Consider the following 48355-nt stretch of genomic DNA (forward strand, 5'->3'; position numbering starts at 1 on the left):
GCCGTGGTGGGCACCTCGCCGACGTGCCTGCGGATCACGTTGAGCGACCGGGCGACCCGCCTGCGGGCCTGGGCCATCGAGGTGACGTAGATCAGCGTGCGGGTGGGCGAGGTGGGCGGCGCGGCCGTCGGGGACGACGGCGAGCCCGCCTGCTCGTGCCCGGCGTCGGCCTTGGGCATGCCCGGCCTGGGCGGCGCGCCGTCGAGCACCAGCCAGCGCTCGGCCCCGTCGAACAGCACCAGCCACGGCGTGGGAACGTGCCACGTCGAGGTCAGGATGTGGGTGCGCAGGGCCGCTGAGCCGCCGTCCCGCTTGAAGCGGTCGAAGTCGTCGGCGGTCTGCTCGACGATGGCCTTGGGCACGAACCTGTCCATCAGCTTGACCGGCGTGCTCCCCCGGAAGCGGGAGAACGCCAGCCAGGAGCGCAGCCTGCTCTGCCAGGGGCAGACGTAGAGCACGTCATCGACCCTGCGCAGGTAGGCGTTCCCGCTCTCCTGGGCGGGAGCGGGCAACGGGGGCACGCCGAGCAGGCGTCGTACCGACTCGACTTGCTCGGCGCGCAGGGCGCCCGCGCGGCGCGGCCTGTCGGGCGACGCGGCATAGGCATCCCAGTTGTGCCTCTCGGAGTCGGGGAACGCGCTCAGCGGCTCGTAGACGCGAAGGTACGCGGCATAGGGCAGCACGATGGCATCGTGTCATGAAGGACCCCCTGTTGTCCGGTATCACTGCCGGGCATGCGGTTACGCTGAGGGTGATCTCCGCCGCGCAGGGGCGGCGGACCGGACCGGGAGTCACCACCGTGACCGACGTCTTCGGGCTGTCCCAAAAGGACACGAGTCCCGTAAGTGGCCAGGCCGCGCATGAGCAGGTCGTGTTCTGCGCCGACGAACGCAGCGGCCTGCGGGCCATCATCGCCATCCACAACACGGCACTGGGACCGAGCCTTGGGGGTACCAGGTTCTATCCCTACGACAACGAGCAGGCGGCGCTCGCCGACGTGCTCAACCTCGCAAGGGCCATGGCCTACAAGAACGCCCTGGCCGGGCTGGATCTCGGCGGCGGCAAGGCCGTCATCATCGGTGATCCGGCCAAGGACAAGTCCGAAGCGCTGCTCCGCGCCTACGGGCGCTTCATCGAGTCGCTGGGCGGGCGCTACATCACCGCCTGCGACGTGGGCACCTACAGCGAGGACATGGACCTCATCGCCCGCGAGACCACCTACGCCACCGGCCGCACCCCGGCCAACGGCGGGGCCGGCGACTCCTCCATCCTCACCGCCTTCGGCGTCTTCCAGGGCATGCGCGCGGCCGCCCAGCACAAGTACGGCACACCGTCCTTGAAGGGGCGGCGGGTCGGCGTGGAGGGCGTCGGCAAGGTCGGCCACCGCCTGGTGGACCACCTGGTCGAGGCGGGCGCGGAGGTCGTCATCTGCGATGTCAGCGAGCGCGCCGTCGAGCGCGTCCGGGCCCGACACCCGCAGGTGGATGCACTGGCCGGGCAGCAGGACATCATCGCCGCCGACATCGACGTCTACGCCCCGTGCGCGCTCGGCGGGTCGCTCGACGACGACACGGTGGCCAAGCTGCGCGCGGGCATCGTCTGCGGCGGGGCCAACAACCAGCTCGCCCACCCGGGCGTGGAGAAGCAGCTCGCCGAGCGGGGCGTCCTGTACGCGCCCGACTATCTGGTCAACTCCGGCGGTGTGATCCAGGTCGCCGACGAGATCGGCGGCTTCGACATGGAACGGGCGCGGGCAAAGGCGTCCCAGATCTTCGACACGACTCTCAAGATTTTCGCGATAGCCGATGAGGAGGGGGTTCCTCCCGCCGTCGCAGCCGATAGGCTAGCTGAGCGCAGAATGTCGGAAGTCGGGCGGATTAGGGCCATATGGTTGGGCCACTGATGGCCCGCGCCCATACGGCGTACCGAGCTGAGCGCAAAACAGGTACGGTAATAGGCGAACGAGGAGCTGACGCCGGAAGTCAGGTGGCGTCAGTGCGTGGTGCGTTAGCGACGAGGGGTCGGGTGCGACCCCGCATGAGGGGGTCGAGCCGATGGGGCGCGGCCGAGCCAAGGCCAAGCAGGTGAAGGTTGCCCGGCAGTTGAAGTACAACAGCGGGGGCACCGATCTTGAGCGTCTTCGTGAGGAGCTGGTGGCGAACAACGGCTCCGGGCACGACGACGATGCTTCGGGATATGACTCAGACGAGGCGGCTGATCGGTACGCCGATTACGCCGACGCCTACACCGACGACGATGACGACCGCGACGACGGGCAATCTCGCCGCGGCTAGGCGATCTTTGGGCACGTGAGGAGGCACCCGGGAGGCCACGGCCACCGGGTGTCTTCGCCTGCGCGTGAACGAACCGCGCCCCGGGCCTTCCCGGCCCGGGGCGCTTTTCGCCGTGTCCGTCAGCGGTAGGCGGCCCGGCCCTGGCCCGGCACGATCTCGCCGAGGACCCACGCGGGGACCTCGCGTTCGCGCAACAGGGCGAGGGCGTCGTCCACCGTGCCGGCCGGCACGATGGCGCACATGCCGACGCCGAGGTTGAAGGTCTGGTCGAGGTCGGCCTGGGCGATCCGGCCGTGCCCGGCGAGCACCTGGAAGATCGCCGGTGGGGTCCAGGACGAGCGGTCCAGCAGCGCGTCCAGCTCCGGGGGCAGCGACCTGGCCAGGTTGGCGGTCAGCCCGCCGCCGGTGATGTGCGCGTACGCGTGCACCTCGTGCGTCCGGGCCAGCGCCAGGCAGTCGGCCGCGTAGATGCGGGTCGGTTCGAGCAGCTCCTCGCCCAGGGTGCGGCCCAGCTCGGGCAACTCCCGGTCGAGCGTCAGCCCGGCCGACTTCATCACGTGGCGGACCAGCGAGTAGCCGTTGGAGTGGACGCCGCTGGACGCCAGCGCCAGCACCACGTCACCCGCCCGCACCCGCGCCGGGCCGAGCAGCGCGTCGGCCTCCACCACGCCGGTGCCCGCGCCCGCGAGGTCGTAGTCGTCGGGCCCCATCGCGCCGGGGTGCTCGGCGGTCTCCCCGCCGACCAGCGCGCACCCGGCCAGCCGGCAGCCGTCGGCCACCCCGCCCACGATGCCGGCGATCCGCTCGGGGACCACCTTGCCGCAGGCGATGTAGTCGGTCATGAACAGCGGCTCCGCGCCGCACACCACCAAGTCGTCCACGACCATGCCGACCAGGTCGTGGCCGATGGTGTCGTGCCGGTCGAGGGCCTGGGCGATCATCACCTTGGTGCCCACGCCGTCGGTGGAGGTCGCCAGCAGCGGCCGGGTGTACCCGCGCAGCGCCGAGACGTCGAACAGCCCGGCGAACCCGCTGGCGTCGTCGACGACCTCCGGGCGGCGGGACATCGCCACCCGGGACTTCATCAGCTCGACAGCCCGGTCGCCCGCCGCGATGTCCACGCCGGCGGCGGCGTAGCTCGTCATCAGGCGTCCACCCTCTCCAGCAGGTACTTGCCCAGGCTGTCCTCTTCGATCGGGATCGGGTAGGAGCCGTCGAAGCACGCCCGGCACAGCCGTCCCGCCGGGATCGTGGTGGCCGCGGTCAGCTCCGCAAGCGAGATGTACCCGAGCGAGTCGGCCCCCAGCGAGTCGCGGATCTGCTCCACCGACAGCGAACCCGCGATCAGCTCGGCCCGCGTGGCGAAGTCGATGCCGTAGAAGCACGGCCAGGACACCGGCGGCGAGGAGATGCGCACGTGCACCTCGGCCGCGCCCGCCTCGCGGAGCATCCGCACGATCGCCCGCTGGGTGTTGCCGCGCACGATCGAGTCGTCCACCACGACCAGGCGCTTGCCGGCGATCACCTCGCGCAGCGGGTTGAGCTTGAGCCGGATGCCGAGCTGGCGGATCGTCTGGGAGGGCTGGATGAACGTGCGGCCGACGTAGGAGTTCTTCACCAGGCCCTGGCCGTAGGGGATGCCGCTGGCCTCGGCGTAGCCGATGGCGGCGGGCGTGCCCGACTCAGGGGTGGGGATCACCAGGTCGGCGTCGACCGGGTGCTCACGGGCCAGCCTGCGGCCGATCTCGACGCGGGTGGACTGCACCCCGCGCCCGGCGATCGTGGTGTCCGGCCTGGCCAGGTAGACGTACTCGAACAGGCAGCCCTTGGGCTCGGCCGGGGCGAACCGGCGGGCCCGCACGCCGCGCTCGTCGATGGTCAGCAGCTCGCCTGGCTCGATCTCACGGACGAACGCGGCCCCGACGATGTCGAGCGCGGCCGTCTCGGAGGCCACCACCCAGCCCTGCTCCAGGCGGCCGAGCACCAGCGGGCGGATGCCCTGCGGGTCGCGGGCCGCGTAGAGCGTCTTCTCGTTCATGAAGACCAGCGAGTAGGCGCCCTTGACCTGCGGCAGCAGCTCGGCCGCGGCGTCTTCCACCGACCGCTCGCGGTCGTTGGCGTCGTTGGCCAGCAACGCGGTCAGGATCTCGGTGTCGGAGGTCGAGCGGGTGGCGCCCGGGGGCAGCCGCTCGGCCAGCGCGGCCGTGTTGATCAGGTTGCCGTTGTGCGCGAGCGCGAGGCCGCCGCCCGCCGTGGAGCACAGCGTGGGCTGCGCGTTCTCCCACACGCTCGAACCGGTGGTGGAGTAGCGGCAGTGGCCCACCGCGATGTGGCCGCGCAGCGTGCTCAGCACGGACTCGTCGAAGACCTGGGCCACCAGGCCCATGTCCTTGTAGACCAGGATCCGATCGCCCTCGCTGACCGCGATGCCCGCGGACTCCTGCCCGCGGTGCTGCAGCGCGTACAGCCCGTAGTAGGTGAGTTTGGAGACATCCTCCCCAGTGGCCCATACGCCGAAGACGCCACAGGCGTCCTGCGGTGCGCGGTCTTGGGGGTCAAGGTCATGGCCCAGCCGGCCGTCGCCTTTTAGCACGTACTTAAGTCTAAGTCGGGCTGTTCCGCGCTCGCACCGCGGGTCGGCCGACACAATTGGACGTTCCCGTGTTCAGCGGGGTGCCATACCAGTTACTTTGGGCAGACTTAGCAAAGGATGGCCCCCGCTTTGCCGTGTCAACGGCCGGGTGGCCGCCGCGCCGGGCGAAGGTGAGGGGTACCGGCATGCCTGTTCGCCGAAGGTCGGGAGATCATACGTGACGACACCAGGGGATCCCAACCAGCCAGAGCCCGGACGCGAGCCGCAGCAGCCGCACCAGCAGCCGCCCGTGCCGCAGCAGCCGCCGCCGGGGGAGTACGGCGGGCCTGGGCAGCCTGAGGATTACGGTCAGCCGCCGCCCTACCCCCAGCAGACCCCCTACGCCTACGGCCAGCCGTACGGCGCGCCCCCCGAGCCCAAGCGCGGCGGCGGGCTGGCCACGACGGCCCTGGTGCTCGGCATCCTCAGCCCGTTCCTGCTGTTCGCGTGCCTGTTCGGGGTGATCACCGCGATTGTCGGCCTGATCATCGGCATCATCGCGCTGACCCGCAAGACGCACCTGGGCCGGGCCTGGGCGGGCATCATCCTCAGCGTGCTCACGCTGATCGCCGCCGTGGCCCTGGTGGCCTGGTCGTATGCCAGCTTCAGCGACTGCATGGGCCTGCCCACGCAGGCCGAGACGCAGCGCTGCATCGAGGCCAAGCTCGGCATCGACGGTGCTGTCAGCCCCCAATAGGCCCGATCGGCAGATACTCGGACACATCGGCGCGCGATCCGCTCGCGCTGATCCGCCCGGCCGCCATCGCGTCGTCCCAGGACAGCTCGCCGGTGGCGAGTTCGAGCCAGGTCAGCCCGTCGGTCTCGATCACGTTGGGGGGTGTGCCGCGGGTGTGGCGCGGCCCGGGTACGCACTGCACCGCCGCGTACGGCGGCACGCGCACCTCGACCGACCGGCCCGGGGCCGCCGCCGCGAGCCGGTCCAGCAGGTGGCGTACGGCGTAGCGGGCCGCCTCGCGCTCGGGCCGCAGCCCGCGCCGGTAGGCCCGCAGCACCACCGGGACGCAGGCGGTCAGCATCGCCGCGGCGGTGTCGGGCCCGTCGTAGGCGGGCTCGTCCAGGGCGGACAGTTGCGCGTCGAGCGCCGCGCGGACTTTGCCGGGCACAGGTTTGAGGGCGGGCACATCGACCATGATGCACGGTCCCAACGGTTCATCGGTCGGGCAGGCGTCGTTCACCCGAGGTTTGGACGGCGACCGTAGCGTCCCGGCGGGACAACCTGTGAATAACTTGGAGGATCGGTGGCGAATCCCTCGCCGCGCGGACTGCTGCCGCTGCTGACGACCCCGCACCAGGGTGGTCGTAGCGCGCTGACCTGCCAGTTCCGCTGCGGTAACGCCTGCTCGCACGACATTCCCAACACGTCAGAGAACCGATACTTCGGAGAGATCGTCACCGAGGCCCTGTCGCGGCGCGGCGCGCTGCGTACGGCGGCCCTGGGGGCGCTCGCGGTGGGTGTGGGCGGGGGCGCCCTCACCGCGACGGCGACGCCTGCCGCGGCCGACCGCGGTCACGGCGGCTGGGGTCAGGGGTCGCTGCGGTTCACCCCGGTGGCGCCGAACACCGACGACAAGCTCACCGTGCCCGACGGGTACGAGTCGGCCCCCGTGGTCCGCTGGGGCGACCCGGTGCTCCCGGACGCGCCCGCCTTCGACTTCGACGACCAGACGGCCGAGGCCCAGGCCAAGCAGTTCGGCTACAACTGCGACTTCGTGGCGTTCTTCCCGCTGGGCGCCGACCGCGCGCTGCTGTGGGTCAACCACGAGTACAGCGACGAGGCCCTGATGTTCCGCGGCTACACCGACGGCACCGCGGCCACCGAGGAGCAGATCAAGATCGCCCTGGCCGCGCACGGCGGCTCGGTGGTCGAGCTGGAGCGGGCGGGCCGGTCCGGCCGGTGGAAGCTGGTCACCCGCGGGCGGCGCCGGTACAACCGCCGGATCACCGCGCAGACCCCGATGCGGTTCAGCGGCCCCGCGGCGGGCGGCGACCTGCTGAAGACCGCCGCGGACCCGCGCGGGCTGCGCCCGATCGGCATGCTCAACAACTGCGCGGGCGGCACCACCCCGTGGGGCACGGTCCTGACCGCCGAAGAGAACTTCAACCAGTACTTCGTCGGCGGCAACGGCGTACCCGAGGCGCAGAAGCAGTACCTGACCCGGTACGGCGTCAGCACCACCACCGCCATCCCGAGCGGCAGCCGCCGCTTCGACCGGGTGGAGGAGCGGTTCGACCTCGCCAAGCACCCCAATGAGATCAACCGTTTCGGGTGGATCGTGGAGATCGACCCGACCGACCCGGACGCCACGCCGATCAAGCGGACCGCGCTCGGCCGGTTCGCCCACGAGGCCGCCACCACCAGCCTGACCAGGGACGGCCGGCTGGTCGCGTACATGGGCGACGACTCCCGCTTCGAGTACGTCTACAAGTTCGTCTCCAAGGACCGTTACATCCCCGGCTTCGACCGCCACAACCGCGGCCTGCTGGACGAGGGCACCCTGTACGTCGCCAAGTTCACCGGCGACAGCCCCAAGGAGGAGATCGACGGCTCCGGCAAGGCGCCCAAGGACGGCCGCTTCGACGGGTCGGGCGAGTGGATCCCGCTGGTCAGCGGTGACAAGTCGTACGTGCAGGGGATGAGCGCCGAAGAGGTCCTCGTCTACACCAGGGTCGCCGCCGACAAGGTCGGGGCCACCAAGATGGACCGCCCCGAAGACGTCGAGCGCAACCCGGTGAACGGCGCGATCTACGTGGCGCTCACCAACAACTCCAACCGCACCCCTGCGCAGGCCGACGAGGCCAACCCGCGGGCCGCCAACAAGCACGGCCACGTGCTGGAGATCACCGAGCGGCGCAACGACGCGGGCGCGCGGACGTTCGCCTGGTCGCTGGCCCTGGTCTGCGGCGACCCGAACGACCCGGCCACCTACTTCGCCGGGTTCGACAAGTCCAAGGTCTCGCCGATCTCCTGCCCGGACAACGTCGCCTTCGACCGCGAGGGCAATCTGTGGATCTCCACGGACGGCAACGCGCTCGGCAAGAACGACGGCCTGTTCGTGATGCCGGTGTCCGGCCGGGACCGCGGCCACCTGCGGCAGTTCCTGACCGTCCCGGTGGGCGCGGAGACCTGCGGCCCGCTGATCACCCGGGACGACAAGAGCGTGTTCGTCGCGGTGCAGCACCCGGGCGAGACCGACGGCGCGACCCCGGACGCCCCGTCCAGCCACTGGCCGGACGGCGGTGAGAGCCAGCCGCGCCCGTCGGTGGCCGTGGTCTGGCACACGCGCGGCAGGAACATCGGTTCCTGACCCACGAGACCCCGGAGGGTGCGGCCGGCGCGGGCCGCACCCTCCGGGGCTCGTCTCTCGTTCACTCCGAGAGCTTGGTGCGCAGCTGGGTGAGCACGGCGCGCAGGATGCGCGAGACGTGCATCTGCGAGATCCCGAACTCGGCGGCGATCTCGGCCTGGGTCATGTTCCCGTAGAACCGCATCAACAGGATCGTGCGCTCCCGTTCCGGCAGCGCGTCGATGAGCGGCTTGACGGCGTGCTTGTCGACCAGGGTGTCCAGGGAGCGGTCCTGGTCGGGCAGGAAGTCGCCGAGGTCGGCGGCGTCCTCGGCGCCGGTGACCGGCGCGTCCAGCGACAGCGCGCTGTAGGCCCCGGACGCCTCCAGCGCCAGCAGGACCTCCTCCTCCGAGATCCGCATCCGCTCGGCCAGCTCGGCGACGGTCGGGGAGTGGCCCAGCGTCTGGGTCAGCTCCGCGGTGATCTTGTTGATCTCCAGCCGCCGCTCCTGGTACACCCGGGGCACCTTGATCGCCCACGTACGGTCCCTGAAGTGGCGCTTCACCTCGCCCATCATGGTGATCATCGCGTAGCCGCGGAACTCGTGCCCCAGCTCGGGATCGAACCCGTTCACCGCCTTCATCAGCCCGACGTAGGCGGCCTGCCGCAGGTCCTCCATCGGCTCGCCGCGGTACCGGTAGCGCCGGGTGACCTCGGTGACCAGGCCCTCGTGCAGTTCGACGACCCGCTCGCGGATCCGGACCCGGTGCAGCTCGGATAGCTCCGTGCGGGCCATCTCGGCCAGCAGTTCCTCGGCGGTCATCTGCTCGAACGCGATATCCAGGACGGTCATTTCGCTGCTCCATCGGGGGTTACAGCGTGTCCGTGCCGGAAGCAGAAAAGCCCAGACAGGGACACGCCTCATCAACCTGAGACGAAGCCCCTCTGCTGGACTTCGAGATCAAGCATGCCCCGCGATCCGCCTTTCGCACCTAATTTTCATCACAAAATGGTAACGAGATGGGCGGGCCGTCAGCGTTCCAGGCCGGTGACCAGGGACTCCAGGTCGCGCATCAACGACTCGGTGCGCTCGGCGCCGAAGGCGGCCAGGATCGCGCGGTGGTGCTCGGCCAGCCCGCCCTCCAGGCGGTGCAGCAGCGAACGCCCGCGATCGGCCAGGAAGACCGCGACGCGGCGGCGGTCGGAGGGGTCGTGGCCGCGATAGACCAGGGCGCGGTCGACCAGCCGATCGACGGCCTTGGTGAGGGTGGGGTGCGGCATCAGGGCGGCCTCGGCCAGGTCGCCCATGGAGTGGCCGCGGCCGTCGGCCAGGGCCTGGAGGATGCGCCAGTGCTCGACGGAGAGGTGCTCGGTGGCGAGCACGGCCGCCAGGCCGCGGTTGACGCTGCGCTCGGCTTTGCTGAGGAGGTAGGCGAGCGAGGAACCCAGCCCCGCTGTGAAGGTCGTGGAAGGCATCGCCGTGGGCTCGGTCAGCACCACCGGCTCCTTTCGTTCGCGCGTACGCAAGAGGATACTCTGACGCGTGGTCATCGACCCACTGGAAGCCCACCTGGTCAGGGCCGACGCCTTCCGCATCGCATTGGTCGCGCCGGTCTCCGGGGTGCTGGGCATGCTCGGACCCTGCGTGATCAACTGCGCCGCGCTGGGCGCGGCCGAGGTGAACGAGCGGGGCGGGGTGCTCGGCAGGCCCGTCGAGCTGGTGCTGGTGGACGGCGGACGGCCGCCCGCCGAGGTCGCCCGCGAGGTCGCCGGGCTGGCCCGGGCCGGGGCCGTGCAGGCGGTGGTGGGCACGCACGCCAGTGACGTACGCGTCGCGGTGGAACGCGCGCTGGGCGGCGTCGCCCCCTACATCTACACGCCCCCCTACGAGGGCGGTTCGCGCACGCCGGGCGTCTACTTCCTGGGCGAGCCCGCCTCCCGCCAGGTCGGGCCGGGCATCGACTGGCTGGTCGAGCACCGGCGGGCGCGGCGCTGGTACCTGCTGGGCAACGACTACGTCTGGCCGCGCCTGGTCCACGTGTCGGCGCGCGAGCGCCTGCTGGCCCGCTCGGCGCGGGTGGTCGGCGAGCGGCTGATCCCGTGCGGATTCGGCGACCTGGCGATGGGCCGGGTGATCGAGTCCCTGGCGGCGCTGCGCCCCGACGCGGTGCTGCTCAACCTGATCGGCAGCGACCTCGTGGCCTTCAACCGCGCCTTCGCCGCGGCCGGGCTGCGCTGCGCCCGGCTGTGCGGGGCCCTGGAGGAGCACGGCCTGCTGGCGGTGGACGGCGACTCCACCGGCGAGCTGTACGCCACGATGGGCTACTTCGGCACCGTCCCGACCGACGCCAACCTCGACCTCAGCGAGCGCTATGTCCGCCGCTACGGCACCGCCGCCCCGATGATGAGCGCGCACGGGCACGGCAGCTATGAGGGCGTGCTGATGATGGCGGCGCTGGTGGGACGGGCGGGCTGTGCCGCCGTACCGGCCGTTGAGGCCGTGGCCGACGGCACCACGGTCGGCAGCGGCAGGGGGCGGGTCACGCTGGCAGACCGCCACGTACGCCAGCGGGTGTACGTCGGGCGGGCCGACGGACTCGACTTCGACGTCCTGACCTCATCCTGACCTCGTGACGCGAACAGGTAAAGCTTCCACCTGAAACCTTTCCTCCTGCAAGAGTGCGGCATATCGTACGGCTCGGCCCCCCAGAGCGAGAAAGAGCCACAGATATGTCACGTTCGTCCGACGTCTCGGATCAAACCTCCCCACCCGCACCGGACGGGATCGAGCGCTTCGGCTACAAGCAGGAGCTCAAGCGCTCCCTCGGCTTCGCCGACCTGCTGATCTACGGCCTCATCTTCATGGTGCCGATCGCGCCCTTCGGCATCTTCGGCAGCGTGTTCAACGCCTCCGGGGGAATGGTCGCCCTGGCCTACGCGATCGGCATGGTCGCGATGGCCTTCACCGCCCTGTCGTACGCGCAGATGGCCCGCGCCTTCCCGATGGCCGGCTCGGTCTACACCTACGCGGGCCGCGGCATCGGCGCGCCGGTCGGCTTCCTGGCCGGCTGGGCGATCCTGCTCGACTACGTACTCGTCCCCTCGCTGCTCTACCTGGTGGCGAGCACGGCCATGGCGTCGATCGTGCCCGCGGTGCCGATCTGGGCCTGGCTGATCGGGTTCGTGCTGCTCAACACGGTGGTCAACTACTTCGGCATCCAGATGACCGCCAAGACCAACCGGATCATGCTGGTCGCCGAGCTGATCGTGCTGGCGATCTTCCTGGTCATCGGCATCGGCGCGCTCATCCAGGGCAAGGGCGGCGGCGACCCGCTGAGCCCGCTGTTCGACGCGAGCACCTTCTCCTGGCCGCTGATCTTCGGTGCCACCTCGGTCGCGGTGCTGTCCTTCCTGGGCTTCGACGGCATCTCGATGCTGGCCGAGGAGAGCCGCGAGGACGGCAGGCGGCTCGGCCGTTCCATGGTGTACGCGCTGGGGCTGGCCGGGCTGCTGTTCATCACGCAGACCTGGGTCGCCGCGCTGCTCACCCCCGACCGTGACAGGCTGCTGGCCGAGGGCGACGCCGCCGGGTCGGCCTTCTACGACACCGCCGCCTTCGCGGGCGGCCCTTGGCTCGGCGTGCTGACCGCCGTGGCCACCGCGGTGGCCTGGGGTTTCGCCAACTCCCTGGTCGCCCAGGCGGCGACCTCGCGGCTGCTGTTCGCGATGGGCCGGGACGGCCAGCTCCCGCGCGTGCTCGGCCGCGTCCACCCCACCCGCAAGGTGCCGGTGAACGCCATCTTCCTGGTCGCCGGGATCTCGCTGGTGCTCGGCCTGTTCATGAGCACGCTGAAGGACGGCATCACGCCGCTCAGCACGCTGGTGAACTTCGGCGCGATGTGCGCCTTCCTGGTGCTGCACGTCTCGGTGGTGGTCCACTACCTGATCAGGAAGCGCAGCCGCAACTGGTGGGCGCATCTGGTGGCCCCGGCCATCGGGTTCGTGATCCTCGTGTTCGTCGTGGTCAACGCCCAGGTCGCGGCGCAGCGGCTGGGCTTCGCGTGGTTCGGTATCGGGGTGATCGTCCTGATCGGTTCCTACCTGCTGGGCCGCAGGCCCACGCTGGCGACCGAGCAGGACGCCAAGGAGGTCGCATAAGTGAACGTCGTTTCCTTCCGTCCCGGCCCTGAGGACCTGGCCTACACCTTCGGTGGTCGTCCCGCCGTGCGCCGGATCGCGCCCGGCACGATCCTTGAGCTGTACACCGAGGACTGCTTCGGCGGCCGGGTCCGCGGCCCGGCCGACCTGCCCTCGCAGGTGTGCGAGTTCCCCTACCTCAACCCGGTGACCGGCCCGTTCCACGTCGAGGGGGCCGAGCCGGGCGACACGCTGGCGCTGCACTTCGTGTCCATCGAACCGGCCCGCGACTGGGGCGTGTCCACCACGTTCCCGCACTTCGGCGCGCTCACCGCGACCCACACCACGGCGATGCTGCACGCTCCCCTTGAGGAGCGGGTGTGGGTTTATGAGATCGACGCCGAGAAGCGGACGGTCCGGTACCGTGCCACCCGCGGCGACTTCAGCGTCGAACTCCCGCTGGACCCCATGCACGGCACCGTCGGGGTGGCCCCCGCCGCCTTCGAGGCGCGGATGACGATCACCCCGGACGCCCACGGCGGCAACATGGACACCCCCGAACTCCGCGCCGGGGTGACCATCTACCTGGGCGTCAACGTCGAGGGCGGGCTGTTCGGCGTCGGCGACGGGCACGCCCGCCAGGGCCACGGCGAGGTGTGCGGCACCGGAGTGGAGGCCGCGATGAACACGGTCGTCGCGGTCGAGCTGATCAAGGGTGTGGCCACCCCGTGGCCCCGGCTGGAGGACGACGAGCACCTGATGTCCACCGGCTCGGCCCGCCCGCTGGAGGACGCGTACCGGATCAGCCAGCACGACCTGGTGACCTGGAGCGCCGCCCTGACCGGCCTGGACGAGCTGGACGCCTACCAGCTCGTCAGCCAGGGCGCCGAGGCCCCGGTGGGCAACGTGTGCGACGCGAACTACACGATGGTGGCCAAGCTACCCAAGGCGTACCTGGGCGGGGCCGCGGTCTACGACTCCGCCCACCGCAGGCTGCGCGAACTCGGCGAACGCTACCTCGCCTCACGCTGAGCCGACGCCCGCGGGCTCCTTCGGTCCTTCCTCATCCGCCGCCTTCGGGGTGGGGGAGGGCCTGCGGCGCAGCGCGTACAGGCTGATCGGCACGCCCGCCAGCACGATGACCGCCGCCATGGCCAGCGTGAAGCGGTAGCCGTCCAGGAACGCGGTGAGCGCGGGCAGGCCCTCCGTCAGGCCCGAGGTCTGCCGGGCGGTGAGGATCGCGCCCATCACGGTGATGCCGAGCAGGCCGAAGACCTCGCGGGAGACGTTGATCACGCCGGAGGCGACCCCGGCGCGGCGGTCCGGCAGGGTGCCCAGGATGGTCGAGGTGAGCGGCACCAGCAGTCCGCCGCCGAGCGCGTAGACCAGGAACCACGGCAGGATGTCGGTGTAGCCCGCGCCCGCGCCCAGCCGGGAGATGGCGAACACCGCGCCCGCCATCAGGGTCAGCCCGAGCGCGACCGTGCGGCCGTCGCCGAGCAGCCGGGCGACCCGCTGGGCGAGCACCGCGACCACCGCCATCAGCAGGGCCATCGGCACGAACGCCGCCCCGGCCTGGGTCGGGGTGAAGCCCAGCACGTTCTGCAGCCACAGGGCGCTGAAGAAGTAGATCCCGAAGACGCCGAACGACCACAGCCCCATCGCCACGATCCCGCCGCTGAACACCCTGGACCGGAACAGTGACAGGTCGATCATCGGCTCCGCGCTCCGCCGTTCCACCAGCAGGAACGTGGTCGCCGAGACGACCACCAGGGCGAACGCGGTGAGGATCGGCGGTGAGGTCCAGCCCTCCCGCTCGCCCTCGATCAGGGCGAAGGTCAGCGCGAACAGCCCGATCGTGGCGGCGGCCAGGCCCGGCAGGTCCAGGCTCCGGCGTACGCGGTCACGGGTGGCGGGCAGCGCCCACGCGCCGAGGGCCAGCGTGCCGATCCCCAGCGGCACGTTGATCAGGAAGATCCAGCCCCAGTGCCAGTTCTCGCTGATGAACCCGCCGGTCAGCGGGCCGAGGGCCATGGACAGCGCCCCCGTGGCCGTCCAGATCCCGACGGCGGTGCCGCGCTCGCGGGCGTCCGGGAAGACCCGGGACAGCAGCGCGAGCGAGGTCGGGGTGAGCAGCGCCGCGCCGACCCCCTGCACCGAACGCGCCGCGATCAGCATCGCCCCGTTCGCCGCGAGGCCCGCCGCCACCGAGGCCGCGGTGAACACCGCCAGGCCGGTCAGGAAGGTCCGTCGACTGCCGAAGACGTCGGCGAGCCGCCCCCCGGCCAGCATCAGCCCGGCGAACACCAGGATGTAGCTGCTCGCGATCCACTCCAGGCCGGACAGGGTCAGCCCCATCTCCCGCTGGATGGTCGGCAGGGCCACGTTGACCACGTTGTTGTCCAGGTACGTCATGAACGAACCGAGCGCCACCGCGCCCAGCGCCCACCATCGCCGCTCCACCGCGCCTCCACTATACGGCGTACATGTACAGTGCATAGTGGAACTTGTACGGCGTATAGTTGTCAAGTGTGATGAGCAAACTGACCCGCGAGGCCGTCCTCGACCGCGCGGTGAGCCTGGCCGACGAAGAGGGCATCGCGGCGGTCTCGGTCCGGCGGCTGGCCGCCGAGCTGGACGTCACACCCATGGCGATGTACTGGCACTTCAAGAACAAGGAGGAGCTGTTCAGCGCCGCGGCCGACCACCTGCTGGCCGGGCTCATCGGGCCGCCGGTCCCCGACCAGGCGTGGAACGACCGGCTGCGCGCGATGGTCGGCCGGGTGATCGACCTGATGCGGGCGCACCGCTCGCTGCCCGAGTTGCTGCGCCACTGCGACAAGAACCGCGCGCTCAACTTCCTGCGGGCCACCGACACCGTGCTCGGCCTGCTGAAGAACGAGGGGTTCTCGCTGACCGAGGGCTACTACATCGCCAGTTACCTGCTCAACGGCTGCATGGGGCTGGTCGCGGGCGACCCGACCTGCCGGCCGAACATCGGCGAGCGGGAGGCGGCCGAGCAGCGCAGGCAGCACCGGGTCGCGTTGACGGCGCTGCCGCCGGACGCCTTTCCCAACGTCACCGAGTGGGGCCGGACCGCGCCTGAGCCGCCGGACGTCGAGCACTACTACGCCATCGGCCTGGATCTGCTGGTCGCCGGGGTGGAGGGTCTGGCGGCGGCCAGGCGTACCTAGGGGCGGGCGGCGCTCAGCAGCACCGACAGGCGGTGCAGGCCCCTGGTCGTCCGTGCCTTGACCGTGCCGAGCGGCACCCGCAGCCGTTCGGCGATCTCGCGCTGGGTGAAGTCCCCGTAGTACGCCAGCGCGATGGCCTGGCGCTGCGCGACGGGCAGCCGGGCCATCGCCGCGTGGATCTCCTCCCGCACGGCCAGCTCCTCACCCGCGACCCGGCCGTCGCACCCGGTCGTGTCCGGCACCGCCGACAGCGGCAGCGTCGCCGGACGCCGGGCGCGCAGATGGTCCACGGCCCGCTTGTGTGCGATGCCCAGCAGCCAGGCGGGCAGGCTGCGGTCCGGATCGAACCTGCGGCGCGACCGCCACGCCTCGGCGAAGACGATCTGCACCACGTCGTCCACCTCCTGCTCGGGGACGAACCTCCGCAGATACCCCCGGACCAGTACGGCGTGCGCGCGGTAACACTCGCCGAGGGCGTCCGCCTCACCCGCGGCCAGCCTCGCCTTGAGCGTGTCGTCCATGCGCGAGCCCCGCCCCCCTCGCAACCTGCCGGTACGTATTCGTAGCCAGCGGCCCCCGCCCGGACACCCCCCGCCTTTCCCCGATTGCCCAAACGGGCGGTCAACTTCGCTGATCGGGCCGGTGGTAGCTCTCGCCCGCGGTGACGGCCTTCCTGCCCTCGCCGTCCGCCCCGGGCACCTCGGTGATCGGCGGCTCGCTGTAGGCGCGGCTCATCCTGGCCCGCAGCCGCCCGATCCGGCCGCGCAGGCCCTTCGGCCGCGGCTCGCCGTCCGCGGCGCCGTCCACCGCGGCCTCCGCGCCGGCCAGTTCCGGGATCGCCTCCGCGCCGAGCAGCGGCGCGGCCATGTCGTCGCTGGCCGGTACGTCGATCTCGGTGAACTCGCCCTCCGGCAGCCGCTTGATCACACCGGTCTCCACACCGTGCTCGATCATCTGCGCGTCCCGCAGCCGCAGCCCCCGGCACAGCCGGTACGTGATGACGTACGCCAGCGCCGGCCCCGCGAAGATCGCGATCCGGCCGAACCAGGTGATCGCGAACAGCGGAATGTGGAAGTGGTCGGAGATCTCGTCGTTCGCGCCGAGCAGCCACAGCAGGCCGTAGAAGGTGACCGCCGCCATGCCGATCGCGGTGCGGTACGGGTTGTCGCGCGGCCGTTCGGCGAAGTGGTGCTCACGGGTGTCGCCGGTGATCCAGCGTTCCACGGACGGGTAGATGATCAGCCCGCCGAAGATCAGGGCGAGCGGCAGCAGCCCCGGGATCAGCACACTGAGCGGCAGGGTGTACCCGGCGAAGTTGATCTCCCAGCCCGGCATCATCCGCAGCGACCCCTCAAGGAAGCCCATGTAGAAGTCCGGCTGGGAGCCCGCCGAGATGTCCGCCGGGGTGTAGGGCCCGAACAGCCAGATCGGATTGATCTGCACCGCGGCCCCGAGCCCGGCCAGGATCGCGAAGGTGAACATGAAGAACGCGCCGGATTTCAGCATGAACGACGGGAAGAACGGCCCGCCCACCACGTTCATGTTCGTCCGGCCCTTGCGGGCGAGCTGGGTGTGCTTCTGCACCCACATCAACGTCAGGTGCGCGGTCACCAGCGCGACCAGCAGGCCGGGCAGTAGCAGAATGTGGATGGTGAAGAAGCGGGCGATGATGTCCTCGCCCGGATATTCGCCGCCGAACAGGAAGAACGACAGGTAGGTCCCGACCAGCGGCAACCCGAGCAGGATGCCCTGGGTGATCCGCAGTCCGGCCCCGGACAGCAGGTCGTCCGCCAGCGAGTACCCGGTCAGGCCCTCCACCAGCGCGAGCGCGAACATCGCCAGGCCGATGTGGTAGTTCAGCTCGCGCGGCTTGCGGTACGCGCCGGTGAAGAAGATCCGCAGCAGGTGGGCCATCAGCCCGCCCACGAACAACAGCGCCGCCCAGTGGTGGATCTGCCGCATCAGCAGCCCGCCGCGCACCTCGAAGCTGATGTGCAACGCCGACGCGTACGCCTCCGACATCATCACCCCGCGCAGCGGCGCGTACGAACCGTTGTAGGCGACGTGCCCCATGCTCGGCTGGAACCAGAACGTCAGGAACGTCCCGGTCAGCAGCAGGATGATGAACGAGTACAGTGCGATCTCGCCGAGCAGGAACGTCCAGTGGTCGGGGAACACCTTGCGGATGTTCCGCCGCACCACGTTCCCCAGGCCGAGCCGGTCGTCCAGATACCGGCTCGTCCCCGCGACGACTTTGGGCACCCCGCCCGGCTCGCTCATCGCCCGCCCCCTCAGCATGCATCCGCGCACCTGTCACCTGTGACTTCGTGACAGACCCCGGCAGCGGTTGCATGGACGCGCGGAAGGGCGTCAGCGGGCGCGTCTGCGGAGGGCTTCCAGGTCGTGGATGGTGACGCGGCGGCGGCCGGTCTCGATCAGGCCGCGGTCGCGCAGGGAGCGGAGGGCCTTGCTGACCGCCTCGCGGGAGGCGCCGGTCCAGCCGGCCAGCTCGTCCTGGGAGAGCGGCAGCGCCACCCGGACGCCGTCGGCGGACTGCTCGCCGTACCGCTCGGCCAGTTCGACCAGGCGGGTCGCGACCCGCCCGGTGGTGTCGAAGGCGCCGTACTCGATCCGCTTGCGGTCCGAGTCGCGCAACCTGCCGATGATCAGCTTCATCAGCAGCACCGCGACCTGGCCGTTGGCCCGCAGGAACCCGGAGAAGTCGCTGATCACCAGGGCCTCTACCGGCTCCAGTGCGGTCACCGTGCCCGAGCGGGGCCCGCCGTCGATCGCCGACATGTCGCCGAGCAGCGCCCCCGGCCCCCGTACGGCGAGGACCACCTCGGTGCCGCTCTCGGTGTGCGAGGAGACCTTGACCCGCCCCGAGGTGAGCACCACCACCCAGTCGGCGGTGTCGCCCTCGCTCATCACCACCGCGCCGCGCTCCCAGCGGCGGGGCCGGGCGCTCGCCCGCAGCGCCGCGATCTCGTCGCCGGTCAGCAGATCCAGGAACTCGCCGGGCTCCGTGATCGGCTTGACGCTCATCGGGCTGCCTCCAGGGATGGGGGGGGATCCTCTTCGATTATTTCCCGGAATCCGGGTCTTCGGCGATGGATCGGAGCACGAAAGCCTCCACCGGCTGCTCCTTGCCCTTGAGCCGCAGCGGGCCGAGCGGGTCGGTAACGGCCGATTCGCCGAGCAGGTCACGGGTGGTGGAACCGATCACGACCGTACCCGGCTCGGCCAGCGACTGGAGCCGGGCCGCGACGTTCACGCAGTCGCCCATCGCGTTGAAACCGCGTAACTCCGGGCTGCCGATGTTCCCGACGAGCGCCGGTCCGGTGTTCACCCCCACGCGGAATTTCGGCCATTCGATCGTGTTGCGGTGCCCCGCGGCCTGTTCGCCGAGTACTTCCGCGGCCACCCGCTCCGCCGCCCGCTGCATCGCGAGCCCCGCGCGGGCCGCCGCGCGGGCGTGGTCGGGCTGCCGGGCCGGGGCGTTGAACAGCGCCAGCAGGGCGTCGCCGACGAACTGCACGATGGTGCCGCCGTTGCGCAGAATGCAGGGGACGGCGGCGGTGTGGTACCGGTTGAGCATCTCCACGATCTCGCCGGGGGAGACCCGCTCGGAGAAGGTGGTGAACCCCTTCAGGTCCGCGAACAGCGAGGTCAGCTCCACCAGCGACCCTCCGAGCGCGGCCTGCTCCGGGTCGGCGAGCAGCGCGGAGGCCACGTCCGGCGACATGTACTGCCGGAAGAGGGTGGACAGCTCGGCGTACAAACGGTCGTTCTCCAGCGCGATCGACAACTGGTGGGCGAGCAGCGCGGCCAGCGGCTCGTCCTGCGGGGTGACCCCGACCGGCACCCTGATCACGCCCGCCAGCCTGCCCTTGACGGTGAGCGGGTAGATGAGCCGGTCCTGACCGTCCCGGATCGGGGTGGCGCGGGCGAAGTCGGCCTCGCGGTAGTCGGCCGAGCCCATCGCGACCGTGCCGTCGGCGACCAGGCTGATCCGGACGTCCCCGTACGCCTGCCGCACCCGGTCCAGCGAGGCGGTGAGCAGTTCGCGCTCGGCCCGGCCCACCCGCGCGCCGCGCCCGACGTCCACCAGCGCGGCCAGCCGGTCGGAGATCTCGCGTTCGTTGGCCAGGGCCGCGCCCGCGCGGTCCAGTACGGCGGCCTGCGCCTCGGTCAGCCCGAACTTCCCGGCCAGCCGGGTCGCCACCGGCACCCTGGACACCGAACCCTGCCGCAGGTGATCGACCAGTTCCTCCAGGGCCTGGGCGTACTGGGCCTGGAGCCGCCGCACGGTCGCGGCCAGCGCGATCGAGTCGAACAGCCCCGCGCTGGACCCCTCGTGCCGGAACTGCAGGTAACCGCTGTAGGCGACGAACACGAAGGCGAGGGTGAGCAGGATGTGCCACTCCCACCAGGAAAGGTGCCAGTTGTTGCGGCTCATCCCGGCGATCATCGCCTCGGCCAGCAGCGTGTAGGCGGTGATCAGGCTGACCAGCATGGCGGCCGGGCGGCGGCGGTGCAGGCGGAACATCATGATGGCCGCCGCCCCGTACAGGGCCACGGCGAACAGCGAGAACACGCCGAGCGTCGCGCCACCGGGCGGCGGCGGGGCGCTGAGCGGGGTCAGGCCGGGGAGCAGGGAGGCGGCGGTCCAGGCGAGCAGGAGTACGGCGAGACCGGCGCGGAGCCGGGGGGCGGCGGCGAGCACGGCCTGGGCGGCGCGGCCGTCGAGGGGGAGCGCGGACATGAAGGCGAAGACCGAGGCCACGGTCAGGCCGACCGGCTGGTCCAGGTCGAAGCCCATGCTGCCGGTCGGCAGGATGATCTTGGGCGTGCTCAGGCCGTGCAGGAAGAAGAAGCCCGCGTTGGTCAGGAAGACCAGGGAGACCAGCAGGATGCGGGCGTCGGGGCGGCGGATCAGGGCGCGGGTCATGAGCAGGCCCAGCGCCAGGTTGATGCCCGCGACCAGGATGATCAGCCAGAAGTGGCTGGTCTCGTGCTGCCAGATGATGTTGATGTGGTCCTGGGCGAGCAGCAGCCACAGGCCCAGCATGGGGATCACCATGTGGATCGCCCACACGACGCCCCGGACGGGCTGGGTCGCGGGGGGCAGATAGGGGTCGGGCCGGGTGCTGGGGTTGCTGGTCGGCACTGTCGCCCTCCAGGTCGGCGCGGTTTCCCCCGGACGGCATTTGATTATCCCGGCGGGCGGCGATGCGGCAAACGCGAAGTATGTGATGGATCTGTGATGTTTGCGCGGGCAACCAATGGAACGATACAAGCGTGTACTTCTTGCACATATTCACCAAGGGAAGCGTGGGTCACCGGGGGATTCCGGCTTCTCTTCAGTCTCCGGCGGCACATCTCTGATCCGGCCGCCGCCGGGACGCGCAAGTCTTGAAAGAGGTATGCCCAGTGGCTCTCAAGCTGCCTGGCGGACGGTCTCTCGCTCTCGCCGCGTCCGGGGTTCTCGCCGGTTCGCTCGTGGCGGGCGGTTTCGTGAACGCGTCCTCGGCCGCGTCCACCGCCGCCGCGTCGAACGTCATCTATGCGTGCGTCAACAAGACCACGCAGGTCGTACGGATCGTGGGGGCCAGGACCAAGTGCAAGCCGGGCGAGACCCGGATCTCCTGGAACCGGCAGGGGCCGAAGGGCGCGGACGGCGAGGGCGGCCTGGGCCCGATGGGCGCGACCGGCCCCAAGGGCCCGAAGGGCGACCCGGGCGCGGCCGGCCCCAAGGGCGACCCGGGCGTACGCGGCCCGCGCGGCCTCCAGGGCCCGGCGGGCGCCAAGGGCGAGCCCGGCAAGGACGGCGTGAACGGCCAGGACGGCAAGAACGGCGTCAATGGCCAGGATGGCAAGAACGGCGTCAATGGCCAGGACGGTAAGGACGGCGCGCGGGGCCCGCAGGGCGAGCGTGGTGAGCGCGGTCCCCAGGGCCCCAAGGGCGACCCGGGCGAGGGCGGCGGCGGCGTCCAGATCCAGGTGCGCACGGACACCTTCGACACCACCTCCGGCGGTTCGGCGTCCTGCCGCTCCAACGAGGTGGTGACCGGCGGTGGCTTCTACCTGAGCACCAGCAAGCGGGTCACCGTGATCGGCAGCTACCCGTCGGGCAACGGCTGGTCCCTGAAGCTCGCCGTCACCGGCGAGGGCCACGACGACTTCGCCGCGAACGCCACCCCGAGCGCCAGCCCCGAGCCCGGGGACAAGAGCAACAAGTCCCACGGCAACGGCGGCGGCAACAACCCCAAGGCCGGCGGCACGGTCTACGCCCTCTGCGCCAAGAAGTAACCCCCCAACGACCCGGCCGCCGCTTCCCCAAGAAGCGGCGGCCCCCGGGTGCACGAGGCCCCACTCCTAGTGCTTTTCACCCCACAAGCTCGGCGCCCGCGACCGCACCCAGGCGGCGGTCCTCGCCTACGAACTTGGCCTCGTCTTCGCCGGAGCCGACGAAGGCCCTCAATGACCACAGGGGCCGTTTGCGGGGAGCGGGCACTGCTGCTACCTTGCCGAGTGAAGACACGTTCGTGGCGACAGGAGCCCGAGAAAGAAAGGGGAGGTGAGGTCGAATGACCGTCGTGAAGATGGCCGCCATCCGCGGCACTCGGTCCATCCTCACGTCCCCGGGCCTTGGCTGACCTTTCTGAGGCGTGCCCCCCGGTGCGGGTGTGGCATGCATGCCGTATTCGCCAAGGCCCCTTTTCGTAAAGGGTTCCATTCCGTTGTCTTCCCATCATTCTTCCGGTGATGACCTCTCCGCTGGGGGCCTGTCCGCGTACGGCTGGGACGCCGGGCTCGAAGAGTCCTTCGCCGCCCACCGCTCCGCGGGGCTCGTCCCCGCCCGGGTGGTCGGCGTCGATCGCGGTACCTGCGACGTCATCACCGGGACCGGCCCGCTCCGGGCCCGCCTCGCGCTCCCCGGAGCGCCGGACCCGATCTCGTCTCCCTGCACCGGCGACTGGGCCGCACTGTCCCTGGGCCACGAACCAGAGCTGGTCGCGCTGCTGCCGCGGCGCAGCGCCATCGTCCGGTCGTCGGCGTCCCGCTCCTCGCACGGGCAGGTGCTGGCCGCCAACGTCGACACGGTGGTCCTGGCCGTCTCGCTCGCCGACGAGCCGAACCCCGGCCGGATCGAGCGGCTGCTCGCGCTGGCCTGGGAGAGCGGCGCGCTGCCCGTGATCGTGCTGACCAAGACCGACCGGTCGGCCGATCCCGGCCAGGCCATGGACACCGTCGCGGAGCTGGCGCCGGGCGTGGAGATCGTGCCCACCAGCGCCACCACCGGCGAGGGCATCGACGCGCTCAAGGCGATGCTCACCGGCACGATCGTCCTGCTGGGACCGTCCGGGGCGGGCAAGTCCACGCTGGGCAACGCGCTGCTGGGCACCGAGACCCTGGAGACCGGCGCGGTCCGCGCGCAGGACGGCAAGGGCCGTCACACCACGGTCCGCCGCCAGTTGGTCCCGCTCCCGGGCGGCGGTGTGCTGATCGACACCCCCGGCCTGCGCGGCGTCGGGCTCATGGGCGCCGACGAGGGCCTGCAACAGGTCTTCGCCGACATCGAGGAACTGGCCTTGGAGTGCCGGTTCGGCGACTGCGGCCACGACTCCGAGCCGGGCTGCGCCGTCCAGGCCGCCATCGTCTCGGGTGACCTCAGCGAACGCCGCCTGGCCAGCTACCGCAAGCTCCAGCGCGAGAACGCCTGGGCCACCTCACGCAACGACGCGCGGCTGCGCGCCGAGCACGACGACCGCAAGAAGTCGATCACTCGCTCGCTGCGCGAGACGTACACCTTCCGGGACCGGCAGCGCCGCTCATAGCCGCCTGCCCGTGTCCCTCCCCACGACCACCATGAAAGGCGACCTCACCATGTCGTCCACCTGGATCACCCGTACCGAGACCCCGCAGGACATCCCGCTGATCCGCGAAGTCGCGCTCGGCGCCTTCCCCACGCCTTTGGAGGCCGACCTCATCGAGGCGCTGCGCGTCGATCCGGCCTGGTCACCCGAGCTGTCCGTGGTCGCCCAGGCCCCGGACGGCACCGTGGCCGGGTACGCGCTGCTCACCCGCTGCCACGTCGACGACGCGCCGGCCCTGGCGCTGGGCCCGTGCGCCGTGCTGCCGCGGTACCAGCGGCAGGGGGCCGGGTCGGCCGCCATCCGCACCGGGCTCCAGGCCGCGCGCGACAAGGGCGAGAACCTCGTCCTGGTGCTCGGCCACGCCGAGTACTACCCGCGTTTCGGCTTCACCCGGGCCTCGGCGTACGGGATCCGGCCCTCCTTCGAGGTGCCGGACGAGGCGATGATGGCCCTCGTCTTCGACAAGACCGTCCCGGTGCCCGCGGGCACCATCGTCTATCCGGCGCCCTTCGGCGTCTGACCTCTACCGGGCCTGTCCAGGGGATCTTCTCCTGGGCAGGCCCCACGGCCGGGCCGGCGCTCGGGCGGTGGTTATGCTGCGGCTCATGGACATCGTGATCCCGCTCTTCGATCAGTTCGAGCCGCTCGACGCGATCGGGCCGTACGAGATCTTCGGGTACATCTCCGGGGCCACCGTGCGGTTCGTCACCGACCGGCCCGGCCCGGTGCAGGACGTACTGGGCTCCCTGCCGGTCCACGTCGCGACCAGGTACTCCGAGGTGGAACGCTGCGATGTGCTGCTGGTCCCGGGCGGGGGCAGTCACCTGACCATGATGGACGACCCCGAATTCCTCGACTGGGTGCGCCGGATCCACGCCGGTACGCGCTTCACCACCTCGGTCTGCACGGGTGCGCTGGTGCTCGGCGCGGCCGGGCTGCTGAACGGCCTGACCGCCACCACCCACTGGAACGCCATCGCCGACCTGGAGTCCTACGGCGCCACCTACACCGCTGAGCGGGTGGTCCGCCAGGACCGGGTGATCACCTCGGCGGGGGTCTCCTCGGGCATCGACATGGCCATCCAGCTGACCGCCCTGCTCACCGACGAGGTGACCGCCCAGGCGATCCAGCTCTACACCGAGTACGACCCGCAGCCCCCCTTCGACACCGGCTCGGTGGCCAAGTCCCCGGCCCACGTGGTCGAGAAGGCCCGCGCTCTGGACGGCTAGCCCCGGCCCCTCACATGCCCAGCATCGCGCCGCCGGTGGCGTCGATGTACTGGCCGGTGACCCAGCGGGCGTCGTCCGAGGCGACGAAGGCGATGATGTCCGCGATGTCCTCGGGCGTGCCCAGCCGCTTGAACGTGGAGGCGGCTCGCGCCGCCGCCAGGATCTCCTCGGTCAGCGCGGCGTTCATGTCGGTCTCGATGACGCCGGGGGCGACCGAGTTGACCGTGATGCCGCGCGGGCCCAGCGCGGCGGCGAGGGTGTGGGTCAGTACGTTCAGCGCGCCCTTGGTCATCGAGTACGCGATCGTGCCCGGCGTCGCGACCCGCGTCACGCCCGACGAGACGTTGATGATCCGCCCGCCGTCCCGCAGCCGCGACAGGCCCTCCTTCACGATGAAGAACGGGGCCTTGGCGTTGATCGCGAACAGCCGCTCGAACTCCGCCTCCCCGACCTCCGCGATCTGCTTCTGCAGGGTGATCCCGGCGTTGTTCACCAGGATGTCCAGGCCGTCGGCGTGCCGGTCGAACTCCGCCCACAGCGTGGCGGCATCGCCGGGTACGCCGAGTTCCGCCCGGATCGCGAAGGCCGCGCCGCCGTCCGCCTCGATCGCGGCCACCGTCTCCCCGGCGGCGGCCTCGTTGCCGCCGTAGTGGACGGCGACTCGGGCGCCGTCGCGTCCCAGGCGTTGCGCGATGGCCCGGCCGATGCCCCTGCTCGCCCCTGTGACCAGCGCCGTCTTCCCGCTCAGTGCGCCCATCTGGTCTCGTGAACCTTTCTGTAGTGGTTGATACAGAAAGGCACGTTAGCACATTATCTAGTGAGCGCTATAGAATTGCGGCGTGGCGATGAAGCAGCGTGGCAGGCCCAGGTCCTTCGACCGGGACACGGCCCTGCGCGCGGCCGTCACGATCTTCTGGGAGCGGGGGTACGAGGGGGCCTCGATCGCCGATCTCGCCCAGGCGATGGGGATCGGCGCGCCCAGCCTGTACGCGGCCTTCGGCGACAAGCGGCGGCTGTTCGACGAGGCCGTCACCGCCTACACGTCGGGCGACGGCGAGTTCGCCCGCATCGCGCTGCGCGAGGAGCCGACGGCGAGAGACGCGATCGCGCGGGTCCTCCGGGAGTCCGCCGCGGCCTTCACCCGCGAGGGCCACCCCCCGGGCTGCCTGGTCTTCAGCGCCGCCGACAACAGCACGACGCCCGAGGTCGTCGAACTCCTGCGGGCCCGCCGCATCAGCAACCTCGCCGAGTTCCGCCGCCGCATCCAGGCCGACATCGACGCGGGCAGACTCCCGGCCGAAACCGACCCGGCCGCACTGGCACAGTTCTACGGCGCGGTGCTGTCCGGCATGTCCCAACAGGCCCGCGACGGCGCCACCCGAGCCCAACTCCTCACCGTCGCCACCACCGCCCTCCAATCCTGGCCCTGACCCTGCAGGGCACCGGGTGCAGAGAAGGCCCGTCGTACGTACTGATCAGTACGATGAGGGCCAAGGTGACCCCTGTGGCGTTACTCCGGGTCGTTGAGGAGGGCCGCTGCCGCGTGCGGGTCCATGAGGTTGGACCAGATCACCTCTCCGGCCGCGGTTTCACGATGGGGCATCACGTCGGGGTACCAGCTGTCCCGCTCACAGCCGGGCACGGCGTCGAGGATGACCGCCTGGTCGGCGATCGTGACCTGCCCGATTATCCGGACGCCCACATAAGTCTCGTGGCCTTCTTCGGCACGGACGAGGATCGCCAGCGTATAGCCGGCGAGGTCTTCACATTGTTCGCGCCCGGTCAGCAAGGCGTTGACGACCAGGCCGCGAACAGCGGACTCCAGACGCAGGACCTGCCCTTCCGCGTCTTCCAATCGCATGCGGGCCTCGTCGAGCGGGCCGGGTAGCAAGGCCGTCGAGTACGTGTCCGTGGTCAATGGAGGGGTCTCGGTGTGGTTGTGGACTTTGCGAGCCTGGCGACCGCGCTCGGCGAGCACGGCATAGAAGTCGTCGGGGCTGCCGTCCTCGCGCCGGCCCGCGGCGACCAGCCACGGGCATCGGATGTCACTCCAGACCGCTCCCCGCCACCGCTGGATCTTGACCTTGAACAGGACGACATCGTCGATGGCGGCGATGCGCTCCCGTACGCCGTCACCGGCGAACTGGGCCGATGCCTTGCGCAGCAGCGGATGGTCCACCTCGTCGAGAGGCACACGCGCCGGGGGCAGTTTGGCGATCCCGAGATCTTCTCGGAGGCAGCGGATAGTGGGACGAGTCCGGCTCACTCCTCCACTCCGCCGAGTTCGTCGATCTGCTCTTTGGTAAGGCCGGAGATCAGGGCCACCCGAGCGGTGTGGGAGCCGTCGAGCTGCCGCATGGCCTCCTGCATGGCCGCGTGCAGTTCGGACTGCCGGACCTGCAGGTAGACGCGCACCGCTTGGGCGACGAACTCCTTCTTGGTGATGTGCAGGAAGTGCGCGCCGTGCGAAATGAGCCGATCGGTTTCGGCGTCGACTTTCAACGGGGCGACGTTCGGACCAGGCATGCGATCCCTCCAGTACCCAAAGGTACCGCGTCTCGGCCGGATGGGGGTGTCACATTGCGGGGGTTCGGTTCGTCATGCGGGGTGACCATGGGCTTGAGGGGATGGGTATGGACGGACGGGAATTCGTGGCGGAGCGGTTCGAGGAGCACCGGGCGCGGTTGAAGGCGGTGGCCTATCGGATGCTCGGGTCGCCGGCCGAGGCGGAGGATGCCGTGCAGGAGGCGTGGCTGCGGCTGGCGCGGTCGGATGCCGGGGAGATCGACAACCTGGGCGGGTGGCTGACCACGGTGGTCGGGCGGGTGTGCCTGGACATGCTGCGGTCGCGGCGGCAGCGGCGGGAGGAGCCGCTGGGGGAGGGGCTGCCGGATCCGGTGGTCAGCGGGGTGGAGGGCGCGGATCCCGAGGCGCGGGCGCTGATCGCCGACGCGGTGGGCCCGGCGCTGCTGGTGGTACTGGAGTCGCTGACTCCGGCGGAGCGGCTGGCGTTCGTGCTGCACGACATGTTCGGGATGACGTTCGATGAGGTCGCGCCGGTCATCGACCGTACGCCGGTCGCCGCCAGGCAACTCGCGAGCCGCGCCCGCAGGCGGGTCAGGGGGACGACCGGCGTGCCCGATCCGGACCCGGTCGCGCAGCGGCGGGTGGTGGACGCCTTCCTGGCCGCCTCACGCGGCGGCGACTTCGAGGCCCTGCTGAGCATCCTCGATCCGGATGTCGTGCTGCGCGTGGACGGCGGGGCCGGGATGCCCGGCGGCCTGCAAATCGTGCGCGGACGGTCGGCGGTGGCCGATCGGGCGACCGCGTTCCGGCGGAGGGCCGGCGCCGTCGTGAGTACCCCCGCGCTGGTCAACGGCGTCGCGGGCCTGGTCAACGCCCTCGACGGCGAGATCGTCTCGATCATGAGCTTCACCGTCGTGGGCGGGCGGATCGCCGAGATCGAGATCCTGTCCGACCGCGACCGGCTGGCCGGACTGGACCTGAACGGCCTTCAGCCGCCCAGCGGGAACTGAGCGCCGAGGCGGGAGGCGAGGATCGGCGAGATCAGCTCGTCGATCACCTTCCGGTGCTGAGGATGATCGCGGTAGACGACGTAGTCGTCGACCGAGTCGAAGTCGGCCGTGACCACGAAGTCGGCGTTGGCGGGGTTGGTGCCCAGGTCATCGCCGCAGTGGTAGGACCGGATCTCCGGGATGGCCGCGGGTAGCTCGCGCAGCCTGCGGGCGATCTCCGCGACCTGCTCGCCGGTCGCCGCGTCGGTCCAAGTCAAGAGCACCACATGGCGGAGCATCGGCGTGCCTTTCGTCCCCTGGGTTCCCCACATCGTCCGTGCCCCTGAACCCTACGCGGTGTCGTGCGGCCGGGCCACGCCGGGCCCGGCCGCGAGCGGCGTGTGTCCGCGTGTCGGCGTGTGTCGGCGTGTCAGGACCAGGCGAGCGTGCGGAGCGGGTCCTCCAGCATGTCGCCGACGTCGCGCAGCAGCCGCGAACCCAGCTCGCCGTCGATGATCCGGTGGTCGAAGGACAGCGACAGCGTGCAGATCCTGCGCGGCACGATCTGCCCGTCCACCACCCATGGCAGGTCCCTGATCTGGCCGAACGCCAGGATCGCGGACTCGCCGGGGTTGATGATCGGCGTCCCGGCGTCGACGCCGAACACGCCCACGTTCGTGATCGTGATCGTGCCGCCGGACATGTCGGCGGGCTGCGTCTTGCCCGCCCTGGCCGTCTCCACCAGGGCCTGCATCGCCTTGCCGAGGTCCACCAGGGACAGCGCGTGCGCGTCCTTGACGTTCGGGACGATCAGGCCGCGCGGGGTGGCGGCGGCGATGCCGAGGTTCACCCGGCGCTTGACCACGATCTCCTGGGCGCGTTCGTCCCAGGCGGAGTTCACCATGGGGTGCCGGCGCACCCCGACCAGCAGGGCCTTGGCCACCAGCAGCAGCGGCGAGACCTTGACGTCGGCGAAGTCGGGCAGGTCGCGCAGCCGGCGGACCGTGTCCATCGTCTCGGTCATGTCCACTTGGAGGAACTCGGTGACGTGCGGCGCGGAGAACGCGGAGGCCACCATGGCCTGCGCGGTCGCCCGCCGTACGCCCTTGACCGGGATGCGCTCCTCGTCCGCGCCCGCCGGGACGGGCTCGGCCACCGGAGCCGCCGTGGTGCCCGCCACCGCGCCGTGGACGTCCTCGCGGGTGATCGTGCCCTGTGGCCCGGTACCGGTGAGGGAGGCCAGGTCCACCCCGAGGTCCTTGGCCAGCTTGCGCACGGGCGGCTTGGCCAGTACGCCGGGCGCGGACGCCCCCCGCGCGACCGGCACCTGAGGCTCGGGAACCTCTTCAGGCACTTCCTCAGCGGCGGCGGCCTTGCGGGGGCGGCGTTTGGAGGCGCCCGCCTTGACGCCGTACCCCACCAGTACCGGCGTCCGCTTCTCCTCCGAAGCCGGAGCCGAAGCGGAAGCCGGAGCCTCCGCCTCGGCGGCCCCGTCGTCGATGGTGATGATGGGCGTGCCCACGTCCACCGTCGTACCGTCCTGGACCAGCACCGCCGACACCGTTCCCTCGAACGGCGACGGCAGCTCCACCACCGCCTTGGCGGTCTCGATCTCCACGATGATCTGGTTGAGCTTCACCGTGTCGCCCTGGCTCACGTGCCAGCGGACGATCTCCGCCTCGGTCAGGCCCTCGCCGACGTCGGGCAGCTTGAACTCGCGTCGCATGCGGCGTTCCCTCTCAGCAGGCGATTCAGTAGGCGAAGGACCGGTCGACCGCGTCCAGCACGCGATCGAGGTCGGGCAGGTAGTGATCCTCCAGGCGGGAGGGCGGATACGGCGTGGAGAACCCGCCGACGCGGATCACCGGGGCCTCCAGCCGGTAGAAGCACAGCTCGGTGAGCCGCGCCGCGAGTTCCGCGCCGAAGCCGCTGTAGACGGGGGCCTCGTGGACCACCACGCACCGCCCGGTACGCCCGACCGACTCCGCCAGCGTCGCGGTGTCCAGCGGGTTGAGCGACCGCAGGTCCACCACCTCGATGGACCGCCCGTCCTCCTCGGCGGCGTTCGCGGCCTCCAGGCAGGTCTTCACCATCGGCCCGTACGCGAGCAGGGTGAGGTCGTCGCCCCGGCGTACGACGGACGCCTTGTCCAGCGGCTTCCAGTCCTCCGCGCCGGAGATGTCCACGTCGGCCTTGTCCCAGTAGCGCCGCTTGGGCTCGAAGAAGATCACCGGGTCGTCGCTGCGGATGGCCTGCTGGAGCATCGAGTACGCGTCCACAGGGTTGGAGCAGGCGACGACGCGCAGGCCGGCGGTGTGCGTGAAGTACGCCTCGGGCGACTCGCTGTGGTGCTCGACCGCGCCGATGCCGCCGCCGCAGGGGATGCGGACCACCACGGGCAGCCGGAGCGCGCCGAGCGAGCGCATCGGCATCTTGGCGAGCTGGGTGATGATCTGGTTGGTCGCCGGGAACACGAACCCGTCGAACTGGATCTCGCACACCGGCCGGTAGCCGCGCAGCGCGAGGCCGATCGCGGTGCCGACGATGCCGGACTCGGCGAGCGGGGTGTCGATGACGCGATCTTCGCCGAAGTCCTTCTGCAGGCCGTCGGTGACCCGGAACACGCCGCCGAGCCTGCCCACGTCCTCGCCCATGACCAGGACCTTCGGGTCGTCCTCCATGGCCTTGCGCAGGCTCTCGTTGATCGCCTTGCCAAGGCTGAGCGTGGTCATCGGGTCTCACCTCCGGACGCGTCGTCGAATCCCGCCAGGTAGGCGGCGAACTGGTCGCGCTCCTCCGCCGTCAGCGCGTGCGGCTCGGAGTAGACGTGCTCGAACATGGCCAGCGGGTCGGGGTCGGGCAGCTCCAGACATCGCTTGCGGACGTCACGGCCGAGGACGTCGGCCTCCTTGTCCACGGCGTCGAAGAACTCCTGGTCGGCGAGCCGGTTCTTGAACAGGTACGCCTTGACGCGCTCGATCGGGTCCTTGAGCTTCCACGCCTCCAGCTCGGTGGCGACCCGGTACCGGGTCGGGTCGTCAGAGGTGGTGTGCGCGCCCATCCGGTAGGTGAACGCCTCGATCAGGGTGGGGCCCTGGCCTTCGCGGGCGGCCTTGAGCGCCTGCCTGGTGACGGCGAGGCAGGCGAACACGTCGTTGCCGTCCACGCGGATGCCGGGGAAGCCGAAGCCGCTGGCCCGCCGGTAGAGGGGGATGCGGGTCTGCTTCTCCAGCGGCTCGGAGATCGCCCACTGGTTGTTCTGGCAGAAGAACACGACCGGCGCGTTGAACACGCTGGCCCAGGTGAACGCCTCGTTGACGTCGCCCTGGGAGGTGGCGCCGTCGCCGAAGTACACGATGGTGGCCGAGCCGTCCTCGCCGACCGCGCCGTCGCGCTGCATGCCCATCGCGTAGCCGACGGCGTGCAGGGTCTGGGTGCCGATGACGATCGTGTAGAGGTGGAAGTTGTGCTCGGCGGGGTTCCAGCCGCCGTGGTTCACGCCGCGGAACATCCCGAGCAGCTTGACCGGGTCCACGTCGCGGCACCAGGCGACGCCGTGTTCGCGGTAGGTCGGGAAGGCCATGTCGGCGTCGGTCAGCGCCCGGCCGGAGCCGACCTGCGCGGCCTCCTGGCCGAGCAGTGAGGCCCAGAGCCCGAGTTCGCCCTGCCGCTGGAGTGAGACGGCCTCCAGGTCCACGCGGCGGACCAGGACCAGGTCGCGGTAGAGGTTCTTGACCTCCTCGGGGGTGAGATCGATGTCGTAGTCGGGGTGGTGAACCCGTTCGCCCTCGGGGGTGAGAAGCTGGACGAGCGGAGGTTCGTCGGTCCCTGCGTTCGCGGGGGAGAACGTCCCCGTGGTCGGTCTTGTGAAATCGTGAGAGGCGTCGGTCGTCACGTGCCGCTCCTGTGCACTCGGGGCCGGGCGGATGGGATCGCCATCCACATTCGGCCGGTTACGCACGCGTACGTCCCAGGTGGTTGTGAGCCGTGCGCGTATGTGGACATCGTGGCAGAGGCCACAGCGGGGTGCGCAAGACCTGAGCCCTGTCCACTTCTTCCTGTCCTTTCCCCCGTGGCCCGCTCCAGATGTGCCCGATGTGCGGCACATCACACGTTCGTACCGCCCCGCTCGGCACATCGTGTGGCCTGCAGTAGCCTAGAGCCGCTCATCCCCGCCCTACCCTGGAGGAACACCGTGGCGCGCGCCATCGTCGACGTCATGCTGAAGCCCGAGATCCTTGACCCGCAGGGCCAGGCCATCGCCCGCGCGCTGCCGCGCCTGGGGTTCTCCGGCGTCTCCGCGGTGCGTCAGGGCAAGCGGTTCGAGATCGAACTCGACGGCCCCGCCGATGAGGCCGCGCTTGCGGACATCCGAAAGATGGCCGAGACCCTGCTGGCCAATCCCGTGATCGAGGACTTCACCGTCCGTGTCGAGGACGAGACGGCGGAGTAAAATAGCACATTTGGCGCACAAAGCTTGCACAGCATGACGTAAAGCAGGCTCAGGACGTGCCACAATCCCACAGGTTGACCAACAGTAAATAACAACAGCGTTATTTTGCGGTTAGGCCCGATTTCTCGGGGAAGCCTTGTCAAGGTGACGATCCGCGACGGGGAGGGACTCGGGTGGACATCGAGTTCTCGCTGGCTCTTCCACGAGATGCAGTAGGTATTCCGATGGTCCGCCGAGTGTTGGGCGATGCCCTTCGTTCGCTCGGCGTGGCCGAGACCTGCGTCGCAGACATCCTGCTGGCCGCCTCCGAGGCGTGCGCCAACGCGGTACGGCACGGGGGGCCGGCCAACCGCTACCAGGTGCTCGCCGCGATCGGGGAGGGCCGCTGCGATCTGCGGGTCATCGACAGGGGGCTCGGCCTGACCGCCGTCCCCGACCGCTACCCGCCCGCCGACATGGAGAACGGCCGCGGCATTCTGATCATGCAGGCGGTCGTCGACGAGATTTTCTTCAACAGTGAGCCCGGCCGTGGCACCACGGTTCACCTGCGCAAACGGCTTTCCTGGGACGAGGAGGCGGCGGCGAGCCGAGACCTGGCACTGGCCGCTGTCTGAGCGCGGGTAGCCTTCATGTCGCAAGCATGTCGGCGGCGCCCTGGTGCGCGGAGGGGAAATACGGCGATGAGTGCTGCCCGGGTGGGCGTGGTCACTTTTCCAGGCACACTGGACGACCAGGACGCCGCGCGTGCCGTACGGCACGCGGGGGCCGAGCCGGTGCCGCTGTGGCACGCCGACACCGACCTGCGCGGCGTGGACGCCGTGTTCCTTCCCGGTGGCTTCTCTTACGGCGACTACCTGCGCTGCGGGGCCATCTCCCGGTTCGCGCCGCTGATGGGCGAGCTGGTGCCCGCGGCCCGCGCCGGGCTGCCGGTGCTGGGCACCTGCAACGGCTTCCAGATCCTGTGCGAGGCCCACCTGCTTCCGGGCGCGCTGGTGAAGAACGCCGGCCTGCACTACATCTGCCGCGACCAGCGGCTGCGCATCGAGTCCACCGCCACCGCCTGGACCTCCGCGTACACCCGCGGCCAGGAGGTCGTGATCCCGATCAAGCACGGCGAGGGCCGCTACGTGGCCGACGCCGAGACGCTGGCTGCGCTGGAGTCCGGCGGCCGGGTGGTCGTGCGCTACCTGGGCAACCCCAACGGCTCGCTCAACGACATCGCGGGCGTCAGCAACGAGGCGGGCAACGTCGTCGGCCTGATGCCGCACCCCGAGCACGCCCTGGAAGACCTCACCGGCGGGCCGGGCACCGACGGGCTCGGCTTCTTCACGTCCCTCCTCAAGACCATGGTGAACGCATGATCGACTCTGTTGGCCGCGCCGCGGAGACCCCGCAGGAGCCGCAGCCGTACGCCGAGCTGGGCATGAAGGACGACGAGTACCAGCGGGTGCGCGACCTCCTCGGCCGCCGCCCCACCAGCAGCGAGCTGGCCATCTACAGCGTCATGTGGAGCGAGCACTGCTCCTACAAGTCCTCCAAGGTGCATCTGCGGCAGTTCGGCACCAAGGCCCCCAAGTCCGAGGCCCTGCTGGTCGGCATGGGCGAGAACGCGGGCGTGGTGGACATCGGCGACGGCTGGGCGGCGACCTTCAAGATCGAGTCGCACAACCACCCCTCCTACGTCGAGCCGCACCAGGGCGCGGCCACCGGCGTCGGCGGCATCGTGCGCGACATCATGTCCATGGGCGCCCGCCCGGTCGCGGTGATGGACTCCCTGCGGTTCGGCGCGGCCGACGCCCCCGACACCCGCAGGGTGCTGCCCGGCGTGGTCGAGGGCATCAGCTCCTACGGCAACTGCCTGGGCCTGCCCAACATCGGCGGCGAGGTCGTGTTCGACCCCTGCTACATCGGCAACCCGCTGGTCAACGCGCTCTGCGTCGGCCTGCTGCGCAAGGACCAGATCAAGCTGGCCACCGCGCCGGGCCCGGGCAACCAGGTCGTCCTGTTCGGCGCGCTCACCGGCCCTGACGGCATCGGCGGCGCGTCCGTGCTCGCCTCGGCGACGTTCGAGGACGAGTCCCAGGCCAAGCGGCCGAGCGTGCAGGTCGGCGACCCGTTCATGGAGAAGCTGCTGATCGAGTGCTGCCTGGAGCTGTTCGCGGCCGACGTGGTCGTCGGCATCCAGGACCTCGGCGCGGCCGGTGTCGCCTGCGCGACCACCGAGCTGGCCGCCAAGGGCACCGGCGGGATGGACGTCCGGCTGGACCTCGTGCCGCTGCGCGACCCCAGGCTGCGCCCCGAAGAGATCCTGATGTCGGAGTCGCAGGAACGCATGATGGCGGTCGTCACGCCCGCGGACATCCCGGCGTTCATGGAGATCTGCCGCAAGTGGGACATCCCGGCGACGGTGATCGGCGAGGTCACCGACACCGGCCGGCTGGTGATGACCTGGCACGGCGAGACCATCGTGGACATCGAGCCGGGCACCGCCGCCGACGAGGGCCCGGTCTACCAGCGGCCCTACGCCGAGCCCGCCGGTCAGCACGCGCTCAACGCCGACGACCCGTCCCGGCTGCCTCGCCCCGACGACCTCGGCGCGACGCTGCTGCGCCTGCTCGGCTCGCCCAACCTGGCCTCCAAGGAGTGGGTGACCGGCCAGTACGACCGATACGTGCGCGGCAACACCGTGCTCGCCCAGCCCGCCGACGCGGGCGTGCTGCGCATCGGCGAGGTCATGCCGGGCGCGTCCGAGACCGTGCGCGGCATCGCGCTGGCCACCGACGGCAACGGCCGATACGCCCGGCTCGACCCCTACGCCGGGGCACAGCTCGCGCTGGCCGAGGCGTACCGCAACGTCGCCGTCACCGGCGCGCGCCCGCTCGCCGTCACCAACTGCCTCAACTTCGGCTCCCCGGAAGACCCCGAGGTCATGTGGCAGTTCGCCGAGGCGGTGCGCGGGCTGGCCGACGCCTGCCGGGCGCTCGGCGTGCCGGTCACCGGCGGCAACGTCTCCTTCTACAACCAGACCGGCTCGGCCGCGATCAACCCCACGCCGGTCGTGGGCGTGCTCGGCGTCCTCGACGACGTACGCCGGCGGGTGCCGCACGGGTTCACCGCCCCGGACGCGCGGGTCCTGCTGCTCGGCGAGACGGCCGCGGAGTTCGGCGGCTCGGAGTGGGCGCACGTCGAGCACGGGCACCTCGGCGGCCTGCCGCCGAAGTTCCAGCCGGAGGTGGAGCGGGCCCTGGCCACCGTGCTGACCGAGGCGGCCACGCGCGGCCTGCTGACCGGCTCGCACGACCTGTCCGACGGCGGGCTCGCGGTGGCCCTGGCCGAGTCCTGCCTGGCCCACGGGGTCGGCGCGACGGTCAGCCTGCCGCCGGGCGACGACCCGTTCGTGGCGCTGTTCAGCGAGTCGGCGAGCCGGGCGCTGGTCACCGTGCGCCCCGAGTCGTTCGACGCCTTCGCCGCGCTGTGCGGCAAGCACGAGGTGCCCTGCACGACGCTGGGCGCCACGGGCGGCACGGCGCTGTCGATCCCCGGCGTGCTGGACATCCCCATCGAGACCCTGCGCACCACGCACGAGGGCACCCTGCCCGCCCTGATGGCCTGACCCGTCCGGCGCGGGCCAGGCCGTCCACGGACCTTTAGAACGCGTCCTCAGGCAGGTCCATCAGGTCCAGCCCGGTGGCGGCCAGCGCCCTGCGCTCGGCCGCCAGCCGGGGCAGCACGTTCTGCGCGAAGAACGCGGCCCCCGCCACCTTGCCCGTGTAGAAGGCCCTGTCCTCGTCCGAGGAGGCGAGCGCCGTCAGGGCCACCTCGGCCTGCCGGAGCAGCAGCCAGCCGATCACCAGGTCGCCCAGCGCCAGCAGGAACCGGGTGGTGTTCAGCCCGACCTTGTAGATCTCCCTGGGGGTCTCCAGCGAGGACAGCGTCCAGTGCGCCATCGTGTCGCCCATCGCGGTGACGTCGGCCAGGGCCTCGGCCAGCAGGGCGCGCTCCTCCTTCAGCCGGCCGTTGCCCGCCTCCGAGGCCGCGAACGCCTCGATCTCGGCGGCCAGCGACCGCAGCGCGCCGCCCTGGTTGCGGATGATCTTCCGGAAGAACAGGTCCATGCCCTGGATCGCCGTGGTGCCCTCGTAGAGGGAGTCGATCTTGGCGTCCCTGATGTACTGCTCGATCGGGTAGTCCTGGAGGTAACCGGAGCCGCCCAGCGTCTGCAGCGAGCGGGTCAGCATCTCGTAGGAGCGTTCCGAGCCGACGCCCTTGACCAGGGGGAGCAGCAGGTCGTTCATGGCGTGCGCGGCGGTGTCGTCCGGGTCGAGCCGGACGGCGTCCTGGTACGTCGCGGTGAACAGCACCAGCGCCCGCATGCCCTCGGCGTAGGTCTTCTGCATCATCAGCTCGCGCCGTACGTCGGGGTGGTTGACGATGGTGACGCGCGGGGCGGTCTTGTCGGTCATCTGCGTCAGGTCCGCGCCCTGCACCCGCTCCCTGGCGAAGGCCAGCGCGTTGAGGTAGCCGGTGGACAGGGTGGCGATGGCCTTGGTGCCGACGGTCATCCGGGCGTGCTCGATGATCATGAACATCTGCTTGATGCCCTCGTGCACGTCGCCGACCAGCGTGCCGACCGCCGGGTGCCGCTCGCCGAAGGTGAGCTCGCAGGTCGTGGAGACCTTCAGGCCCATCTTCTTCTCAAGGTTGGTGACGTAGACGCCGTTGCGCTCGCCCAGCTCGCCGGTTTCGAGGTCCACGTGGTACTTCGGCACGACGAACATCGACAGGCCCTTGGTGCCCGGCCCCGCGCCCTCGGGGCGGGCCAGCACCAGGTGGACGATGTTGTCGCTCAGGTCGTGGTCGGCCCCGGTGATGAACCGCTTGACGCCCTCGATGTGCCAGGTGCCGTCGGGCTGCTGGATCGCCTTGGTACGACCGGCACCGACATCGGAACCGGCGTCCGGCTCGGTCAGCACCATGGTGGCGGCCCAGTCGCGCTCGATGGCCAGCTCGGCGAAGCGCTTCTGCTCGGGGGTGCCGACCGTCCACAGGGTGTGGCAGAAGCTGGCGCCCCCGGCGTACATGTAGGCGGCCGGGTTCGCGCCGAGGACCAGTTCGGAGACCGCCCACACCAGGCTCGGCGGCACGCCGGGGCCGTTCAGCTCCGGCGGCAGCGCGATCTGCGCCCAGCCGCCCTCGATCAGCGCCCGGTAGGACTTCTTGAAGCTCTCCGGCAGGGTCACCGAGCCGGTGGCGGGGTCGAACACCGGCGGATGGCGGTCACTGTCCTCGAAAGAGTCGGCCAGCGTGCCGGTGGCCAGCCGGTTCACCTCGTCCAGGATGCTGCGCGCGGTGTCCTCGTCGAGGTCGGCGAAGCGGCCCGTACCCAGGATGTCACCGCGGCCGAACACCTCGAACAGGTTGAATTCGAGGTCGCGTACGTTGCTCTTGTAATGACCCATGGCCCCGCTCCATCAGCATGTTACGTACTGGTCAGTAACCTCTCCTAGGATGCTACCCGCGAGTAACCAGGTCAACCAGAGTACGCAGAAGGAGGCCGTTCGCCCTGGCGGGGGACGGTTTGCTAGCGTTCGAGGTGAGGCCCAGCCTCCCGGACGAGACGCGCCGTACCCGGCTCCGACAAGACGACGCATCGACGGTCGTCCGTGAGAAGGGGTAGGAGCATGGCCTGGTTGATTCTCATCGCCGCCGGGGCGTTCGAGGTCGCGATGGCGTATTCGCTGAAGATGAGCCAGGGGTTCACCCAGGTGTGGTGGGCGGTGTCCTTCGGGGTGTTCGCCGTGCTGAGCTTCGGGCTGCTGGCGATCGCGCTGAAGAGCCTGGAAGTGGGGACCGCCTACGCGGTGTGGACCGGCATCGGCGCGGTCGGCACGGCGGTGGCCGGCATTCTGCTGCTCGGCGACGACGCCTCGATCGTCAAGATCGTGTCCATCGGGCTCATCCTGACCGGTGTGGTCGGGCTGAACCTCGCGGGTGCGGGCCACTGAAACGAGGCACCAGGCGTCGCCGTCGAGTCGTTCTGATCGAGCGTTACGTGGAGGTCTGCTGGCGCGGTCGCCGGCGCGTGTGCGGGTGGACGGGCCGGTTCGCGTACGGCCACCTCAGCGGGACTGGGCGGCACGTCCCTTGAGCGCCACGGCGAGCACCCCGGCGATCAGGTACACCACGGCGCCGCCCCACACGGCCTCCCACGCCGCGCCGAACATGCCCTCACCGTCCAGGATGAGCTGCACGGGGTACATCAGGATCGAGGCGGCGGCGGCCGGATAGAGCGCGAACTTGAACGGGTGCCGCAGCGACCACACCCGGGCCTGGCGGGTGACCCGGTCGCTCACGTCGGGCCGGGCGATCGACCCGATCGCCGCGATCAGCGTGAACAGCGTGATCCCCAGGCACATCGCCCAGGTCGGGTCCGCGGGGCCGGGAAGCAGCCAGCCCATGGTCAGGCTGACGGCCGCCACCGCGCCACCGCTGATCGCGGCGGCCTTCCAGGGCGCACCCCGCAGGGCCGCGCCGGCGAGCGACATCTCCTCGCCTCGGGTCAGTTGCTTTTCGTTCATACCCCAAGAGTGCGTCATCGCCCTGCCACCTCACATCGGGGACAAACCCTGATTGACCCCTTACCTGCCCTGTCAGGGCGGTCCTTCCCCGCAACGAGCGATCTTGAACGTTACGATTGTGGCGGTACCTGGGGATTGGGAGAGAACGTGAGTGATGTCGTGATTGCTCGGCTGGCGGCGGGCGAGGGGCGGCGGTTCCGCGAGGTCAGGCTCAAGGCGCTGGCGGAGTCGCCGCACGCGTTCGCCTCCACCTACGCCAAGGAGGCCGCGATGTCCGACGCCGAGTGGGAGGCCCGGCTGGAGGAGGGCACGCCCGTGCGGTACGTCGCCGTGGCCGACGGCGTGGACGCCGGGCTGGTCGGCATCTTCATGGACGAGCGCGACGAGGAGCCCGGGACCGCCCATCTGATCTCCATGTGGGTCGATCCCGCCCACCGCGGACGCGGGATCGGCTCGCTGCTCGTGGAGGAGGCCCTGAGCTGGGCCCGTACCGCCGGCGCCCGCCGGGTCGGCCTGTGGGTCGTGGACGCCAACGACGCCGCCTTCGCGCTCTACCGCGCCAAGGGGTTCGCCCCCAGCGGCCGGACGATGGCGCTGCCCTCCGACCCTGCCAAGACCGAGACCCACTGCGTGCTCACACTGGACTGATCTGCACGAAGTTGTCGTGGAAGGGCACGCCCGGCCCCAGATCGGTGTCGCGCTCCTCCACCACCGCGTTGACGTTCGTTCCGCCGGGGCTGAGCTTGGCCCAGTGCCCCTTGAAGGTCGCGACCACGCCGGGCCGCACCCGGTCGCTGACCTCCACCTCGGCGGTGAACTCGCCGTGCGCGTTGAACACCCTCGCCCACTGTCCGTCCGCCAGCCCGCGCGCGGTCGCGTCCGGCTCGCTGACCAGCACCCTCGGCCCCTTGGCGCGGCGGCGCAGCTCGGGGTTGTTGGCGAATATCGTGTTGAGGAACGTGTGCGAGGCGGGGGTGACCAGCATCAGCGGGTACTCCCGCGAGGTCACCCGGGACGTCATCGGCGGCACGTACCCGGCCACCCGGGGCAGCCCCATGTCCGCCGCCCGCTCCGAGACGAACTCCAGCCGCCCGGTCGGCGTCGGGAACCCCTCCGTGAACGGCACGTACGGCGTGGGCACCGCCAGGCGCACCCAGCCCTCCTTGCGCAGCCGGTCGAGGGTGACCCCGGCGAGCGCCGGATCGCCCGAGCCGAGCAGTTGCTCGGCCAGCTCAAGGTCGGAGTCGAACAGCGCGGGCTCGGTCATCCCCATGTGCCGGGCCAGCCGGCGGAAGGTCTCGGTCGTGGACAGGCACTCGCCGGGCGGCGGCACGGCGGGCTCGTTCCACACCAGGTACATGTGGCCGTAGCCGCCGTGCAGGTCGGCGTGCTCGATCTGCGTGGTGGCCGGGAGCACGATGTCGGCGTAGTCCACCGTGTCGGTCGGGAACTGCTCCATGACCACGGTGAACAGGTCCTCCCTGGCCAGCCCGCGGCGGATGCGGCTCTGGTCGGGCGTGCTGCCCAGCGGGTTGGCCGCGTACACCCACAGGCACTTGACCGGCGCCTCGGTGTCCGCAAGGCCCTCGGCCAGGCGGGTCATGGTGAGCTTGCGTACCGGCTTCTCCAGCAGGTCGAAGCGGGCGTCGGGGTAGATCGGCATGTGGTCGGCGGTGGAGTAGCACACCCCGCCGCCCGGCCGCCGCCAGTCGCCGGTCACGCCGGGGATGCAGGCGATCGTCCGCAGCGCCGTGCCGCCGCCGTCGTGGCGCTGGATGCCCATGGTCGTGCGGATGCCGGTGGGCCGGGTGGTGGCCAGCCGGCGGCCGAGGGCGCGGATGGACTCCTCGGGCAGGCCGGTGATCTCCGCCACCCGCACCGGGGGATATTTCAGGATCTCGGCCCTGAACTCGTCCCAGCCGTGCGTGTGGTTCTCCAGGTAGTCGCGGTCCTCCGCGCCCTCCTCCAGCACCACGTGCAGCAGCCCGAGCGCCAGCGCGGCGTCCGTGCCGGGCCGGATCGGCAGGTGCTCGTCGGCCTGGTCGGCGGTCCGGGTGCGGATCGGGTCGATCGCCACGACGTACGCGCCGGCCGTCCGCGCCTCCTGCACGAACTTCCACAGGTGATGCCCCGTGGTCAGCGTGTTCGTGCCCCACAGCAGGATCAGCCGGGACAGCGCGAACGTCTCCGGGTCCATCCCGGCCGAGGTGCCGTTGGTGAGCTTCAGGCCCTCGTTGCCGGACCGCGCGCAGATGTTCAGGTCGTGCCGGGACGCGCCCATCACGTTCCAGAACCGCCACCCGGCCATGCCCATCTCGCCCTGGATGTACCCGAGCGTGCCGGTGCCCTGGTACGGCCAGATCGCCTCCCCGCCGTACTCGGCGACGATCGCCCGCAGCCTGGCGGCGATCTCGTCGAACGCCGCCTCCCAGGTGATCCGCTCGAACCGGCCCTCGCCCTTCGCGCCCACCCGGCGCATCGGGTAGAGGATGCGGTCGGGGGCGCTCACGTGCTCCAGGTACCGGTTGACCTTGACGCACAGCGCGCCGCGCGTGAACGGATGCTCGGGGTTGCCGCGCATCGAGGTCGCCACGCCGTCCTTGACGGTCACCACCCAGGAGCAGGTATCCGGGCAATCCAGTGGACAGGCCCCCAGAACCTTCAAATCCCCCGACACCCGGCCGATTCTAGCCACCCGGCTACTCGTCCCCGTAGGGGCTGGCCCCGGCCGCGATCCGCTCGGCCATGCCGCGCACGGCGTCGATCATCGCGTGGTAGAGGCCGCCGCCGAAGGTCACCCTGGCCACGCCCAGCTCGGCCAGCCGGGGCAGGCTCGGGCCGTCCGGCGTGAACAGCACGTTGACCGGGCCGGGGACGCGCTCCACCAGCTCGGCGATGGCCGCCTCGCCGGGGGCGAGGATGGGGTAGACGCAGTCCGCGCCCGCGCCGAGGTAGGCGATCGACCGCTGCACGGCCTCGTCCGTCGTACCGCCGTGCAGGTAGACGTCCACCCTGGCGTTGATCACCAGCTCGGGCGCGGCCTCACGTACGTCGGAGAGCCACCGCACCTGCTCGTCCACCGGCACCAGCCCGGACGCCGGAAGCGCGCTGTCCTCCAGGTTGCAGCCGACCGCCCCGGTGTCCAGCAGGCGGGCCGCGAACTCCTTGGCGGGCAGCCCGTACCCGGCCTCGGCATCGACCGTGACGGGCACGTCCACCGCGCCCGCGATCCGCGCCGCCGCCGCGAACATCTCCTCGACCGGCGCCCCCTGCTGGTCGGTGTGCCCCAGCGACTCCGCGATGCCGCTGCTCGGGGTCGCCAGCGCGGGAAAGCCCGTCGCCGCGAAGACCTGGGCGGTACGCGCGTCCCAGACGTTGGGCAGCACCAGCGGGCGGTCGGCAGAATGGAGATCACGCAGTCGCTTGGCAAGATCACTCATAGTGACAGGCTAGGCGGGCGGGTCCCCGCGTGGGGAGGTCCACTCACCCGCGAAACCGGCCGTCCACTTGGCCGATACGGGCGGAAAGACAGGACATGAAGGCCGCCCCCACAGCACCATGGGGGGACCGCACCGGCTCGGTGACCACGGTCGGTGATATAGGCATGGGGGTTGGGGGAAGCGTGTGTGCAGGGCAAGAGATCTTGAAGTGTTGACAGATCTTGATGTCCCTGGATAACGCGCGTCCGGTTGGAAAAGGGCAGAATCGCGGGCGGTGACACAAATAAGGGATCATGACGGGGTGGACAACCCGGAGAAGGACACGACGTCCTCCCCGGGCGATCCGGCCATGTCCTCCCCTGACGACAACGCGGCGGACGGCTCCGGCCGAGATACCGGCCGCGAGACTCCGGATGGCCGCGAGACTCCGGGCGGCGGCGAGGCTTCGGACGGCCGCGAGGCTTCGGGCGGCCGCGAGGCTTCGGGCGGCGGCACGGCGAAGGACACGCCGGTGCTCGTCGTGGAGCCGCTGCTGCCGCAGCGCCTGCGGCGGCCCTCCGACGCACTGCGCTGCCTGGCCAGCCTGCTCATGTTCATCGGGGTCGTGCTGCTGGCCCTGGTGGCCAAGCAGACGCTCAACGGCATCGAACAGGACGTCGAGGTCGGCACCTCCCGCGCGCCCTGGCCGCTGGTGATGATCGCCGGCTTCGTCGGCGGCGGCGCCGTGCTGATCATTCCGGCAGCCCTGGCCGTCGAGCGGGTCTTCCACCGCGACGGCCTGCGGGTCGCCGAGGGGCTGATCGCGGCCATCGCCGCCGTCCTGGTGGCCTTCGGGCTCGGCGAATGGCTCATCATGGCCTCCGAGGACCTCCGCCAGCTCCTCACCGGCGGCAGGGCGAGCGTCGAGCCGCTCAACACCCTGCTCACGTCCGTCGTGGCCTACATGACCGCGGTCCGCATCTCCCGCCGCCCGACCTGGCGGTCGCTGATGTGGGTCGCCATCGCACTCGACGTGTTCGCCCTGTTCACCGGGGCCGATGCCACCGCGCTCGGCGTCATCGTGAGCATCCTGGTCGGCCTCGGCGTCGGCTACGGCACGCTGTACGCGATCGGCAGCCCCAACACCCGCCCGCCCGGCAGCGCGATGGTCGCGGCCCTGCGCAGGCTCGGCTACGCGCCCACCAGGGCGCGCAGGATCGACGACGACGTACAGGGCAGCCGCCGGTACGCGGTCACCATCGAGGAGGAGCGCCGCGTCGATGTCACGGTGCTCGACCGCGACCGCCAGGTGGCGGGCCTGCTCTACCGCCTGTGGCGGCGGCTGCTGCTGGCCAGCGAGACCCGCAGGCGGGCGATCCGCTCGCTGCGCGCCGAGCTGGAGCGCGAGGCCCTGATGGCCTACGCCGCCAAGGCGGCCGGCGCGAACACGCCGAATCTGCTCGGCACCAGCGAGATCGGCACCGAGGCCGCGCTGCTCGTCTACGAGCACCTGGACACCAGGGCCCTGGAGGACGTACCGGACGAGGAGATCACCGACGACGTGCTCACCGAGATCTGGGAGCAGGTACGGCGCCTCCAGGCGCAGCGGCTGGCCCACCGGCGGCTGGAAGGCGAGAGCATCCATCTCGACAAGTCCGGACATGTCGTGCTGGTGGACGCGCGCAGCGGCGAGATCGCGGCCGGCGACCTCCTGCTCCGCCTCGACATCGCCCAGTGCCTCACCTACCTGGCACTGCGCGTCGGTCCGGAGCGATCGGTCCGCACCGCCGCCGCCGTACTCGGCGCCGACGCCCTCGCGGGCGCGCTCCCGCTGCTCCAGCGCATCGCGCTGACCAGGCAGACCCGATCGGCCCTGCGGCGCAAGGACAAGCAGCTCCTGTCGGCGGTACGCGAGCAGATCGTCGAGCTGAAGCCGCCCGGAGTGGTGGCCCAGGTACGCCTGGAACGCTTCCGCCCGCGCACGCTGGTGACCATCATCGGCAGCGCGCTGGCCGCGTACCTGCTGCTCTCCCAGCTCGGCCAGGTCGACTTCGTCAGGGTGCTGACCACGGCCGAATGGGCGTGGACCGGCGTCGCGTTCGTCGCCGCCGGGCTGAGCTACGTGGCGGCGGCCCTGATGATCAAGGGGTTCGTGCCGGAGTCGCTGCCGCTCGGCCGTACGGTGATGGTGCAGTTCGCCGGGTCGTTCGTGAAGCTGGTCGCGCCCGCGGCGGTCAGCAGCGTCGCGCTCAACACCCGCTACCTGCAAAAGCGCGGCATCCCGCCGGGGCAGGCGGTGGCCAGCGTGGGCGCCTCCCAGCTCATCGGGCTGGCCTTCCACATCGCGCTGCTGCTCTTCTTCGCGTACGTCACGGGCAGCGACGCGGCGGCCTCGCTCACACCGTCACGGACCCTGCTGATCGTGCTGCTGGCGGTGTCCGTGGCGATCGTCGTGGTGCTCGGCGTGGCGCCGCTGCGCCGGATGATCAGTACGCGGGTCCGCGCGCTGTTCTCCGGCGTGGTACCCCGGCTGCTGGACGTGCTCCAGTCGCCGCGCCGGATCGTGCAGAGCGTCACCGGGACGCTGCTGCTCACGCTGACCTTCGTGGTGTGCCTGGACGCCTGCGTACGCGCCTTCGGCCACGACATGAACTTCGCGGCGGTCGCCGTGGTGTTCCTGGCCGGGAACGCGATCGGCTCCGCCGCGCCCACACCAGGCGGCCTGGGCGCGGTGGAGACGGCACTGATGGCCGGCCTGACCCTTTCGGGGGTGAACCCGGGGGTCGCCACCTCGGCGGTGCTGTTGTTCCGGCTGCTGACCTTCTGGCTGCCGGTGCTGCCCGGCTGGGCGTCGTTCACCTGGCTGCAACGCCACAAGGCCATCTGAGCCGGGCGGTTACCCCACGGGCTCTACCGTGGCCTCGGGGCCGGCGACCTCGTGGACGCCGAGCCGGTCGAGGATCCACGACAGCGTGAACGCTTCCTCGCGCCAGGAGTCGTACCGCCCGCTGCGCCCGCCGTGCCCCGCGCCCATCTGCGTCTTGAGCAGGAACGGGCCGCCGCTCGCGGTGGCCCGCAGCCGCGCGATCCACTTGGCCGGCTCGTGGTAGAAGACGCGGGTGTCGTTGAGGCTGGTGATCGCCAGGATCGGCGGGTACTTCTCCGCCTCGACGTTCTCGTACGGCGAGTACGACTTCATGTACGCGTAGACGTCGGCGTTGTGGAGGGGATCGCCCCACTCGTCCCACTCGATGACGGTGAGCGGCAGCGACGGGTCGAGGATCGTGTTCAACGCGTCCACGAACGGCACCTCGGCCACCACGCCCGCGAACTCCCCGGGCGCCAGATTCGCCGCCGCGCCCATCAGCAGCCCGCCCGCGGACCCGCCGCGCACGATGACGTCACCCGCCCAGCCGGACGCCTTCAGGTGCCTGGCGCACGCCACGAAGTCGGAGAACGTGTTCTTCTTCCGGGTGAGCTTGCCCTCTTCGTACCACCGGCGGCCCATCTCGCCGCCGCCCCTGATGTGCGCGACCGCGAAGATCACCCCCCGGTCGAGCAGGCTCAGCCTGGCCACCGAGAACGCCGGGTCGATCGACATCTCGTAGCTGCCGTAGCCGTACAGCACCATCGGCGCGGGCCGCGGCGTGCCCCGGCGCGTCACGATCGAGATCGGCACCCGCGTGCCGTCCTCGGCCGTCGCCCACTCCCGGTGCTGCTCGTAGTCGGCCGGGTCGAAGCCGCCGAGCACCGGCCGCTGCTTCAGCAGGATCAGCTCGCGCGCGGCGAGGTCGTAGTCGTACACCGACGGCGGCGTCACCATGCTGGTGTAGCCCAGCCGCAGCCGCGCGGTGTGGAACTCGGGGTTGCCACCCGGCTCGGCCGTGTACAGCGGCTCGGGGAACTCGATCTCGTACGGCTCGCCGTCGTGCGGCATGATCCTGATCCCGGTGAGGCCGTCCCGCCGGAAGTGGACCACGGTATGCGTCGCGAACGCGTCCACGTCGAGCAGCCGCGTGTCCTCGCGGTGCGCGATCAGCGGCGTCCACACTCCGGGATCGTCCACGGGGGCGGTGGCCAGCTCGAAGTTCTCGGCGCCGTCGTTGTGCAGGACCAGGAAGCCGTCCTTCGCGTGGTCCAGGCCGTACTCCACGCCGGTCTTACGCGGCCTGACCAGCTCGAACTCCCCGGCCGGGTCGGCCGCGTCAAGGATCCGGACCTCGCTGGTGATCTTGCTGCCGACGTTGAGCATCAGGTAGCGCTCACTCCGGGTCAGCCCGATCCCGACCCAGAACCGCTCGTCGTTCTCCTCGTAGACCAGCACGTCGGAGTCGGCCGGGCCGCCGACCGTGTGCCGGTACAGGCGGTATGGGCGCCAGGCGTCGTCCACGACCGTGTAGAAGAAGGTGGTGCCATCGGCCGACCAGGTGCCGCCGTAGGAGATGCCGGGGATCGCGTCGGGCAGCGTCTCGCCCGTGACCAGGTCCTTGAACCGCAGCGTGAACCGCTCGTCGCCCTTGAAGTCGGTGGAGAAGGCCAGCTTGGTGCCGTCCGGGCTGACCACCGAGGTGCCGACGGCGAAGAAGTCGGCCTCGCCCGCCAGCTCGTTGCCGTCCAGGAGCACCTGCTCCCCGGGCAACGGCCCGCCGTCCTCACCCATCACCGGCGGGGTCTCCCCGTCGGCGGCCACCCGGCACTGGATGCCGTACTGCTTGCCCTCGACGGTGCGGGAGTAGTACCACCAGTTGCGCTTACGCGTGGGGACCGACAGATCGGTCTCCTGCGTGCGGTTCTTGATCTCCTGGAAGATGGTCTCCCTGGGCTGGTCGAGATGCCCGGTGACCTGCTCGGTATAGGCGTTCTCCGCCTCCAGGTAGGCGACGGTGTCCGGATCGTCTTTGTCGATCAGCCAGGCGTATTCATCCACCACCACGTCTCCGTGATGGACCCGCTCGTTGGCTACCCTCTTCGCCACCGGTGGCGTGTCATTCGTCATCCGGCCCAGTCTATGTCGCCGGCCCTCCCCCACCTCGCCCTTCGCCTCCGACCCGCCGTGCCTGCTCCGTGCGACTTCTGGGGGACTTCCAGGGGAACTTCTGGGGGGCTTCCGAAGGGGGTTCCGGGAGGGGCCCGGGTAGGAGGTGAAGGCTCGGTGGCGTAGGCGATGCGGCTCGATCCACCTCCGGAGCCTGATACTCTTATGGAGCAGCGCAGCTCAGCGCACACCACTCCGAATCACTCCGGTGAGTCTGGCACGTGGTCGGGTGCGGGCGGCTGCCACCCTGTAGCTCATCCGGTCCGACCGATCCGCTTGCGGAGCAGGACACGACCTGGTAAGTTAGAGGGGTTGCCCTGGAGACGGGGCCAACAAAATGAGGAATAGGCTTCAAGCCCCGAAGGGCTGGGTCGGCTGGTCTGATCTGGTTCGGCGGTGTACGCGCCCGTTTCTTGAGAACTCAACAGTGTGCTAAAAGCCAGTGCATGTACGAATTACATGTATGACCCCGTCACTCTCGCCTTATTTGGTGGGGGTGGTGGATTCCTTTGAACGAGACGCCGCTTATCGCCCTTTAGCCGGGTGGGTGTCTCGTGCAGGATGATGGTTCTTCAAGCATTGTTTGGAGAGTTTGATCCTGGCTCAGGACGAACGCTGGCGGCGTGCTTAACACATGCAAGTCGAGCGGAAAGGCCCTTCGGGGTACTCGAGCGGCGAACGGGT

Annotated in this window: 44 protein-coding genes, 1 rRNA gene and 1 riboswitch (1 of these 46 cut by a window edge); of the genes, 22 read left to right on the forward strand and 23 right to left on the reverse strand. The window is 70.6% G+C overall.

What is annotated here, in order from left to right:
• Positions 1-683, reverse strand: partial view of a hypothetical protein gene (locus DP939_RS23600; protein WP_113982939.1) — the 5' portion only. It extends 241 nt beyond the left edge of the window; only the first 683 of its 924 coding nucleotides appear in the window; its start codon is at positions 681-683; its stop codon lies beyond the left edge, outside the window.
• Positions 684-799: 116 nt separating this feature from the next.
• Between DP939_RS23600 and DP939_RS23605 the strand changes: the two genes are divergently transcribed.
• Positions 800-1903 (forward strand): Glu/Leu/Phe/Val family dehydrogenase, encoded by a 1104-nt coding sequence (locus DP939_RS23605; RefSeq protein ID WP_225878458.1) that lies wholly within the window; start codon positions 800-802, stop codon positions 1901-1903.
• Between the two features lie 151 nt (positions 1904-2054).
• Positions 2055-2294, forward strand: coding sequence for a DUF3073 domain-containing protein (locus DP939_RS23610; RefSeq protein ID WP_113982941.1), 240 nt, complete (start codon positions 2055-2057; stop codon positions 2292-2294).
• A 119-nt stretch (positions 2295-2413) separates the two neighbouring features.
• Here the strand turns inward: DP939_RS23610 and purM are convergent, their stop codons facing one another.
• Both purM and purF read right to left on the reverse strand, forming a co-directional pair.
• Positions 2414-3439 (reverse strand): phosphoribosylformylglycinamidine cyclo-ligase, encoded by a 1026-nt coding sequence (gene purM, locus DP939_RS23615; protein ID WP_199565367.1) that lies wholly within the window; start codon positions 3437-3439, stop codon positions 2414-2416.
• Positions 3439-4887 carry an amidophosphoribosyltransferase gene (purF, locus tag DP939_RS23620; protein WP_113982942.1) on the reverse strand — a complete coding sequence of 483 codons (1449 nt, stop codon included), beginning with the start codon at positions 4885-4887 and terminating at the stop codon, positions 3439-3441. The genes purM and purF overlap by 1 nt, the downstream gene beginning before the upstream one ends.
• A 217-nt stretch (positions 4888-5104) precedes the next feature.
• On the opposite strand from purF, the gene DP939_RS23625 reads away from it, so the two are divergent.
• Entirely contained in the window at positions 5105-5623 is a 519-nt protein-coding gene (locus tag DP939_RS23625) for a DUF4190 domain-containing protein (RefSeq protein ID WP_147268106.1), read from the forward strand.
• Here the strand turns inward: DP939_RS23625 and DP939_RS23630 are convergent.
• Entirely contained in the window at positions 5610-6068 is a 459-nt protein-coding gene (locus DP939_RS23630) for a sterol carrier family protein (protein ID WP_225878446.1), read from the reverse strand. The genes DP939_RS23625 and DP939_RS23630 overlap by 14 nt on opposite strands.
• A gap of 117 nt (positions 6069-6185) precedes the next feature.
• Between DP939_RS23630 and DP939_RS23635 the strand changes: the two genes are divergently transcribed.
• On the forward strand, positions 6186-8252 hold the full coding sequence (locus DP939_RS23635; RefSeq protein WP_113982945.1) for a PhoX family protein: 2067 nt from the start codon (positions 6186-6188) through the stop codon (positions 8250-8252).
• A gap of 61 nt (positions 8253-8313) precedes the next feature.
• On the opposite strand, the gene DP939_RS23640 is transcribed toward DP939_RS23635, so the two are convergent.
• Entirely contained in the window at positions 8314-9084 is a 771-nt protein-coding gene (locus DP939_RS23640) for a SigB/SigF/SigG family RNA polymerase sigma factor (RefSeq protein WP_113982946.1), read from the reverse strand.
• A 179-nt stretch (positions 9085-9263) separates the two neighbouring features.
• Positions 9264-9728, reverse strand: coding sequence for a MarR family winged helix-turn-helix transcriptional regulator (locus tag DP939_RS23645; RefSeq protein ID WP_225878447.1), 465 nt, complete (start codon positions 9726-9728; stop codon positions 9264-9266).
• 46 nt (positions 9729-9774) lie between these two features.
• Here DP939_RS23645 and DP939_RS23650 point away from each other — a divergent pair, with 46 nt between their 5' ends.
• The 3 genes from DP939_RS23650 to DP939_RS23660 all read left to right on the forward strand — a co-directional run bounded on the left by DP939_RS23650 (position 9775) and on the right by DP939_RS23660 (position 13400).
• Positions 9775-10857 carry a substrate-binding domain-containing protein gene (locus DP939_RS23650; RefSeq protein WP_225878448.1) on the forward strand — a complete coding sequence of 361 codons (1083 nt, stop codon included), beginning with the start codon at positions 9775-9777 and terminating at the stop codon, positions 10855-10857.
• Between the two features lie 104 nt (positions 10858-10961).
• On the forward strand, positions 10962-12389 hold the full coding sequence (locus tag DP939_RS23655; protein WP_113982947.1) for an APC family permease: 1428 nt from the start codon (positions 10962-10964) through the stop codon (positions 12387-12389).
• Positions 12390-13400, forward strand: coding sequence for an acetamidase/formamidase family protein (locus DP939_RS23660; protein ID WP_113982948.1), 1011 nt, complete (start codon positions 12390-12392; stop codon positions 13398-13400).
• Here the strand turns inward: DP939_RS23660 and DP939_RS23665 are convergent.
• Positions 13392-14831, reverse strand: coding sequence for a DHA2 family efflux MFS transporter permease subunit (locus DP939_RS23665; protein WP_225878449.1), 1440 nt, complete (start codon positions 14829-14831; stop codon positions 13392-13394). The genes DP939_RS23660 and DP939_RS23665 overlap by 9 nt on opposite strands.
• Positions 14832-14902: 71 nt before the next feature.
• Between DP939_RS23665 and DP939_RS23670 the strand changes: the two genes are divergently transcribed.
• Positions 14903-15562, forward strand: coding sequence for a TetR/AcrR family transcriptional regulator (locus DP939_RS23670; RefSeq protein WP_113982950.1), 660 nt, complete (start codon positions 14903-14905; stop codon positions 15560-15562).
• Here DP939_RS23670 and DP939_RS23675 read toward each other — a convergent pair.
• From DP939_RS23675 to DP939_RS23690, 4 genes are all read right to left on the reverse strand, one after another.
• Positions 15559-16083, reverse strand: a complete 525-nt coding sequence (locus DP939_RS23675) for an RNA polymerase sigma factor (RefSeq protein ID WP_113982951.1) — start codon at positions 16081-16083, stop codon at positions 15559-15561. The genes DP939_RS23670 and DP939_RS23675 overlap by 4 nt on opposite strands.
• A 100-nt stretch (positions 16084-16183) precedes the next feature.
• Entirely contained in the window at positions 16184-17860 is a 1677-nt protein-coding gene (gene qcrB / locus DP939_RS23680) for a cytochrome bc1 complex cytochrome b subunit (RefSeq protein ID WP_225878450.1), read from the reverse strand.
• 72 nt (positions 17861-17932) lie between these two features.
• The gene (locus DP939_RS23685; RefSeq protein WP_113982953.1) at positions 17933-18607 is read right to left on the reverse strand and encodes a Crp/Fnr family transcriptional regulator; all 675 of its coding nucleotides are present in this window, start codon (positions 18605-18607) and stop codon (positions 17933-17935) included.
• 37 nt (positions 18608-18644) lie between these two features.
• Positions 18645-20732, reverse strand: coding sequence for an adenylate/guanylate cyclase domain-containing protein (locus DP939_RS23690; RefSeq protein WP_225878451.1), 2088 nt, complete (start codon positions 20730-20732; stop codon positions 18645-18647).
• A 263-nt stretch (positions 20733-20995) separates the two neighbouring features.
• On the opposite strand from DP939_RS23690, the gene DP939_RS45510 reads away from it, so the two are divergent.
• The 4 genes from DP939_RS45510 (at position 20996) to DP939_RS23710 (ending at position 24671) form a co-directional block, all read left to right on the forward strand.
• Positions 20996-21874: a collagen-like domain-containing protein gene (locus DP939_RS45510; RefSeq protein WP_147268107.1), complete on the forward strand. Its 879-nt coding sequence runs from the start codon at positions 20996-20998 to the stop codon at positions 21872-21874.
• 431 nt (positions 21875-22305) lie between these two features.
• Positions 22306-23403, forward strand: a complete 1098-nt coding sequence (gene rsgA, locus DP939_RS23700; protein WP_225878452.1) for a ribosome small subunit-dependent GTPase A — start codon at positions 22306-22308, stop codon at positions 23401-23403.
• A gap of 49 nt (positions 23404-23452) precedes the next feature.
• A complete protein-coding gene (locus DP939_RS23705; RefSeq protein ID WP_113982955.1) occupies positions 23453-23962 on the forward strand; it encodes a GNAT family N-acetyltransferase in 510 nt (169 codons plus the stop codon).
• An 85-nt stretch (positions 23963-24047) separates the two neighbouring features.
• Positions 24048-24671: a DJ-1/PfpI family protein gene (locus tag DP939_RS23710; protein ID WP_113982992.1), complete on the forward strand. Its 624-nt coding sequence runs from the start codon at positions 24048-24050 to the stop codon at positions 24669-24671.
• Positions 24672-24681: 10 nt separating this feature from the next.
• On the opposite strand, the gene DP939_RS23715 is transcribed toward DP939_RS23710, so the two are convergent.
• Complete coding sequence (locus tag DP939_RS23715; RefSeq protein ID WP_113982956.1) at positions 24682-25428, reverse strand: SDR family oxidoreductase; 747 nt, start codon at positions 25426-25428, stop codon at positions 24682-24684.
• Between the two features lie 88 nt (positions 25429-25516).
• On the opposite strand from DP939_RS23715, the gene DP939_RS23720 reads away from it, so the two are divergent.
• Positions 25517-26101, forward strand: coding sequence for a TetR/AcrR family transcriptional regulator (locus DP939_RS23720; protein ID WP_113982957.1), 585 nt, complete (start codon positions 25517-25519; stop codon positions 26099-26101).
• Between the two features lie 80 nt (positions 26102-26181).
• Here DP939_RS23720 and DP939_RS23725 read toward each other — a convergent pair whose 3' ends face one another.
• Together DP939_RS23725 and DP939_RS23730 are read right to left on the reverse strand one after the other, a co-directional pair.
• Positions 26182-26850: a hypothetical protein gene (locus DP939_RS23725; RefSeq protein WP_199565368.1), complete on the reverse strand. Its 669-nt coding sequence runs from the start codon at positions 26848-26850 to the stop codon at positions 26182-26184.
• Between the two features lie 83 nt (positions 26851-26933).
• A complete protein-coding gene (locus tag DP939_RS23730; protein ID WP_113982959.1) occupies positions 26934-27197 on the reverse strand; it encodes a hypothetical protein in 264 nt (87 codons plus the stop codon).
• A gap of 107 nt (positions 27198-27304) precedes the next feature.
• Here DP939_RS23730 and sigJ point away from each other — a divergent pair, with 107 nt between their 5' ends.
• Positions 27305-28207 carry an RNA polymerase sigma factor SigJ gene (gene sigJ, locus DP939_RS23735; RefSeq protein WP_113982960.1) on the forward strand — a complete coding sequence of 301 codons (903 nt, stop codon included), beginning with the start codon at positions 27305-27307 and terminating at the stop codon, positions 28205-28207.
• Here the strand turns inward: sigJ and DP939_RS23740 are convergent.
• The 4 genes from DP939_RS23740 to pdhA all read right to left on the reverse strand — a co-directional run bounded on the left by DP939_RS23740 (position 28186) and on the right by pdhA (position 32081).
• Entirely contained in the window at positions 28186-28473 is a 288-nt protein-coding gene (locus tag DP939_RS23740; RefSeq protein ID WP_318656307.1) for a Dabb family protein, read from the reverse strand. The two genes, sigJ and DP939_RS23740, sit on opposite strands and share 22 nt — an antisense overlap.
• Positions 28474-28616: 143 nt before the next feature.
• Positions 28617-29912, reverse strand: coding sequence for a dihydrolipoamide acetyltransferase family protein (locus tag DP939_RS23745; protein ID WP_113982962.1), 1296 nt, complete (start codon positions 29910-29912; stop codon positions 28617-28619).
• A 25-nt stretch (positions 29913-29937) separates the two neighbouring features.
• A complete protein-coding gene (locus DP939_RS23750; protein WP_113982963.1) occupies positions 29938-30918 on the reverse strand; it encodes an alpha-ketoacid dehydrogenase subunit beta in 981 nt (326 codons plus the stop codon).
• Positions 30915-32081: a pyruvate dehydrogenase (acetyl-transferring) E1 component subunit alpha gene (pdhA, locus tag DP939_RS23755; protein WP_113982993.1), complete on the reverse strand. Its 1167-nt coding sequence runs from the start codon at positions 32079-32081 to the stop codon at positions 30915-30917. The genes DP939_RS23750 and pdhA overlap by 4 nt, the downstream gene beginning before the upstream one ends.
• Positions 32082-32381: 300 nt before the next feature.
• Between pdhA and purS the strand changes: the two genes are divergently transcribed.
• From purS to purL, 4 genes are all read left to right on the forward strand, one after another.
• Positions 32382-32639 carry a phosphoribosylformylglycinamidine synthase subunit PurS gene (purS, locus tag DP939_RS23760; RefSeq protein ID WP_113982964.1) on the forward strand — a complete coding sequence of 86 codons (258 nt, stop codon included), beginning with the start codon at positions 32382-32384 and terminating at the stop codon, positions 32637-32639.
• 224 nt (positions 32640-32863) lie between these two features.
• The gene (locus DP939_RS23765; protein ID WP_318656308.1) at positions 32864-33253 is read left to right on the forward strand and encodes an ATP-binding protein; all 390 of its coding nucleotides are present in this window, start codon (positions 32864-32866) and stop codon (positions 33251-33253) included.
• Positions 33254-33319: 66 nt separating this feature from the next.
• Positions 33320-34000, forward strand: a complete 681-nt coding sequence (purQ, locus tag DP939_RS23770; RefSeq protein WP_111169539.1) for a phosphoribosylformylglycinamidine synthase subunit PurQ — start codon at positions 33320-33322, stop codon at positions 33998-34000.
• Positions 33997-36252, forward strand: a complete 2256-nt coding sequence (purL, locus tag DP939_RS23775) for a phosphoribosylformylglycinamidine synthase subunit PurL (protein ID WP_113982966.1) — start codon at positions 33997-33999, stop codon at positions 36250-36252. Before purQ ends, purL begins: the two co-directional genes overlap by 4 nt.
• Before the next feature lie 34 nt (positions 36253-36286).
• Here purL and DP939_RS23780 read toward each other — a convergent pair whose 3' ends face one another.
• Positions 36287-38098: an acyl-CoA dehydrogenase gene (locus tag DP939_RS23780; RefSeq protein ID WP_113982967.1), complete on the reverse strand. Its 1812-nt coding sequence runs from the start codon at positions 38096-38098 to the stop codon at positions 36287-36289.
• A 131-nt stretch (positions 38099-38229) separates the two neighbouring features.
• A riboswitch (guanidine-III (ykkC-III) riboswitch) is annotated at positions 38230-38291 on the forward strand.
• A gap of 29 nt (positions 38292-38320) precedes the next feature.
• Between DP939_RS23780 and DP939_RS23785 the strand changes: the two genes are divergently transcribed.
• Positions 38321-38644 carry a DMT family transporter gene (locus DP939_RS23785; RefSeq protein ID WP_113982968.1) on the forward strand — a complete coding sequence of 108 codons (324 nt, stop codon included), beginning with the start codon at positions 38321-38323 and terminating at the stop codon, positions 38642-38644.
• Between the two features lie 114 nt (positions 38645-38758).
• On the opposite strand, the gene DP939_RS23790 is transcribed toward DP939_RS23785, so the two are convergent.
• Positions 38759-39217, reverse strand: coding sequence for a hypothetical protein (locus DP939_RS23790; protein WP_113982969.1), 459 nt, complete (start codon positions 39215-39217; stop codon positions 38759-38761).
• 147 nt (positions 39218-39364) lie between these two features.
• Here DP939_RS23790 and DP939_RS23795 point away from each other — a divergent pair, with 147 nt between their 5' ends.
• Positions 39365-39865, forward strand: a complete 501-nt coding sequence (locus tag DP939_RS23795) for a GNAT family N-acetyltransferase (RefSeq protein WP_147268108.1) — start codon at positions 39365-39367, stop codon at positions 39863-39865.
• Here DP939_RS23795 and DP939_RS23800 read toward each other — a convergent pair.
• Entirely contained in the window at positions 39852-41912 is a 2061-nt protein-coding gene (locus tag DP939_RS23800; RefSeq protein WP_318656309.1) for a molybdopterin-containing oxidoreductase family protein, read from the reverse strand. The two genes, DP939_RS23795 and DP939_RS23800, sit on opposite strands and share 14 nt — an antisense overlap.
• A 4-nt stretch (positions 41913-41916) precedes the next feature.
• Positions 41917-42657 (reverse strand): isocitrate lyase/PEP mutase family protein, encoded by a 741-nt coding sequence (locus DP939_RS23805; RefSeq protein WP_113982972.1) that lies wholly within the window; start codon positions 42655-42657, stop codon positions 41917-41919.
• Positions 42658-42958: 301 nt separating this feature from the next.
• Between DP939_RS23805 and DP939_RS23810 the strand changes: the two genes are divergently transcribed.
• A complete protein-coding gene (locus DP939_RS23810) occupies positions 42959-45523 on the forward strand; it encodes a lysylphosphatidylglycerol synthase transmembrane domain-containing protein (RefSeq protein WP_225878454.1) in 2565 nt (854 codons plus the stop codon).
• Between the two features lie 9 nt (positions 45524-45532).
• Here DP939_RS23810 and DP939_RS23815 read toward each other — a convergent pair whose 3' ends face one another.
• Positions 45533-47632 (reverse strand): S9 family peptidase, encoded by a 2100-nt coding sequence (locus DP939_RS23815; RefSeq protein ID WP_113982973.1) that lies wholly within the window; start codon positions 47630-47632, stop codon positions 45533-45535.
• A gap of 619 nt (positions 47633-48251) precedes the next feature.
• On the opposite strand from DP939_RS23815, the gene DP939_RS23820 reads away from it, so the two are divergent.
• Positions 48252-48355 (forward strand): 16S ribosomal RNA (locus DP939_RS23820); the annotation flags it as partial.

It is taken from the genome of Spongiactinospora rosea, from assembly GCF_003315795.1.
Lineage (GTDB): Bacteria > Actinomycetota > Actinomycetes > Streptosporangiales > Streptosporangiaceae > Spongiactinospora > Spongiactinospora rosea.

Coding starts and splice junctions, on each gene's coding strand:
- DP939_RS23610 (WP_113982941.1), top strand. CDS start 2,055: ATGGGGCGCGGCCGAGCCAAGGCCAAGCAGGTGAAGGTTGCCCGGCAG.
- purM (WP_199565367.1), bottom strand. CDS start 3,439: ATGACGAGCTACGCCGCCGCCGGCGTGGACATCGCGGCGGGCGACCGG.
- DP939_RS23640 (WP_113982946.1), bottom strand. CDS start 9,084: ATGACCGTCCTGGATATCGCGTTCGAGCAGATGACCGCCGAGGAACTG.
- DP939_RS23655 (WP_113982947.1), top strand. CDS start 10,962: ATGTCACGTTCGTCCGACGTCTCGGATCAAACCTCCCCACCCGCACCG.
- DP939_RS23670 (WP_113982950.1), top strand. CDS start 14,903: ATGAGCAAACTGACCCGCGAGGCCGTCCTCGACCGCGCGGTGAGCCTG.
- DP939_RS23675 (WP_113982951.1), bottom strand. CDS start 16,083: ATGGACGACACGCTCAAGGCGAGGCTGGCCGCGGGTGAGGCGGACGCC.
- qcrB (WP_225878450.1), bottom strand. CDS start 17,860: ATGCTGAGGGGGCGGGCGATGAGCGAGCCGGGCGGGGTGCCCAAAGTC.
- DP939_RS23685 (WP_113982953.1), bottom strand. CDS start 18,607: ATGAGCGTCAAGCCGATCACGGAGCCCGGCGAGTTCCTGGATCTGCTG.
- DP939_RS23705 (WP_113982955.1), top strand. CDS start 23,453: ATGTCGTCCACCTGGATCACCCGTACCGAGACCCCGCAGGACATCCCG.
- DP939_RS23710 (WP_113982992.1), top strand. CDS start 24,048: ATGGACATCGTGATCCCGCTCTTCGATCAGTTCGAGCCGCTCGACGCG.
- DP939_RS23715 (WP_113982956.1), bottom strand. CDS start 25,428: ATGGGCGCACTGAGCGGGAAGACGGCGCTGGTCACAGGGGCGAGCAGG.
- DP939_RS23720 (WP_113982957.1), top strand. CDS start 25,517: ATGAAGCAGCGTGGCAGGCCCAGGTCCTTCGACCGGGACACGGCCCTG.
- DP939_RS23730 (WP_113982959.1), bottom strand. CDS start 27,197: ATGCCTGGTCCGAACGTCGCCCCGTTGAAAGTCGACGCCGAAACCGAT.
- sigJ (WP_113982960.1), top strand. CDS start 27,305: ATGGACGGACGGGAATTCGTGGCGGAGCGGTTCGAGGAGCACCGGGCG.
- DP939_RS23745 (WP_113982962.1), bottom strand. CDS start 29,912: ATGCGACGCGAGTTCAAGCTGCCCGACGTCGGCGAGGGCCTGACCGAG.
- DP939_RS23750 (WP_113982963.1), bottom strand. CDS start 30,918: ATGACCACGCTCAGCCTTGGCAAGGCGATCAACGAGAGCCTGCGCAAG.
- DP939_RS23765 (WP_318656308.1), top strand. CDS start 32,864: ATGGTCCGCCGAGTGTTGGGCGATGCCCTTCGTTCGCTCGGCGTGGCC.
- purQ (WP_111169539.1), top strand. CDS start 33,320: ATGAGTGCTGCCCGGGTGGGCGTGGTCACTTTTCCAGGCACACTGGAC.
- purL (WP_113982966.1), top strand. CDS start 33,997: ATGATCGACTCTGTTGGCCGCGCCGCGGAGACCCCGCAGGAGCCGCAG.
- DP939_RS23780 (WP_113982967.1), bottom strand. CDS start 38,098: ATGGGTCATTACAAGAGCAACGTACGCGACCTCGAATTCAACCTGTTC.
- DP939_RS23785 (WP_113982968.1), top strand. CDS start 38,321: ATGGCCTGGTTGATTCTCATCGCCGCCGGGGCGTTCGAGGTCGCGATG.
- DP939_RS23790 (WP_113982969.1), bottom strand. CDS start 39,217: ATGAACGAAAAGCAACTGACCCGAGGCGAGGAGATGTCGCTCGCCGGC.
- DP939_RS23805 (WP_113982972.1), bottom strand. CDS start 42,657: ATGAGTGATCTTGCCAAGCGACTGCGTGATCTCCATTCTGCCGACCGC.
- DP939_RS23815 (WP_113982973.1), bottom strand. CDS start 47,632: ATGACGAATGACACGCCACCGGTGGCGAAGAGGGTAGCCAACGAGCGG.